Origin of the sequence: Microcoleus sp. B4-D4, assembly GCF_036705185.1 — a bacterium.
GTDB lineage: Bacteria > Cyanobacteriota > Cyanobacteriia > Cyanobacteriales > Microcoleaceae > Microcoleus.
In genome coordinates, this window is the sequence record NZ_JAUBTX010000045.1 from 1 (window position 1) to 50,540 (window position 50,540).

The window sequence follows — 50,540 nt, forward strand, 5'->3', positions numbered from 1 at the left end:
TTAGTTGTTAGTTGTTAGTTGTTAGTTGTTAGTTGTTAGTTGTTAGTTGTTAGTTGTTAGTTGTTAGTTGTTAGTTGGTAGGGGCGGTGGATGGTGCGTGCCCGCCCTCATTTGTCAGTTGTTAGTTGTTAATTGTGCGGCATTGAAACTGTATGTCAAAAAACAGTAAAACTCTTGTGGGGCAGGCATCCTGCCCGCCCTGAATATGCAATGTTTATTTGCGTGACAGCTTAACAGTCAACAACGCCCCATCCCTCCGCTTCGATCCGCCCAATTCCCTTTAATAATTTTGAATTCGCTCAACCAAATCATAAAACGGTTGCCAATTATCCTCAAGAGCGATGGGTTCCCAAACAGCCTCAATCGTCGGCCTCAACAGCGATTGTTCGGGATTGTGCTGGCGCAACCTCTGGGCCATCTCATCCATATCGTCCGCCGACAAACTTTGCAAAACGTGACAATAAAACTGCCGCCAATGTGCTAACAAATCTGCTGGTTCCGCCTCGCTGAAGATTAGACTAGCATCATCTCGCCAAGTGCGATCGAACTGTCGGCGCAATTCCCAAAAGAAATCGTGATAATCAACTTGAGACTCCGCCAGCATCTTAATTGTCAGCTTCAAAAGCTCATCACCATCCGCCTCTGGCAAATCCTCAAATCCCAATCTATTCAGCATCAACTTGCGGTAAGCTGCATTATAATAATCGCCAAACTTTGCCAAGCCAGCATCCATATCAGCTTGAGGAATTGCCGCTGCTAGCGGTTGCTGAAGCTTCTCTAAATTCCCCTGGCAAATAAACGGTTGATTTCCGTAACAATAAAGACCGTAATGGTCGAAATAAGCTGCTGTAAATTCCGGCTTGTAAGTTGGTATAAAAGCAAACGGCCCGTAATCAAAACTTTCTCCAGTAATCGACATATTATCAGTATTCAGCACCGCGTGACAAAAACCAGCCGCCATCCACTGAGCAACTAATTCGGCTACACGTTCGACTAATTCTGCATAAAATAGCGCATATTTTTCTTCGGAAGAAGCACCCGAATTGCTAGCTGCTAAATGCAGTTCGGGATAGTAATATTCAATTACAAAATCTAAAAGTTTTTTAGTTAAATCCGGGCGGCGGATATAATGTAGTCTTTCAAACGTGCCAAAACGGATGTGAGAGTGGCTAAAACGCACCATTACGGACGATCGCGTGGGAGAGGGTTCGTCGCCCCGCCACAAAGCATCCCCAGTTTCAACTAAACTAAAACAGCGAGATGTCCGAACTCCCAATCTGTGTAAAGCTTCGGCGGCTAAAACTTCGCGAACTCCCCCTTTGAGAGTGAGTCTACCATCAGCGTGCCGCGAGTAGGGAGTGCGGCCGGAACCTTTAGTCCCGAAGTCATAAAGTCTGCCGTCAGTACCGCGAACTTGACCGTACAAAAAGCCTCTACCGTCGCCTAAATTCGGGTTGTATTCGTTGAATTGATAGCCGTGGTAGCGGAGTGCGAGAAAGGGACGCACGCAGTGAAATTTGCCGAAGGCTTCGATGAAATGTTGGTCGGTTACTTGTGCGGGCTCTAAACCCAATACTGGCAATAATTTGTCGTTGCGAAAACGGAGGATGTGTTGGGGAAAATCGGCTGCGGGGACTTCATCAAAATAGTCGCCGCCGAGGGATTCGAGGGCTGGTTCGTAGTTGAGGGAAAGCAAGGGATTTGACATTTTTGTATTTGATTGTTGACTGTTGACTGTTAGCTGTTAGCTGTTAACTGTTAACTGTTAGCTGTTAGCTGTTAGTTGTTAGCTGTTAGCTGTTAGTTGTTAGCTGTTAGTTGTTAGCTGTTAGTTGTTATTTGTTAGTTGTTATTGGGAATTGAGAATTGGAAAATGGAAAATGGAAATTTGTAGCAAGTAACAAGTAACAAGTAACAAGTAACAAGTAACCAATAACCAATAACCAATAACCAATAACCAATAACCAATAGCCAATAACCAATAACTAATGACTAATGACTAATGACTTTTAACCGCATATTCCCTCCAAAGTTGCTATTAATTTGAGATTATACTCATCTTCAAAACACGGTTTTTTGTAATCTAAACTCCACATTTCCAAAGCGCAATCGTCCTCGGAGTCGAGCGGTTGAAGCCGCAAGTGAAACTCTCGAAGTTCTGGGCGGTGTTCGCTTTTAAAATTAGCAATTGCGCCTATTTGCCGCCTGTCCAAAGCTACAGCAAGCCGCAGAAAAGGATGGAGTTTACTAACTATTTCTCGGTAGTTTTTGGGGAGGCTTACAAAATTCTCATGTTTCTTTTTCGGGGGGCTTTTCCGGTGATAGCGAGCCAAATTAGCAATTACTTCAATCTCTGTTTCAGAGTATCCCAATAACTCACCATTGCGAATTAAATAGTAAGAATGTTTGTGGTGCGCCGAATGACTGACGTACAAACCGCAGTTGTGCAGAATCGCGGCGGCCCACAGCAACTCCCGTTCTTCGGTTCCCCAATTGTGTAAAATTCCTTGGGTTTGGTCGAACAATTTGAGGGAAAACTCTGCGGTTCTTTCGCTTTGTTCTGTATTGACTTGATATTTTTCAGCCATCAGCAGAATGCTGCGCTGGCGGATTGAACCTTGATAGCGCAAGCGGTTTTCTATTAAACCGTGACTCAGCATCCAGTCAACAATGACGCCTTCTCTCAGAGACCGATCGCACACAGTGATCGATTCCATTCCTAATAGTGTCATCGCTTCCTGTAAAATCAAAGCGCCGGCGAGAATAATTTCTGCCCGCTTGTCCGACATTCCCGGAATTGCCAGTCTTTCTGAGTAAGAAAGTTTGCGGAAACGGTTGACTAAATCGCGCAAATCCTTTAGACTTAATTGATAGCCGGTCAACGGACTCGGAACTGTTCCCAGCTTTTCGCGAGCGTTAATGGCTGCTAGAGTTTCGATGGTTCCAGCGGTACCAATTAAACGCAGAGTTTCGCCCGCCTTGAATTGAACTCGCAATTCGTCGATCGGTCTTTCGAGCGAAATCCGAATATAAGCTTGCAAATAGGCAAACTCCTCTCTGCTAATCGGGTCAGTTTTAACAAATTCTTTTGTTAAGCGCACAGCACCGATTTTGGTACTGGTAAGACAGCGAGGTTCCGAGCTATCTCCTAAAATTAACTCGGTAGAACCGCCCCCAATATCAATAATTACCTGGGACTGATTGTTGAATTCCATACCCGAAAGCACGCCGAGATAAATTCTCCGCGCTTCTTCCTGACCGGAAATTAAGCTAACATTCAGGTCTAATTCGTCAGCAACTCGTTTGAGAAAATCCCGCCCGTTAGGAGCTTCTCGAATCGCACTGGTAGCCACAGCGATAATTTGTTCGGCGTTGAAAGTTTTAGCAATGTCTAGAAAACGGCTCAGAGTGGCGATCGCCCTTTCCATAACCTCAGCCTTTAAGCAGCCTGTTTTTGCCTCGGAATCGCCCAACCGAACCGTATCTTTTTCTCTAGCAATAATCTCAAAGGCGGGCAATTTCGGATCGATCCGCGCCACCACCATGTGAAACGAGTTAGTACCCATATCAATAGCAGCAATAATGCGATTTGACTCCGCAGAAGCAATTGAATTAACCATTGGAGTGTATGGGGGTTGACAGATATTTATGATTATTTCATAAATCCAGTTAGGCGCGAGCTTAAATCAGCAAAAATCGGGAATTAGGGCATCGGGCATCGGGCATCGGGCATCGGGCATCGGGACATACATCACTTTTTTTAGAACCGCTATAGTAAGTGGTTGTGCCTAAAATTTGATAAAATCTCAAATTAAAAATCTAAAATCTAGAATTAAAATGCTTCAAGAGTCCGATCGCCCAACCGAATCCACATTGCTAACCATCGTAAAGCTTTTGAGGTGGGACAAACCAGCAGGAAGGCTTATTTTAATGATACCAGCCCTCTGGGCCGTGTTTTTAGCAGCAGACGGGAGACCGCCCTCGGCATTAGTTGGCGTAATAGTGTTAGGAACCTTAGCCACGAGTGCGGCGGGATGCGTGATTAACGACTTGTGGGATCGCGATATCGATCCCGAAGTCGAAAGAACGCGATCGCGCCCCCTAGCATCCCGCACTCTCACCGTACAAACAGGAATCGGAGTTGCCTTAATTTCCTTAGCAAGCGCTGCGATTCTCGCATTTTATCTCAATCCTTTAAGCTTCTGGCTGTGTGTCGCCGCCGTACCAGTAATTATCTGCTATCCGCTAGCAAAACGATTCTTTCCAGTACCGCAATTAGTATTATCAATAGCCTGGGGATTTGCCGTATTAATTAGTTGGAGTGCGGCTGTCAATCAATTAGAAATAGCAACTTGGCTGCTGTGGGGAGCAGTCGTGTTTTGGACGATGGGATTTGACACAGTTTACGCGATGAGCGACAGAGAAGATGATTTGCGTTTGGGTGTGAATTCCAGCGCCATATTTTTTGGGGATAATGCCGCTAATGCTGTGGGTTTTTTCTTTGTTGGGACTGTCGGTTTGTTAGCAGCAATGGGAATTAATTTACATTTGCATATTGGTTTTTGGATAGCGATTGGTGCGGCAGCGATTTTGTGGGTTTTGCAGTACAGTCAACTGCGAAAGACCGACATTCCGAATCCCGTTTACGGTCAAATTTTCCGCCAAAATGTTTGGGTGGGGTTTGTGATTTTGGCGGGGATGATTGTTGGGGATATTTTTTAGCTGACTTGACAGTTGGAAATCGAATGGGGCCCCAGAAACCGGGTTTTTTACGAAAAGACCCCTTGTTACTGAGAGATTAGGTAAAAAACCCGGTTTCTTTGTCGCAGTGGGTAAGTCCTGACTTAAACAGGAACGCGCCAAATTTTTACAGTAGCATCTGCACTCCCGCTGACCAAAGTTTTGCCATCATAACTGAAAACAACAGACTGGACTGGGCCGAGATGTTCCAGAGTTTCCAACAACTCTCCTGTGTGAAAATTCCAAATCCGAATCGTGTTGTCAGCACCGCCACTGGCGAGAGTTTCACCATCGGGGCTAAAGGCAAGACTATAAACACTATCTGAGTGTTCTGTAAAAGTACGCAGCAGTCTGCCATTTTCAGTATTCCAAAGTTGAATTGGCTGTTGGGAACCGCTAGCGGCGACTGTTTTACCGTCCGGGCTAATCGCCACACACCAAATTATCCCAACAGAAGAATCGAACCAAGAGGCTACGGCACCGAAAAAATCTACTGGTCGAATGAGAGTGTGCAGCAACTCTTTTCTATGCCAATTCCAGATTTTAACTGCACCATCTAAACCGCCGCTAACTAAAATGCGCCCGTCTTTGCTAAAGGCTAGGCAATTAACTTCCCAAACGTGTCCCCAGAGAGTTTTTTCTATTCTACTTCTTTTCAGATTCCAGATATCAATTGTACCACCCATCAGCGTAGTACCAATGTGACCGTTTGCTAGGGTTTGTTCGTCGGTACTGAAAGCTAAACAGCTTGTCCGCAGGGCTAACAAGGTATTTCCCAGACTTTGTTTAAATTGCTTGTTTGCTACATCCCACAACTTGATACTGCCATCAAAAAATTCGTGGTTGCTGGCACTGGCAAGGGTTTTTCCGTCGGGGCTGAAAGCAACATCAATTACCCCACTACTATGTCCGGTGAAGGTGTGGAGTAATTCTCCTGTAGAAAGGTTCCAAAGTTTGATGGTTTTGTCCAAACTGCCGCTGGCAATAATGTTTTGATTGGGACTAATGGCGACGGAATTAACAACATCTGAATGATCTTTGAGAGTGTGCAGGCATTTCCAATTGAGCAACTGTTTCCACATTAGCGGTTCAACAGCGGGGTTTTGACAAATTACTGGCAGCCAGCTAATACCACAATATTCCTGATTCCAATTATCTTCTAGCTTTCTACGTGCCGATAGTACCGAGGCATAAAAAGAACTATCCCCAGCAAAATCAATTAAAAAATACTGCAAAAAATCCTGTGCTACTCTATCTGGTACTGGTTCTCGCATCACAATACTTTGAGGAATTTGTAATTGAGCGAGTTGGTTTGCCAGTCCCAAGCCATCACAAGAATTAAAAATAGCCAGTTGCAAACCGTGGGATATAGCCAGTTTCAGTGTATTCTTAAGCTCATCGATTTGTATACTTTCATCACTATTAATTTCAAAGATTCCTATTTTGCCATCAACGCTGTAGCTATGACCGGCAAAAAATAAAATATGCCATCCTTGTCGGTCACTAAGACACTCTATCAACTGCTTTTTGGTTGGCTGTTCTAGGAAATGACACTCGGCTTCGTCTGGGTTTAAACGTTCAAAAATTTGCCTGTCGAACTGGATATCTATACCGTCGCTATTACCTAAAACAGCGATAATTCTGACTTTGTTAGCAGTCAAGCCTTGTTTTGCCGAACAATAATACTCAGGTTCACTTAAGGCAATTTCAGCTTTTCTGTAATCGCTTGCAAATAAATCCCAAACTTGCCAAGGAATCTGTCTTAAATCGTTATTGTGAGTTTGAATAATTACTCGTATTTCTTCATTTTTGAGCAAGTTTTGTTGTAAACCGTCTCGGATTTTTTGCCACTCAGTATTTCCCGAGTTTAGCCATTCGTTGATGCTGAATACTAACTTTTCAGCAGAGTCTTTACAAGAAGATTTACTCTGGCGTCTAGCTGTCGCACGAGATCGATTTCCTGACGCATCGTTAGAAAGTGGGCTTACCTTTTTACTAAATGCAGCTTGCCATTCGCCAACTAATTGAGGAATGTGAGATGCAGGGGGTAGACGACCTCTAACTACAATTTCGGGGCGCAACCCCTCTTGCCCAATCTCTAAAATTGCAGTAAACCCAAGCTCGAAGTTTCCTTCTGATAAATTCAAAATTACAAGCTTTTCCATTGATTTATACTTATTAGCTTTCATCCACTGAACTCAAAAATCTTCTGTTATACTAACATCTCCAAAAATAATTTTTATACTAAAAAGCTCTGTCGGCTCGACAACAAATTCTAATTCTACGGAGTCCTCTGCATCTCCTGTTTGTTCTTCCATAATAATAGCTTCAGATTCGTCGAGGGCTATCACTTGTAAGTTTGGCGGTAAATGAACTGTATTATTAGTGGGATAAACCCAGACACAAATCCCTACTTCTGTCTCTGATTCAAGTGTTGTCTGGACAACAAGTGCGATCGCCTGATTTCCATCTAAATCAATTTCTTTGGCTCGCCTGACACTATTTTCAGGTACTGGAGTATCAGCGCTTATAGAACGAGCTTGCTTCCTGGGTAATATTGATTCTACAGGTTGCCACTCCTCAATTAATACCAGGCTGCTGGAGTCAATTTTTTGTGTTTTAACGATCGCATTTGGAGAACGTTGCTGAATCTGAGCCACGAGTTTGTCAATTAGTGGCTTATCTATTTCTTCGAGGGTAGCTCTCAACTCTAGCAACCATTTTAAGTCCGATGATTGAGGCTCTTCCAAAGGGAGAGTTTCTTCTACTATTTCTTCCCAATTATCCACTCCTACAGCTTGACAAATACTGACAAAGTTATCTTGCCTAATGGGCATTCGTCGCCAAAATTTCCTCAGAGCTGCTTGACCAACTTGAGCATTTTCATGCCAAGAGACAGCAATTTTTGTCCATCCCTTCTTGTTTCTGGCTAAGTCAATAATTGCTAGTCCTTTTTTTGATGCTTTGAGTGCGATCGCCATTATTACCTCTACTTAATTGCTTGTCTCATTCATTTTTAGTTAATCCGATCGCTTTTGGGGGTAGTACCAGAGGGGGTATCAAAAATAACGCAATAGAACCAAGAGCCAACAAGCATCCTAGATGTATGAAGACAAAAAAGTTAGGCCTAACTCGGTTGTCCTTTGTTCAAAAAATTGACTTGGAGACAAGAGTATGAATTGCAAAGTATTGATTTCACCCCTTTTGATTGGCTCGATCGCGCTCGGCCACACAACATTGGTACTAGCAGCAGTTTCAGGCGCTTCAATCGCTCGGACAGAGCTTCAGTCAGCCACGAATAATCTAACGCGAATTTGTATCGACAGACATGGCAATGAATACCCCTGTCCTTGATTCCTAGCAAAAATCTGGGGAAAGGGCGCACTTTCCCCTAAATCCCGCTTACTTCAGACGCTGACGCGCTTTACCAATATAAAAATCTTCATCTCGCTCAGCGAAATTACCATATTCGAGACAGTTTTTCCACGCTTCCAAAGCTTCTGCACCATTGCCCAGATGTTCTTGCACCTCTGCCATGATGCCGTAGCTTAAACCGCGATCGCTATCTAGTTTAACAGACTCTTGTAGCTTTTCCAAAGCTTCTTCAAAGCGTCCTTGTTCCTTCCAAGCCCAAGCCAGGTAAGTGAACAAAGCCGCTTCGACTATTTTGTCATGCTCAACTTTCTCCTTTTTAACCAGCTTTAAACCATAACCTATAGTTTGAACAGCCTTCGGCAAATCTTTATATTCAATGATGTACAAACGGGCTAAATTGCAGTACGCAGCAGCAAAGCCGCGCACTGCTGCTTCCTGATACAGTTCTATCGCTAGAGCTACTTTTCCTGCTTCTTCATTCATCCATCCCTTATTGTAATAAGTTGCTGGATTATCTGGGTTTAGTTTCAGAGATGTATCAAACTCTTTTCTAGCTGCAACTAATTCCCCAACTTCTTTTAATTCTAGTCCTCGATTATTAGCTATTATATCCCAAGATTGAGGTGGTACTACATCTTGAACTTGACTAAATTCAGCAATATTTTTTTCGGGGAATCTGCGTTTTTCCCATTCCCCCTGTTGGTCTTCTTTACCAAATAGCCAATCCAGATTATCTGCTTTAATTAAACTTGGAAATTTTAGTAAAAAACTCCACTTGTCCGAACCCGTGATTGTTTTGGAACTCGTTACATTTCGCCGATCTTCCAAGATATCCAAAGCTTTTAGGCAGTGAAGGGCATTGCGAATTTGCTCGTTTTCTAAAGCTTTGCCGCATTTTTGTGTCAGATAAACTAGATCCCGCAGCCTTGTCTGTTTCACCCACAGGTTAGTTCCTTGCCAACGACTATCAATATTTTTTTTGAGGCTTTCATAGGGATTACTTCTTTCCAAATCCGCGTCGGTGAAGGAGTACAAAGCCTCTATTAATATCTTTCCATGCTCTTTACCTTTTTTCCAGTTAAGGTTCCGACGAACATTATTCTCCATGAATGATTCCAAAAAAGTGTTTAAAAAACCTTGGGAATCCCAAGGGGAATCCCAAGGTTTATGTTTTCCCAAGCTGCTCAACGCCATTCTAGCAAGTTTTCAGCTACCTTGTGTAAATTTGCTTGGGGAAATTTAATCTTATATCGTAAATGCAGTCAGTCAAAAAGCCTTGCCAAGACGAGCTTTTTATCAGATTTTGTATTCAGTTAAATTTGCATCCACTTGTTTGATGAGGGTGATGATGAAACACATAGATAAATTGAGGTTGGCACTGGAACAATATTCCGATCGCACTCCTAAAGACGAATTGTTGTGCAAGCTAATTTTAGGAATTTGCTCGGAATCGCTGGATAGCCCGCAGCGCCTGAGATTGCTGAATCGCTTACTACGGGAACTGCAACTATTACCAAGATTGTCAAAGGTTTCTCATCCCTATTATTTGGAAGCTTTGAATAAAACTTGGCAATGGTTAGACAATAACCTGCACGAGTTTCATCCCCAACGCTCTCCGATTCAAGCCAGTCTCATCGCTTGGATTAACGGTTATCTACGGTATCGAATTCAAGATTTATATTCTAGCACAACTATCAAAGAGCTTTCGTTAGATTTAGATGCTTTAGAACGCAGCGGATTTTACGATGACTGCGTGAGTGGTTTGGAGGCCCAAATCGAACGGATTGAGAGACAAGAAAAAGCAGCTTTAGCAAGGGCTATCGCACAATACATCGATCGCGATCCAGAAAAAAAACTTCGCAAATGCCATCCTCGCAACCGTCCCGACTGCAACTGTCAATTGATTGTGCAAAAATTGTTGTTGCAGGAGTCGCCGGAAAAAATGTCCGCGCTCGCCCGACAGTTGAATATCAAGACACAGACGATGCACTCTTTTTGGAAAAGGACGGGATTTTTAAAGGTGCAAGCCATCGCCCGACAAATTGCTCAAAAAGACTCTGAGGTGACAGCAGATTGCTGAAAGTGTCTGTTGTGGCGATCGCCCGCAACCTCATTCCGAGGGCGATCGCTTCCATCATCTTTTATCCCCAAAAACTCAAACCAATCGAGCGCATAAAATCTTAAAGTCCCGATAAATATAGCTTTCAGCATCATTATCCCTCCCCTGCATCCCTTAAAAATCGGAATTTTGGCAATTATTTGTAAAGTTTCATTACAAACTGCATAAAAAATCCGGGTCAATCCAGATAGATATATAGCAGACAAAAATCCAGCGAGTTCAACAACTTTGTAAATTTTTGCTAATTAAGTTGAATTTGCCTGCTTTTGTGCTGTGGGGTGGCAATTGCTTTGCTGCGCCGATCGATTTTCCAAAAAAATTATCAATCGAGGTGTAAAATGTCTACTACTTCTATCGGCAATCTGAACGACAACTATTTCTCGATCGACTTCGCAGGTAAAACTGACCCCACAGACACCTATCGTTTTAATCGGCTGAATACAGGCAGCTTTCGAGTTACCGCTGAAGGGTTTAGTTCCATTGTCGGGATGCAACTCCTCGACAGCCAGGGAAAAGTCGTCAAAGAGATCGAAACCAACGGCACAAATTCGGGAACTTTTAGCATCGATAACTTGGGTGCAACCAATTATGCACTCAAAATTTCTGCACCCTCCCGCGATACAAATTATCAAGTTAGTTTAACCCCAGACGGCAAAGTTGACCCGCTGACAGGTTTGGGAGTTGACTCCGGCTTTTTCGCTACAGATTCCACGGGACAAGTTGGCTTTGACTGGTTGCACGACGGCGGCAATTATCAAGGTGAAGTTGCCATTTTCAGCGTGCTGGGAATGGAGAAATTCGCCCCTGGTTCTCAGGAATTTATCAAAGAAGCAGCAAGACGATCCCTGACTAATTCTACCTTTGGTCACGTAGTAATTTCTGACTCCACAGAAGGTGCAAACCCGCTATTTAACGGCATTTTAGGAGAGGCAAATTATAACCAGGGACAGTACAGCGGGCCGAAAACATTTGGGATGAAACCGGGAGAGGCTTTTGCGGTGATGCTGGTGCCAAATGGTACTGTGCAAGATGTGTTTAAAAATCCCAATGCTGGCGGTGACAAACGCCCACTGCTGTCGTTATCTAGCACTAATCCAGATGATGCTTGGCTGTACGGTCAAATAGCTGATGTTACTGGTACCGGCAAGGCATTTGCGATGGAAGATCAGCGGGTTGATACGGGTTCGGATAAAGATTACAACGATTTGGTTTTCAAGTTGACCGGTGCGACGGGTAAGGCTGTGCCGATCGACAAAGTGATCGATAAGAGTAAGGATTGGACTAAACTCGATGGCGGCAAGAAATTGATCGAGTATGTGACTCCAACAGCGCCAGTAGCCACAACGCCGCCTGCTGTTGTACCGCCTGCAACACCGCCTGCTGTACCACCAGTTGAGACAACAACGCCGCCTGCTGTTGTACCGCCTGCAACACCGCCAGTTGCTGTTGTACCGCCCGCTGTACAGCCAGTTGAGACAACGCCGCCAGTTGCTGTTGTACCGACCGCTGTACCGCCAGTTGAGACAACAACGCCAGTTGCTGTTGTACCGCCTGCAACACCGCCAGTTGAGACAACACCGCCAGTTGCTGTTGTACCGACCGCTGTACCGCCAGTTGAGACAACGCCGCCAGTTGCTGTTGTATCGCCCGCTGTACCGCCAGTTGAGACAACACCGCCAGTTGCTGTTGTATCGCCCGCTGTACCGCCAGTTGAGACAACACCGCCAGTTGCTGTTGTATCGCCAGTTGAGACAACACCGCCAGTTGCTGTTGTACCGCCCGCTGTATCGCCAGTTGAGACAACACCGCCAGTTGCTGTTGTACCGCCCGCTGTACCGCCAGTTGAGACAACGCCGCCAGTTGCTGTTGTACCGCCCGCTGTACCGCCAGTTGAGACAACACTGCCTGCTGTATCGCCAGTTGAGACAACGCCGCCAGTTGCTGTTGTACCGCCCGCTGTACCGCCAGTTGAGACAACGCCACCAGTTGCTGTTGTACCGCCTGTGATGATTACAGGGCCTGTGCCAATAAAACCTCCGATCGCCCCAACGACTCCCTCAGAACCGCCTGCGATCGACGAACAACCGCCTGTAACTGAACAAACGCCGGAGACTCAACCGCCTTTTGAAACTATTTTGCCGCCAGCGCCCGATCGAGCTTTTGTGGGCATCATCGATACTGGGTTTGCTGCGAACAATCCCGATTTGGATTACTCTAAAGTGACGATGGGGCACGATCATATTGACAAAGACAGCAATCCTTTGTTTACTGCCGGTACAGGTAACGAACACGGCACATTTAGCTGGGGTTTAGTGAGTGCGATTCAAGGGAACGACAAAGGCATTGACGGCTACAACGATAAGGCGAATGTTTATCTAAGTCGGGCAATTGGTTCGGGGGAATGGGATTTAGCTTTAACTGATTTTGTGGGTGAAGCGAAGGCACAAAAGCAAAAGAATGCGATCGCACTTCTTCCCCTCGATTTAACTCAAAAGAATGCTGACGGAAGTATTACCACTCGTTACGAATTTACTAACCGAGAACGTGCTGCTTTAGAAAATGCGCGGCAGAGTGGAGTGCTGTTAGTTGTGGCGGCTGGAAATGACGGCGGCGTGATGTCTGTTTTGGGTCAATCTTCCCAGGAGTTTGAGAATATTCTGACGGTTGGTTCGTCTGATGGATTTGGGCGATCGGATTATTCCAGCTACGGCTATGGTTTGGATATTTTAGTGCCCGGAGGTGCGATCGAAAATCCGACTTTATCGACTGTTGGCGATGATTTAGGCACGATGGCGGGAACTTCGGCATCGGCAGCTAAGGCGGCGGGGATGGCGTCTAAGGTTTGGGAGAGTAATCCCGATTTGAGTGTGACTCAAGTGATTGATGTTTTGACTGGAAGTGCGATCGATTTGAAGGAGCCCGGATGGGATGAAGAGACGGGTTTTGGGGTGGTGAATTTTAATAAAGCTGTGCAAGTGGCGAAGGAAACAGCGCCGCAACTTTATATTCCTGCACTTTTCTCAAATCCTACTACTTGGGGTTTGGAGGGACAAGTTACGCCATTAGAAAGGGCGACGGCCGATCAGTTCAATGGCAAATATTATGATTGGGAATCATACACTCTTAAATTTGGAGATACTCTCAGCCAAATTGCACTCGAAAGAACGGGCAATGCTTCTTCAGATGCTTACAACTGGATTGCTCAGAAAAATAACATTCCCAATGCTAGTGACGTTAAGGCAGGGGCCACCATCCAGATTCCCAAAGAGGTAGCAGCACCTCAGCAACCGATCAATTCAAACCCCACACCACCGCCTACTTCAATTTCTCTCAACGGTCACACCATTGGTGGCAATTTTTATCCTGTTTTCCAGAATTATCAAGGGACTTTAGGTAATCCCACTTCTGATGTCACCAACTATAATGGTATGAGCTATCAGATATTTGAGAAAGGATCGATCGTCAGCAGTGAAAATGGAACTTTCCCGCTTTACGGTGGCATTCGTCAGACATTCTTAAAAAACGGTGGATTGGAAGGTTGGCTAGGTGCTCCCAAGAGTGGGGAAAAGGGTCTGGGGAATGGAAATATTATTCAATACTTTGAAAAGGGTTACATCTACTGGAATGGTAGTAAGGCGACGGCTTACAAAGAAGGTAGTGGTATTCCAGTGAATGAGATTCCTAATGTTGGCAATCAACCAGTTTTGAAGGACTATAGTCAACCTGCCCTGTTTTCTAATCCCACTGCATCTAATCCTTTAGTCGGATTCAGTCACCCCTTACAAGGTGCTGGAACTCTTACACAAGGGCCTGGTGGTTCAACTTCACACACTGGTACAGCGCAATATGCCATTGACTATGGCGTGAAGTTGGGTACACCCGTATATGCAATGCGTTCAGGTACAGTGAAAAGAGTAATAGATGCCTACTCAGACACAGGTGGTGGTTCGGCAAAAGCGAATCAAGCAAACTTAGTTACGATTGAACATGATGGAGGATATCGTTCTGCTTACTTACATCTACAACAGGGATTTAGTTCAAAAGTAGCAGGAGGAATAAAGGAAGGTACTACTGTCAAAGCAGGACAGCTAATTGGGTACAGTGGAAATTCTGGTTGGAGTACAGGGCCTCACTTGCACGTAGAAGTTCATAGACCAAATAGTAATGGTACTTTTGGTCAGACTGTCGCATTCCGAATTAGTTAATTTTTGCTAAATCATGTCCTCCGATTGCTCGTAGTTAATTAAATGAGCGATCGCCCTCTGCTAAGTCTCACCAACAATAAAAGCGATCGCCCTTTTGGAACTATCCGAAAGTGCGATCGCCTTTCCGTTTTTGCATTCAAGTAACAAAAAATTGTCGATTCAGCCAATTATTGCTAGAATAGTCACAAAAAATTATTCTTATTAACCAATGAACGACATCTCTATCTGCTTGCCAGAAGACTTACTCACATACATCAATCAAAAAGTGCAAAACCCCAGTGCTTTGATAGAATCACTCTTGCAACAATGGCGAAAACAGCAAGAAAACCAAGCTTTAGCAGAAGCTTGCCAGCTAGTTGACGAACTAAATTTAGGGTGGGATGAAGAATGGCAAACTCAAGCGATTACCGACTGGGAAGTATCTGGGTAGCTAGATTTGATCCGTCAGTCGGAACAGAAATACGCAAAACGCGACCGGCATTAGTGATTTCTGGTACGTTATTTAACGAGCGGCGCAGCAAAATAACAGTTTTGCCGTTTACCTCAGCTCGTCCTCACTATCCTCGGATTTCTGCTGCTGTGATATTTGTACCCGCATCCCCACAAAATGGTTTAAACGCAGACAGTTTGCTAGTCTGTGTCGATCCCATGACTTTCGATAAAACTAGATTAGTACAACAACTTGGCCAACTTGAATCAGAACTACTTTCCCAAGCTCAAGAGATTTTGCAGCGCTATCTGGAATTATAGCGATCGCCCTCAACTAACTCTCACCAACAATAAAAGCGATCGCCCTTTTGGAACTATTCGCAAAGGTATCTCGATTCTACTTTTCGTTACCCTCAACCAATGGCAAAAACCAGGGTTATTATATGAATTAGAAACCCTCATCCTTCAAGCTACAAATCCTCCCTACAACGTTAAAATCCCCAGAGAACAATGACTCAGACACTCAAAATCCAACACCTGCCACCAAAAGCTATTCATTCGCTGATGACTTATGTACCTGACTATGTGAAAGTCGCTTTGATGGAAAAAGCTACGCAGCTAGAATGTTCTATGGAAGCTGCGATCGAAATGGCAATTGCTAGTTTTCTAGACTCAGAAGCTTTCAGCTTTGAAGATTGCCTATTATCGCAACGTCTTAAGGAATCAGAATTGGTAGAATTTCCCCAAAAGAAATAGGGTGCGATCGCTCATTATTTATCAAAAGATCGATCGCCCTTCTGACATCCGCGTTCATCTGCGTCCATCTGCGGTTAAAAAAGAGCGATCGCCCTTCTTGAATCTGCGTTAATCTGCGTCCATCTGCGGTTAAAAAAGAGCGAGTTCTCTTTCTCAGTCACATTCAGAAGGGCGATCGCTTCTGCTGAATTTATGATACGATTACCTATAAGTTACAGCTACACTTGCCCACTTCTTTTGATATAAAGGAGTAAAGACCGTGAAAATAGAAGAATTACTGCAAAGAAAAGGGATTATTCACCGCGATCCAGAAATTATGAGCGGTGTCCCCGTATTTGTCGGCAGCCGCGTCCCTTTAAAGACTTTTTTTGACTACCTGGAAGGTGAAAGCGGTTTCGCAGAATTTATTAATGATTTTCCTTACCTAGAAAGTCAGGCAATTAAAGTCCTAGAAAATATAACTAAAATGATGCTCTCGCTAGAAAGTGATTCAAATGCTTATATTGCTTGATGAAAATCTCTTGAGTCAAAAACTGAAGCAGCCTTTCTTAGACGAGGGTCATTCAATCAGCAATGTGTATGACATGGGGTGGAGAGGGCTAAAAGACAGGGAAATTCTGGATCGAACGGAGAATCATCCTTTTGATGTTTTTATCACGGCTGATAAAAATCTTCCCTATCAACAAAATCTAGCAAGTTATGTTATTAGAATTGTGGTCTTAGATTCTAGCAGTACAAGACCCGACCATCTTGTACCTTTGATGAGACAAGTTAGCACTATGATATCGTCCCTGCCAGCAGGTTCGGCAATTCGCATTAATGATGCTGGGGATGTTGTTTCCATTAGTCTTTGAGTGATCCCTTTCTCAGGATAATCCAGAAAGGCGATCGCTTCTACTTGCCGGAGGAAAAGTGATTCTATGACAACCGCGATCGCACTCAACCTCAAAACCTTTTTAGAAGACTTAAAAAGTGCCGATTTAGTAGGGGTTTCACTTCGCCCTCAAAATCTTGGCTTGCGTTTAGACTTCACCTTTGGCCCCGAAGTGGGAGATGTAGCGATCGAGTTCGATCGCATTCTTCACCTAGTGATTTCTCGCCCCATCAATTCCGATGATGAAAATTACTGTTTTTGGGTAGGAGAAGTCGAACTCAGAAAGGTTGAAGAAAATGCTGAAACTTTCTTATCTTCGCTGTCTTATCCTTTCAATTCTCCTGCTAATTTAGATTTATCTGCTTTGAGCTATTTTCGGTTAGAAGGGGATATTTTTATTGAAATAATTTGCGAATATTATAAGATTTTTCAGGAAGTGAAAAATTAATGTCTATTTTTTAAGCTTTCTCAATCAATCATGGCGAGATCCCTTTTTCACCCAAATCCAAAAAGCCGATCGCCCATAATTCATCAAACGAGCGATCGCCCTTCCTGCATCCGCGTTAATCTGCGTCCATCTGCGGTAAAAAAAGAGCTAGATCCCTTTCTAACAATTCAGAAGGGATCTCGCCCGTTTTATAATCATGAAGGGCGATCGATCTCTCAGTATTCCCGCACCCAAAACCCAACTTCCATGAACTATGTCATCAGGTAACATCCTAACTGTCACAGATGTTCTTAATTTCCTTGTCAGTGGAATCGATAAAATCACCCTCGAAACAGAACTTACTGCTTCGGGTTGGATATCCACTCCAGCTAGAGGAGGCTCAAAAAGCGGTGCGGGTACAATTTGGACAAGCCCAAACACTCAATACAGTGTCAGAATTATGACTCAACCTGATGGTTCATCCTATGCTCGCGTTTACAATGGCCCTGGAGGTGGCGCACCCGCAGAACAACCCCTAAACGCATCAGGAAAACCCGGAAGTCGTGGAGACACACACTTTATTCTGCTCCCTTAACCCCATTTATTCATCAGACTATGAACTTTGAAGAAATTTGGCAACAATACGATTTTACCGAATCAGAACTGCTATCGATGGGGTGGCAATTTCCCTATGATTATGTCCTCAATCTCAACTACTATTGGCAACTCAATTCAACTAATTCTACTTCTGAAGTTGCTACCAATGACCAATTTTTAAACATTATTCTCAAAACCTGCATTCGACTGGATGTACAACTCAACCCCAATTCTGATGAGTTAAATGAAAAACCTGCGAACCTCGGTACAATCGTCGGCTGGGAGCAAGTTACTCCCTCTCCTTGGTTAGAAAATCTATCCCTTTCTCCTAATGAGTGGCTGCATCTGTTATTTGAAATTGGTGGAAATAATAAAATTGAAGCTGTTTGTCGATCGCTAGTTGTCGAACAATTGGTCAAACAACCCTTAGAACTCAGTTCATAAGTACCAAAAATACCGATCGCCTCTTAACCTATTGATTATTTCTTCTTTGAAAAGCTTGAAAATTACAAAGCAAACACGATTCTGAGAGCTAGATCAATTTTTATTATCACCTCTGGTTCAAGTTCACCTCGGATATCTACCCCACGAGAACTATAATCAATAGGGCGCGTTTGCAAAAAATCAGCAATAGATTTTTTTTGTCAATCCATTTCTTTCAGACGGTTCAATCTCCACATTACTTTTAATCTTGGCTTTTTTTTCACTCCAAGCAGTAATTGGAACAACCTGGATTACAGGAACTCGCTCATTATAAGTATTGTTGGTCACAACAACACAAGGTCTAATTTTCCCCGTTTCAGAACCCTTCGTTGGAGCGAGATTAACTTCAATAATTAAACCGCGTTTTAATTTTATAGCTTCAGCCATTCTTCTAAACCTAATTCCGCCAATTCCTGTAACTCTGTATCTTCTGCATAAACTTCTGCATAGAGCATCGCAGATTCTTTCAACTGCTCCGTTTCTAACGCTATTTCCAACCGTTGAATCGCCATTATAACTAATTCACTAGCATCTTTAAATCCATATTTTTGACAGAGGTCTAAAAATTTTATCTGAGATTCATCTAGTTTAAATGTTTGCTCTTTGATAGGAAAAATACTAGGAAAATTAGGGAAGTTAGTTATGTTAAAAAATGTTTTGAAGAAACCACTATTTATATGATAACATACATTCGCAGATAGCGCCAAAAAACTAGCAAGTATTAATAACACCCTATTTACTCTAAAACCATGAAAAAAATCATCGTCGGCATCATGGGCCCAGGCGAAAGTGCCACATCAACCGACTTAGAAAACGCCTATCAACTCGGACAACTCATCGCCGAAGCTGGATGGATATTGCTAACTGGCGGCCGAAATCTCGGCGTGATGGATGCCGCCAACAAAGGTGCAAAATCAGCTAACGGCTTAACAATCGGCATCCTTCCGGGGAAAGATACTCGTGGCATTTCCGAAGCTGTAGATATTGCCATTGTCACCGATATGGGAAACGCCAGAAATAACATTAATATTCTTTCTTCAGATGTGATAATTGCCTGCGGTACGGGCGCGGGCACAGCTTCGGAAATTGCCCTCGCCATCAAAGCTCACAAGCAAGTTATTTTGTTAAATCATAGCTGGGAAAGTCAACTTTTCTTTAAAGATTTAGGCAAAAATAACATTTTTGTGGTACACAATGCTGTAGAGGCTATGAATCAAGCTCGCGAAATCCTAGCAAATCCCAGATGAAATTCAAGATGAAAGTAAGCAAATTCAACTTTTGTGCGATCGCAATTTTCCTAACTCTGGGGATTTTCGGCAGTACCAAAGCAGACGGAGGAATTGCACAGTTAAGCTTCAGCAACCAATCCACTCAAACTTTAGCACAAACCCTCCCTCCACCTCCTGCCGCACAGCCTGTTACCGAACCAGAAGCGCCCCCGATTCTTAGCGAATCCGCGCCGGATCAAATAGCTTTAGCAACCCATTTGCAGGCGATCGAAGCTAAAATGTACGGTGCTTACTGGTGTCCTCACTGTCACACCCAACAAGAACTTTTCGGCAAACAAGCATTTACCGCGATTACTTACATTGAGTGCGATCCCAGGGGAAAAAATGCTCAACCGGATTTGTGCAAAGCTGCGAAGATTCAAGCTTATCCCACTTGGGAAATTCGGGGAAAATATTACACCGGCAGGCAATCTTTGGAAAAACTTGCTCTTTTATCCGGTTATAAAGGCAGCAGCAATTTTGTGCCACAACTTCCCTCTCCTTAAGAATATCTAACTGACAAGGCAAACATTCTTAGCGACACCACCGAAACTCACCTAAATCAAATGATTTCTGATTTTAGTCGTTTTACCTCGATCGCAAATCGATCTGTGAAGCTCAAAAAAAAAACTCATCCGTAACTGGCAATTAAGATAAATTAGTCAGGAAAAAAGCTTCCCGATTGAGCTGTTACAGTAATTTTTACTCGATCGGGCTGCATTGTCTGCGATCGCATCTATCATAACTATCATGCGGTGGCTAATCATATTCAACAGCATCACAAAACATTGCGCTCGACTCATTGCAAATTTTAATTATGTAGCATAAAATTTAGCAGGGGTGAAATCAACCGTGAGATATCAACTCGCAACTCGCTCAAAAATTAAAAATCAATTGATAGAGTTGCGATCGCGATAAAATACTCAAAAATCGAGTTTTTGAGTGCCCAGCTCATCTTTAATAGCGTAGGATCGTAGGAATTTGAACAGGAAACAGAATTTACTTAGCCTAGCTTTAAGTGCGATCGCCCTTCTAGGTCTTCCCAGTTGCAGTACGACGACCAGCAGTGCCACGACGACAACAGCGCCCACGACTGCCACAACGCAAACCCAAACCTCGATCAAAGTTGGGGCCTCAAGCAGCACGTTGGGTCTTATGAAGGTGCTGCAAACCAACTACGAAGCTACCGCAAAAAACGTCAAAATTACCCAACTAGAACCAGGGCAGTCCGAAAATATAATTGATGGGGTTAAACAGACATTAGTCGATGTAGGTGCAATATCGAGAACATTAAAGCCAGAAGAAAATGATGGCACTTTAGAGTCTAGTGATGTTGCCCACGATGCCCTTTTAGTTGCCACTCATCCCAGCGTCACAGGGGTAAAAAACCTCACTACTGAAGACATCAAAGGCATTTATAGCGGCACTATCACCAATTGGAAGGAACTCGGAGGAACCGATGCTAAAATTGTGCTGCTCGATCGCCCAGAAGATGAATCTGCCAAGCGGCTATTGCGGAAATATTACCTAGGAGCAGATTTAAAAAATTCATTAGAAGCAGTAGTATTTCGGAAAGAAGGGGAATTGATCGACGCAATTCAAAGCACTCCTTACAGCCTCGGTACCTTTTCCCTTGCTCACGCCATTTCCAATAAACTACCTGTCAACCACCTCAGCCTCAACGGGGTTGAACCAACACCAGAAAATGTCAAAGCGGGCAAGTATCCGATGGTTCGGACAATTTCAATTCTCTGGCACAAAAAACCGACCGAGGCTACCCAAGCGCTACTTCAATACATCTCTAGTCCGCCAGGAATCAACGCGATGGAGCAGTCTGGCTTTATTTCCGTGACCCAATCCGCCAAGAATTAAGAGCTGTGGCCATCCAATCCAGATACGCGCGGTTACCCGTTTCCGTCAAGTTGTTATCACCTCTGTTGTTGGCATTTCTGAGTCTATGGACTGTCGGAACCTTGGGTTTTGGTTATTTTGCTAGAAACAACTTAGAACAGATGGCGCGAAAGGAGATCGTGGATCTGGCTAGTATGCTGCGGGAATCTCTAAAGCAAAGGCAAGAATCACTCCGTGTGAAAGCCCGTTCGGTGAGCGAGGATAATGATGTCATCAGAGCAGTAGCGGCAGGCGATCGCCCTTTATTACTGCGGACAGTATTACCAATCCAAGCTGGTTTTAAACTGGATTTGATCAGAATAGTTGACGCTGATGGTCAAGTCTTAGTGTCTTCACAGTTGGGAGCAATAAGGCAGGCGACATTGCAGGATGCCTCTGTCAACCGTGCTGCCCGAACCGGACTAGAGTTATCGGGAATTCTCCTGGCCCAAAACAGGGCTCCGTCTTCCATGATTGGGTTAATATCAATCAAATCATCTCAAAAGATCCTAGCTGGTTTGGTTGCGGGATTAGCCATTGACGACACAGCGCTCCAGTCGATTCGCGGCGACACATCCATACATTTGGTGGCTTTTGACGGCGAGAAGGTGACGGCTGCTACTTTGCCACTTCCGCGCGATCGACCTTGGCAATTTCGACAGCCAGACGGGTTGCCCACCAAAATCAGGATTGCAGGTGAAGAATACCTGATCGCAACAATCGAATTACAAAGTTTTGATAGGGCAACTCTCCAAATTGCTGTACTCAAGTCTGCTAAGGAAATGGAGCAAGCAGAACAGCATTTATGGTTGGTGGTGGGTGGCTTTGGTCTATTGGGAAGTGTCCTGATCGCAGTCGTGACGATCGGAGGTTTCCGTCTCACCCAAGCTCTGAGCCGTCGCATTCAAAGACTGACTAAGGCAACCCAGGAATTGGCCGGAGGCAATTTAGCGATTGGTATTCCGGTTGACAGTCAGGATGAAGTGGGGCTTTTAGCTCAGGGATTTAAGAGTATGGCAGAGCAACTTATGGCTCGCGATCGGCAACTGAACCAACAGGTGCAACAACTAGAGAGTACCCTTGAAGAACTGCACCGCACCCAGAGTCAGATGGTGCATCACGAAAAAATGTCGGCACTGGGGCAAATGGTGGCAGGGATAGCGCACGAAATCAACAACCCGGTCAGCTTTATCTACGGCAACCTGTCTCATCTCAACAATCACATCCATGACTTACTGCGATTACTAGATGCCTATCAAATGGATCATCCCAACCCGTCCCCATCAATTCAAGATGACCTAGAGGATGTGGATCTAAACTTCCTAAAAGAGGATCTCACTAAGATTCTTAAGTCGATGAAAGTGGGCAGCGCTCGCATTCGGGACATTGTGGTTTCGTTGCGTAGCTTTTCTCGTCTGGATCACTCGGAATTCAAGGCTGTCGATCTCCATGAAGGCATTGATGACACTTTGATGATTTTAGAACATCGCCTTCAAGCCAAGCCAGAACGCCCAACCATTGAAGTAGTCAGACAATATGGCGAGTTACCGCTGGTAGAATGCTATGCAGGTCAACTTAATCAGGTGTTTATGAACTTGCTATCAAATGCGATCGATGCTTTGGAAGAGAGCAATGAAGGACGTAGTTTTCAGGATATTGTTGACCAACCGAATCGGATTTGGATTATGACTACCAAAACCGAACAACAGTGGGTGCAGATTGCGATCGCCGATAACGGTACGGGCATTCCAGAGAAAGCGCGATCGCGCCTATTCGATCCCTTCTTCACTACTAAACCCGTAGGAAAAGGGACAGGATTAGGCTTATCCATTAGCTATCAGGTGGTGAAGGAAAAGCATGGAGGAAAACTGTGGTGTGATTCCACCCTGGGCGAAGGCACGAAGTTTGTGATTGAGATTCCCATAGATCGGACTCAGCCAATAAATAGTTGAGAATCGGTTTGCAGTTTTTCGACTCACTGTCAACCGTCAACTGTCAACTATCTTCTCACTAAAATACTCTTCAACTATTTTCAAAATCCGCGCTGCTGCCCAACCGTCACCAAAGGGATTAATTGCCATTGCCATTGCGTCGTAAGCTGTAGAATCACTGAGCAATTCTGCGGCGGCTGCGGTAATTGTATCAGGATTTGTACCGACAAGTTTAGCGGTTCCGGCAGCAATTGCTTCTGGTCTTTCTGTGGTTTCTCGCAATACTAAAACAGGCTTGCCCAAACTCGGTGCTTCTTCTTGCAAACCGCCAGAATCGGTGAGGATTAAATGACTTCTCTGCATGGCTCCTACTAATTCGGCGTAGTCCAAAGGTTCGGTTAAAAAGATTCTTGAATGGTCGCCTAAAAGAGATTTTAAAGGTTCCCGAACGGTCGGATTTTTGTGCAGTGGTAAGAGTAAGGCTGTATCGGGAAATTTATCGAGAATTTGGATGAATGCCCTGGCAATTCCTGCTAAGGGTTTTCCCCAATTTTCGCGGCGGTGGACTGTTGCTAAAATGGTGCGATGTTTGCTCCAATCTAAGTTGGGAATGTTGCATTCTGGTTGGCGTTTGGCGACGGATAGCAAAGCGTCGATTACTGTGTTGCCTGTACGATGAATTTCTCCTAAAACGCCCGATCGCCCTAAATTCTCAGCAGCCAGCGCTGTTGGGGCAAAATGCAGCCTTGTGAGCTGAGATATCAACCGTCGGTTAGCCTCTTCGGGATAGGGATTGAACACGTCGTCTGTCCGCAATCCGGCTTCTACGTGACCGACTGGTATTTTCTGGTAAAATGCAGCTAAAGCTGCTGCAAATGCTGTTGTTGTATCGCCCTGCACTAATACGATTTCTGGCTGCAAATCTTTGAAGCAGGCTTCTAAACCTTGCAAACTGCGGGATGTAATGTCGGTTAGGGTTTGCTGGTGCTGCATAATTGCTAAATCGCGATCGGCTTTCAGGTCGAACATTTGCATTACTTGCTCGACCATTTCTCGGTGCTGACCGGTTAAAATTACTTGGGTGTCAAAGATTGGTGAATTTTTGAACAGTTGAATTACAGCGGCTAGTTTGATCGCTTCCGGGCGAGTTCCTAGGACGATACAAACGCGGTGTGTGGCTTCGGGCATGGTAAAATTGGGTAGTTGAGATTTTTGCTGCTCTTAAAGGCTGAATATTTTATAGCAGGTTTGAATAGTTGGTGAATAAGATTTATTTTTTTATGAACCGCAGAGGGCGCAGAGGGCGCGGAGGAGAGAATAGAGTTAGAAGGTGTTTTTTTGGGAGTTATATTGTTTTTGCTTGCACTATTTGTACATTTTTAATTTTTAATTGGTCATGCCCTATCGCTACATTCTATTTTACAAACCTTACGATGTTTTAACTCAGTTTACTGACAATTCCAGCGAGAATAAACGCAGTACCCTGAAAGATTATATTCCGATTCCTGATGTTTATGCGGTGGGAAGGCTCGATCGCGATAGCGAAGGTTTGTTGCTGTTAACGGATGACGGACAAATGCAGCACCGCCTCAGCGATCCAAAATTCGCTCATCCTCGCACTTACTTGGTTCAGGTGGAACGGGTTCCAGATGCAGGCGCGATCGCCCTTTTGCAAACTGGTGTCACAATTCAAGATTATCGGACTCGATCGGCAAAAGTGCAATTATTATCAGCAGAACCCCAATTGCCGCCCCGCCAGCCCCCGATTCGATTTCGCAAAAACATTCCCACAGCTTGGCTGGAAATGACTCTCACAGAAGGCCGCAACCGCCAAGTGCGCCGGATGACCGCAGCAGTAGGGTTTCCGACGCTGCGGCTGGTGAGAAGTGCGATCGGGCATTTGCAACTAAATGACCTGAAACCCGGTGAATGGCGCGAATTAACTCAAGCTGATTTGAGATTTGAGATTTGAGATTGCAGAATTACAGTCAACAGTCAACCGTTAACAATCAACAGTCAACAGTCAACAATCAACTACTTTCTGGGCGGCAAAATAAAACTCTCGTTTCCATCCTTATCTTTTTTTACCTGAGCTCCCAACTTAACAAGAGCTTGTTTCGCCCTTTGCCGCACCAACTTATCAGTTGTTTGAGCATAAACCGTACTCCAAGCGTTAAACCGCACCGGCACGCTATCGGGATCTCGGCGCAAATAGTCAGCAGTGGCTCGAAAAATGGGCGCTAATTTCGGGCCGTCGGCTGTGTTTTCTACCCAATCAGCGGCCATTTCGTGAGAGTGAATTGAGTCGGGAATATCGCCCAACAACAGCAACTCATCAATACCTTTGGTTCGCCACACAATCCACGCTTGGGGATGATTTTGCCGCGAAAGTGCGTTAGTACCGCGCTCTATCAACTTAATAGCAGTTTCCGGCTTTCCCTGATAAAAAGAAACGGCTGTGGACAAAAACAGGTAGATGTCAGCCCACTTGGGGTCGCGTCGCGTAATTATGTCAAAATAATCTTCGCTGAGATTGTAGCCCGTCACGTCTCGGGCTTCATCGTCGCCAAAATACTGCAAAAATTTCAGAAATGTCCAGTCGGCCATTAAATTGTCAAACCCAAAACTAGGAAGTGTTTTGAGCATTTTCAGCCGCAGGGCTTCTTGCTGTGCTTCTTGCTTGAAATCGGCGGCAGACATTGCAGAGACAGGCTTCTGCCCCTGAACGCTGCTAACTGGGGGCATTCCGCCCAATTGCCCGATCGACTGCATGGTAATCACTCCCGCCAGCGCTGCAGAGCCGATCGCTACATTAATGAGCAGGCTCAACCACTTACGCGAAAATTGTTCGATTTTAGCTTCCACGGCACCTTCAAATCCAAGTTTAAAATTAAGTTTATTAAAATACAGTCATGATTGGTTGGCGATCGGCGATGAATCTCGTTAAACTATCCAAAGGGATGGTAGAGCCTCCACACAATAGTTTAAATGGTAGTTTGAGATTTTTTAGCAATATAAAATCTCAAATCAAAAATCTAAAATCGAATTGAGCCATAATTCAATGAATCAAGCCCGCAAACGCTTTTCTATGTTACAGGCAGCCCTGTTCACTGGGGCGATGGCCACAACCGCTTCGATATCTTTACTCGTTCCTGGGCTGAGTCAATCAGTCCGCGCCGAGCTTCAAGATAGCCCCAAAGCTGTCTTAGACGAAGCTTGGCAAATTGTGAACCGAGAATACGTCGATGGCAGCTTTAACAAGACTGATTGGCAAGTGGCCCGCCAAGAGTTGCTGAGCAAAAATTATACCTCTCGCGAAGCAGCCTATACCGCCCTCCGCAAAGCCCTAGAGAAATTAAACGACCCCTACACGCGCTTCATGGATCCAAAGCAGTACGAAGCGCTGACGAATCAAACCTCTGGGGAACTGACAGGGGTGGGGATGAGGCTGGAACAAGACGAGAAAACGAAAGCGATTACGGTAGTCGAACCGATGGAAAATTCCCCGGCCCTAAAAGCAGGGATTCAAGCGGGCGATACGATTTTGGCGATTGATGGCAAAACTACCAAGGACTTGACTGTCTCGGATGCGGCTCAGATAATTCGGGGCGATGAAGGCACGAAAGTCTCGCTGCGGATGGCTCGTCAGGGCAAAAGTGAGTTTGATATCACTCTGACTAGGGCGAGAATTGAGGTAGCTGCGGTTCGCTACAGCCTCAAGGATGAAGGGGGCGAGAAAGTTGGTTACATCCGCTTGCAAGAGTTTAGTTCCCACGCGGGCGAACAAATGGAGGCGGCGATTAAAAAGCTCTCGGCTCAAAAAGCTGATGCTTTTGTGTTGGATTTGCGGGGGAATCCCGGCGGTTTGCTGCGGGTGAGCATTGATATTGCCCGGATGTGGATGGATACAGGGGCGATCGTCCGTACAGTCGATCGGGTGGGCGATTCTCAGGAAATGCGGACAAACCGCACTGCGATCACTGACAAGCCTTTGGTGGTGCTCGTGGATGACAACTCCGCCAGCGCCAGCGAGATTTTGGCCGGTGCTCTCAAGGACAACAAGCGCGCAACTGTGATGGGCACCCAAACTTTTGGCAAAGCTTTGGTGCAGTCGGTGCATTCTTTGTCTGACGGTTCGGGATTGGCGGTGACGATCGCTCACTACTATACTCCCAACGGTACTGATATCAGCCACAAGGGCGTTACTCCCGATGTCAAAGTCGAAGTCAGCGACGCAGAAAAGCTGAAATTAGCTAACAAACCGATGTTGGTTGCGACTAAGGACGATCCTGTTTACGCGCAGGCGATCGCACTTTTGAAAACTACCGCTTCGTCAACTCGTCCCGTTGCTGCTAACGAGGCTCCTGCTGTCAAGAAATAGTTAAAATTGGCAGTTATTTACAATTAACTTTTAGATAAAACCCGCCAGTGCGGGTTTTATTTTGGTAATTTGATTGAGCTTGGTATCAAGTGCGATCGATTCACAGCGATCTCAAATCCTCTCTTCATCGGAATAGTAAATTCACTGTTGACTGTTGACTGTTGACTGTTGACTGTTGACTGTTAACAGTTAACATCACCAGGATTGCAACCGGAATTAAAATGAGGTGCGGGCGATCGACTGCGATAAGGTCGATCGCAAAAAATCAATCAATCAGCGATCGTGATTTTAAAGATTTTGAAATTCCCGACTTCCCTGATAGCCAGATAAATCAGCTAACTCCTGCAACGATTTTTGCCCTTCGTAAAACTTACCGTTAATTTCCCAAGCCGGAGTCCCTTTAATCTTCGCAGCTTGGCAAAGATCAGGCCTCGCATTTTTCCCTTGAGGATTGCACTCGATATAATTGATAATTCGAGCCGCCTCTTTGCCAAAACTTTCCTTCTGCGCTTGACAGTGAGAGCAGGTATAAGATCCGTACATTTTAGCTCCCACTTTTTTTAAATGCTGCGCTAAAGCAATTTCCGAAGTACCGGAAGATGTTGTAGTATTCATGCTCGTCTCCTTGGCAGTACCGAGATTATTCACATCGGCATAAAGACCAGCAGAGGAAATCAGCACTAACATAGATACCAGAATTCCTATAAAAAATAGTTGTCCGATATCATCCCATTCGCGACCAATTAATGCTAAGACAAACAAGCTAACTGCAAACAAAGCAGACACAATACAGTAAATACAAGCTGCTTTGATATCAACAGCCAGTACATACATCAGATAGCCGCTAAAAATCGTCATAGCTGTGCCGCCAGCAAACAAAAATAGTCCCGTCCAAGACTCTAATTTAGAGCGGAGACTCTTCTTTTCTGTGGGATTAACAAGTAGGGGAGCTACGGCAAAAACTATCATGCTCAAATAGCCCAAAAAACCGAACAAAGAAAGAGGCAAGCCAAAGACATAGGCATAGGGACTCGAAAGCACGATGTCGCAGCCTGCGATCGGACAAACTGCCGTTCCGTTGGATAACTTGACTGCTGTTAGATAGGCAGTAATCACAGCCCCTATCGAGGCAATTCCTGCCATGATCGGACGGGAATAGCGGTGAATCCAAGGCATAGAACGTTGACGAAGCATAATATTTTTGACCTCATAATGTATGTTTCAATTGTGTGTCAGGTAGGCAATAGTCACCTTGGAAAACTCTATTTCAACACTCTAGTAGCATTGAAAATTGCAGCTAAAGCCACCCCAACATCGGCAAAAACTGCCTCCCACATAGTAGCTAACCCAAAAGCACCCAAAGCAATAAATATCGCTTTAACTGACATGGCAAAAATGATATTTTGCCAGACAATATTGTGAGTTTTTCTGGCAATTTGGATCGCTTCCGCCACCTTTGACGGTGCATCTGCCATAATCACAATATCGGCAGTTTCGATCGCCGCATCGGAACCCAAACCCCCCATCGCTATGCCCACATCGGCTCTAGCAAGCACTGGTGCATCATTAATTCCATCCCCGACAAAGACTATTTTATCGCCTTTTTTAGATTGGGCGATCAGTTTTTCGATCGCCTCAACTTTTCCTTCGGGCAATAACTCAGCTAAATAGGAATCTAAACCGAGCTTTTTCGCAACACTATCGGCTACAGCTTGATTGTCTCCCGTGAGCATCACGATGCGCTCCACACCCAGTTTCTTGAGGTCGCGAATCGCCTGTACTGCGTCGTCTTTAAGCTCGTCAGCAATCAAAATATAGCCAGCGTAGCGGTTGTCTACTGCCAAATGCACGATCGTACCCTCAGCATTGCAAACATCGTGAGGGATGTTTTCTCGGTGCAGCAAACGGTCATTTCCCGCCAGCACAATTTGATTATTTACTTTGGCTCGGATGCCGTGTCCCGCTATTTCTTCGTAATCTGTAACCTCCGAGGAATCTATTTTGCCGCCGTAAGCTTCCAGAATAGATTTAGCAACTGGGTGATTAGATTGAGATTCTACTTTTGCAGCTATTTCCATTAACTGAGATTTGGAAAAACCATTTTGAGGTACAATTTGTGCTACTTTAAAAACTCCTTTTGTCAGAGTTCCTGTTTTGTCCAAAACAACTGTTTTGACTGCTGTCAGCGTATCTAAAAAAGTCGAGCCTTTAACCAAAATACCGCGCTTGGCTGCACCGCCAATTCCCCCGAAGTATCCCAGAGGAATGCTAATTACCAATCCGCAAGGGCAGGAAATAACTAACAAGACTAAGGCGCGGTAAACCCACAAAAATCTGTCTGCATTAGTTGCTCCAGAAATGAACAAAGGCGGAATTAAAGCCACTGCTAGGGATGCAAATACTACAAACGGCGTGTAGTAGCTAGCAAATTTGGTGATAAATTTCTCAGTTTCAGCTTTTTTGCTTCTGGCATTTTCTACTAATTCCAGAATTCGGGAGATTGAAGATTCGCCGAAGAGTTTGGTAACTTTGACGGTGAGAACTCCTGTCTGGTTAATTGTTCCTGCTAAAACTGTTTCTCCAACTTTCACGGTTCGAGGTACTGATTCTCCGGTTAGTGCTGAGGTGTCAATTTGAGAGTTTCCGTCGATAATTTCGCCGTCTAAGGGAATCTTTTCTCCCGGTTTGACTAGGATGATATCGCCGACGGCTACGGTTTCGGGCGAAACTTTTTTGATGTCGCCATTTTGCTTGAGGTTGGCGCTGTCTGGGCGAATTTCTAAAAGCGATCGAATTGATTGACGCGATCGCCCGATCGCAAATTCTTGAAAAAGTTCTCCGATTTTGAAGAACAACATCACCCCGACGGCTTCTGGAAGTTTGTGAATGGCTAGAGCCCCCAGTGTTGCTACAGTCATCAAGAAATTTTCATCAAACACTCGGCCTCGCAGAATGTTGCGGCCGGCGCTGGTTAAAACATTCCATCCGCTTAAAAGATAGGCGGGGATGAAAACCAGATATTCAGCTATAGAATAGGGCGTGTTGTGCAGTTTTTCTTCAAAAATTAGACCGCCGACAAATAGTACAACAACGGATATAACAGGAATCAATTCTTGCTTCAGATTGAAATCTCCGTGCCCGTGGTCGTGCCCGTGGTCGTGCCCGTGGTCGTGGCCGTGGTCGTGTCCGTGGTTATGATTCTCATGGCTGCGATCGTCGTGGTCGTCGTGACTACAGCAACCGGAATCGCTCGATTTGGCTTTTTGCATGGTGTTTCCGGGGTTTTGACTTACGCCTGATAGTATGAATAGATGTTCATATTATATAGGAAAAAGACAATATACTAGATTTTGAATTCAAAATCTAGCTATTTTTTAGAAAAAAATTGTTAAATTGTTAGGGAAGGTTACTAGGGATTAAGAGTAATAATTATTCTCAGTTGACGATTGAGAGAGAGAACGATTATCAGCGGCGGTTAGTTATGAATTAAGCCGCCGGATAAATTCTAAAGGCAATCCGTCTGTATCGGCAATAAAAGCTACTTCATAAACATTTTGCCCGATCGCCTGTTGAGTCGGTTCTAATAAAACTTTCAAAGGTTGAAACTGGTTTGGTTGGTCTTTAGCAGCTTCCTCAAACTGTTTTTTGAGAGACTGCAACCAACTAGGCAAGTCAGTTGTCGCCTCAGTTAAATCGAAAGATAAATGATAATATCCAACATAATGCTCGTCATCGAAAGCATCCGGTGCGGGTTTTGGTTCCGGGATTTGAATTAGTTCGATGCGTCCGTTGAGACCTTCCATCCAACAGGCTAGGGTGTAACCTGTGGTAAAGCGATCGCTGACAGTAAATCCTAACTGTTCGTAAAAGGCGATCGCCCGGTGAATGTTAGCAGTGCGAATCGAGGCGTGGTGCATTCGATTTTAGATTTTAGATTTTAGATTGGGGAATTGGGAATTGGGAATTGGGAATTGGCCAAACAGGTAATTGGGCATTGGGAATTGGGCATTGGGCATTGGGAATAGGAACTAACAAATAACAAATAACAAATAACCAATAACAAATAACCAATAACAAGTAACCAATAACCAATAACCAATAACTAATGACTACTGACTATTCAAACAACCGAAAATATGGATATCGAACCGGAACTCCCGGCTCTTTTTCCAAATCAAAATTAATCACTTCCCAACAAGGGTCTTCTTGGGGATCTGGGCTAAAATCCACCGGCAAACCGTACAGCTTCGGGCGCGACGACGATTCCGACTGGCCCCGCCAAGGCGTGCTGCGTTCCAAATAAGTGCTGATTAAGTCCCGATAGCGTTGGGCAACGATCACGCGAGTTGCTCGGTAGCCTTGAGTATAAAGTCGATCGAGCGCTTCGTGAATTTCAAACCGAATCCCGTCGGGGTGGGTGTGCTGGCGATACCATTCATCCTCCCAGCGGCGCCAGTGCCGCCCTGACTGAAGGTGAACCAGTTCCCCGGTTTTTGGATCTGCCTCAAATGCCCCGTGACGCGGACACAAATAGGTATCCGTCAGCGTTAGAGCCGGAATTGTTTGGCGACAGTGGGGACACTGAATTTCCGGGCCAAACATCGGGTATTGCAAGGCAACTTCAATCATTTATTTGCGTCCCAGCATATTTATCGGCAAAAGTGGCAAATAGTCTTATTATATCCCGTATCAACAACCAGCTAATCTGCTAGAAGTATCACGATCGACCAAAAAGATGAGCAATCTCAACGAACCTCTGCCTTTACTTCCTGCTTATTGGCCCAGGCCCGATATGTCCCAAGTGGCGTTTGTCGCCCCAGGTGCTGTTGTTATCGGCAGGGTAGAGGTGGCTGCGGGCGCTAGTATTTGGTACGGGGCGGTGGTTCGGGGGGATGTAGAGCGAATTGCGATCGGTAAAAGTACCAATATCCAAGATGGAGCAATTCTGCACGGCGATCCGGGAAAACCGACTATTTTGGAAGATTTTGTGACTGTCGGACACCGAGCGGTGATTCATTCAGCTTACATTGAACGGGGGTGTTTGATCGGGATTGGGGCGATCGTCCTGGACGGAGTGAGGGTGGGCACAGGCTCGATCGTCGGTGCAGGGGCGGTTGTGACGAAGGACGTTCCCCCTCGCACGCTGGTTGCGGGAGTGCCTGCGAAGCGGCTGCGGGAGGTCTCTGAGGAGGAATCTGCGGAGTTGGTGGAACACGCTAAGCGTTACGAAAAGTTGGCTCTGGTGCACGCGGGGAAAGGTTCTGATTTGGGATTTGGTTAGTTGATAGAATCAGATTTTCAGCAAAAACTATTAGTTTCCAATGGCTTACACCGCGCAAAAACTCATAACTTTTGAAACATTTGTCGATCGATATTGTGATAACTTCCGCTATGAGCTCGCTGACGGAGAATTAGTTGACACGTCACCTACAGGCCCTCACGAAACCGTCGGCGGTAAACTAGCAACTCAAATCGGCATCGCCATCGCAGCAGAAAAACTACCTTGGTTCATTCCCCGCACTTGTTTAATCCGTCCGTTTTCCGACGCAGCTACGGCCCGCCGTCCCGATATTGTGGTGTTAGATGAAACCGCCATTGTTAGCGAGCCACTTTGGGAAAGAGAACCAGTGATTACGCTGGGGCGATCTATTAAATTGGTGGTAGAAGTAGTCAGCACTAATTGGGAAACAGATTACGCCAGAAAAGTTGAAGAATATGCTCTTTTAGGAATTCCAGAATATTGGATCGTTGATTATCGCGGATTGGGGGGCGTAGCTTTTATCGGCAAACCAAAACAACCTACTATCACCGTTTGTCAACTAATTGATGAAGATTATACCAAGCAACAATTTCGCCTCGGACAACCGATTATTTCTCCTTTGTTAAAAAGCTTGGAACTGCGGTTAGATGATATTCTGCCGCGTTAAAGTGGGGTGTCAAACTAGATATAGGAATTACGCACGGGTAGTCAGGGTTTCGACACTTCGACGGAGTTTATTCTGATTCATCTATCATCGGTTTTTGGGCAGCGTGTCGCACAAAAATAATCTGAACGCTATCATCAACAATCGTAAACAGAATCCGATAGGCATTTCGTTTCTTGCCGTAAACAAGTTGTCGTATTTCTTCGTCAAAAAAACTATTCTCAAACGCGAAGGAACAACGAGAAGGCATATTTTCTAGCGATAAGATAGCTTTGTACAAGCCTTCTAACCAATTTCTAGCCTTATGAGAAGAATGATTACTCAACCAAAAATAAGATTCCTCTATCGCTTTTTGCGCTGCGGGTTGGATAATGACTTGATATTTCTGATTCATGGCTAACTGTCTAGCTTATCAAACAGTTGATTGAAAAAATCCTCCGCTTTTTGCCCTTCCCCTCGATCCATTTGTGCCAAACCCAGTTTAATTCCCTTTAAAGTCTCTAATAACTCAACCGCATCTAAAAGTTTCTGATAGGATTCAGCATCCTGAATAACTAACTCTGCTTTCCCATTGACAGTTAGAACTAAAGGATGTTTTGTTTGTTTGAGGCGCTGCACAAACTCAGTCGTATTACGTTTAAAATCGGTGAGAGAATGTATGTCTCTTGAAAGGTTAATCATAATGATGACATGAAATTAGCATTTAATTAAATGTTAAACGATACCTGCGGAGTTTGTCAATCTAAGCTTAGGTGATATTCTGCCCCGATAAAGTGGCTTGCTGCAATCTAAAATCTAAAATCTAAATCAGAAACTGGGTTTTTTGCGTAAGTCCTATATATACTATTAAAGCTCTGCCGGAATTCCGCCGATCGCCTTTGCTGATAAAAATAAATCATGAATGATCGCACCTCTAACCCAAACATCCCCCCGCAGGCCTGGAAACGCTCGATCGGCCAGGGTTGGGACAATCCCTATACAGTCCGCTACGCAAGCAATCTCGACGACGGCCCCTGGCACGGAATGCCTCTGGGCGGGTTCGGTGCAGGCTGCATCGGGCGATCGCCCCGCGGCGACTTCAACCTCTGGCACATCGACGGCGGCGAGCACATTTTTCGCAATTTACCTGCTTGTCAGTTCAGCGTTTTTGAAGAAACAAAAGGCAAAAAACAAGCTTTTGCACTGTCCGCAGAACCGCCGAAAGATGGAAGTTTATCTAGTTGGAAATGGTATCCTTGTGAAGGAAGAAGGAAGAAGGAAGAAGGAAGAAGGGAAGAAGAAGAAGGAAGAAGGAAGAAGGAAGAAGGAAGAAGGGAAGAAGAAGAAGGAAGAAGGGAAGAAGGGATAGAACAAGAGTCGAATTCTGGGACTTATCATGCTTTGTATCCGCGCAGTTGGTTTGTTTACGAAAATGTGTTTGAAGCTCAATTAAGCTGCGAGCAATTTTCGCCAATTTTGCCGAATAATTATCAAGAAAGCAGTTATCCAGTTGCAATGTTTGAATGGGTGGCGCATAATCCTACAGATGCGCCGATTACTCTTAGCATCATGCTGACTTGGGAAAATATTGTTGGTTGGTTTACTAATGCTAACAAGTCGCCGGAAGTGATGGTGCGAGATGATGGTAGTCCATTTTATGACTATCAATCCCGGTGGGGAGAAAGTGCCGGGAATATGAATTTGTTGGTGGAAGATTTTCACCGTATAGGTTGCGTGATGACGCGGTTGTCTGCTGGCGACGAACCGCAAGAGGGAGATGGACAATGGGCGATCGCAACTGTGACTAATCCGGCGGTAGAAGTATTCTATCAAACTCGCTGGAACCCGGCGGGGGACGGCGATGATGTTTGGCGCAATTTTTCGGCTGAAGGTTTCTTGCTGGATGACAGAGACGAGACAGCCGCAGCAGCCGGGGAACAGTTGGCTTGTGCGATCGCAGTTCGGTTTACAATTAGACCGGGAAAAACTCGCAAAATCCCCTTTATTTTAGCTTGGGATTTGCCCGTTACTGAATTTGCATCTGGAGTTTCTTACTACCGCCGCTATACCGATTTCTTCGGGCGGAATGGCAAAAATGTTTGGCCGATTATTCGCACGGCGATGAAGCATTCGGATACTTGGCGCGAAAGTATTGAAGCTTGGCAAAAACCTATTTTAGAACGCACAGATTTGTCCGACAGTTTCAAAATGGCGCTGTTTAATGAGTTGTACATTTTGACTGACGGCGGTACTCTTTGGAGTGCGGCGGACGAACGGGATCCGAAGGGTCAATTTGGGGTTTTAGAGTGCATTGATTACCGTTGGTATGAAAGTTTAGACGTGCGTCTTTACGGTTCTTTTGCTTTGTTGATGCTGTGGCCGGAATTAGAAAAGTCGGTAATGATTGCTTTTGCTAGGGCAATTTCTGCTGGTGACGATACGCCGAGAATTGTGGGCTGGAATCAAGCTTCGGCGATTAGAAAAGCCGTCGGTGCGACACCGCACGATTTGGGCGCGCCTAACGAACATCCTTGGGAGAAAACCAATTATACTAGCTATCAAGATTGCAATTTGTGGAAGGATTTACCTTGCGATTTTGTGTTGCAGGTTTATCGTGACTTTTTGTTGACTGGCGGCACAGATTGCGAGTTTTTGCAAGATTGTTGGCCGGCAATTGTTGAGGCTTTGGCTTATCTGAAAACCTTTGATGAAGATGGGGACGGCATTCCTGAGAATTCGGGAGCGCCGGATCAGACGTTTGATGATTGGCAAATGCGGGGAATAAGTGCGTATTGCGGGGGTTTGTGGTTGGCGGCGCTGGAGAGTGCGATCGCGATCGGCGAAATCTTAGAAGATGCAGCACCTGAGATAATTCCAAATCCCCAAGAGAAGATTGCATTATATCACAGTTGGCTGTTACAAGCAAGACCTAGCTATCAAGAAAAACTGTGGAACGGTCAATATTACCGTTTGGACAGCGAGAGTAAATCGGAAGTGGTGATGGCAGACCAATTGTGCGGTCAATTTTACGCGAAGCTGTTAGGATTGCCGGATATTGTGCCGCCAGAATGTGCAGTCAGCGCTTTAGAAACTGTGTACGATTCTTGTTTTTTGAAGTTCAACGATGGCAAGTTTGGTGCGGCGAATGGGGTAATGCTGAACGGTTCGCCGGAAAATCCCAATGCGACTCATCCTTTGGAAGTTTGGACGGGGATTAATTTTGGGTTGGCTGCTTTTTTGGTACAGATGGGAATGGAGGATAAAGCCTTTAAATTGACGGATGCGGTGGTGAAGCAAATTTATGAGAATGGGTTGCAGTTTCGGACACCGGAAGCGATTACGGCGGGGGGGACTTTTCGGGCGAGTCACTATTTGCGGGCGATGGCAATTTGGGCGATTTACTATGTTTTGAATCGTAAAACCGCAGATGTTGGCAGGTGAACACTAATTAATGCCGCCTCTGATTTATTGATCTCTCTTTTCTGGAGGCTTTACGTCATCAGCATCTATAGTGGTTCGATCGTTCAACAGCAACCGTAAACTATACTATCGCCTGCACTGTTGACTGTTAACAATTAACAGTTAACAGTTAACATCATGAGGAGTGCAACCGGAATTGATATGATGCAAGAACTGTAAAGAAACCCGGTTGGGAGTGTGTATTTCATCAACCTGGAATACGCTGTATTATAGCTATAAACCGGGTTTTTGGGAAAATACACGCCTGAAAACCCTCAATCTCAAAAAAACCGGGTTTCTTTGGGTTTGATGCGTAAGTCTCAATTATTATAAACTACCAGACTTAAGATCGATCGCCTAACAGTTCTTCTGCTACCAATCCTTTCTGAATGGCGAGCACTGCTGCTTGAGTGCGATCGCGCACTTCTAACTTTTGCAAAATCGCGTGAACGTGCACCCGCACAGTCCCCGGCACAATGTACAATATTTGTGCAATTTCCTGATTGCTTTTCCCACTAGCAACTAAAGCCAATATTTCCTGTTCTCGCTTCGTCAGCGGATTGTCTAAAACTTCCGATTTTCCCCCGACTTTCACAGGTTCAGGATGAGTAAAAACTGCCCTAATTTCCGCAGTTGCGCCCTTATCCCACCAAGAAGCGCCCGACGCTACCGATCGAATTGCCAAAACCAAAGTTTCCGCCGCAATTCCCTTGAGACAATATCCGTGAGCTCCCGCAGCCATCAATCTTTCAATTAACGATTTTTGGGAATGGGATGTTAAAATTAAAATGGGAATTTCTGGATGTCGCTGTTTAATTTGGCGGCACGCTTCAATACCACCAATTCCCGGCAAACCTACATCCAAAACCACCACATCCGGCAAGTATTCTTGAGTCAATTCAACCGCAGTTTCGCCATCTTCCGCCTCGGCAATTATTTGCAAGCAACTTTCCTGCTGCAATCGAGTTTGCAGTCCCAACCGAAACAGTTCGTCGTCTTCAACTAGCAGAATTCGTAAGGGAGAATTAGGTTTCATTGGCGGAGATTGCTGGTAGTCGGAATCCAAACAAAGCACCGTGGGGTAATTTGTTTTCTGCCCAAATTATACCGCCGTGCGCGTCAATAATTTGGCGAGATAAGTATAATCCCAATCCCGATCCTTTAGCTTGTCGATCGCTATTTCCTTGATAAAAACGCTCGAATAGGTGCGAGAGTTCCCCTGCGGTAATTCCCAACCCGCTATCGCTCACTTTCACTACCTGATAATTTGAATGAGATGCCATCACAATTTCTACTTTGCCGCCTCGGGGAGAATGGTTGAGCGCGTTTGTTAGCAAATTAACAAAAACGCGCTGGAGTTGGACTGCATCGCCGTTTACCCACAAAGAGCGACGGAAATCTGACTCTCCGTAACTCGTACTAATATAAACTCGACGCGCCGCCGATAAATCTGCGAGTGTGGCAATTACCTCTGTTGCTAAAGCTACTAAATTTACAGGAGCAAGTTGCAGTTTCAAACCTTCAGTATCGTTGCGGTAAATATCTAACAGGGTTTCTACTAATTGTAGCGACATTTTGTGCGATCGCGCCATTGTTTCGAGAACCTTTTGCTGACTGGGAGTAACATCGCCAAATTTTGCCGATTTAAAAGCTTTAATTGTTTCTATCGCCCCCAGCATCGGCGTTTTCAAGTCGTGAGTCAAAGTAGAGACAAAATCCTCTCGGATGCTGGCTAGCTGCTGCTGAGACTGCAACTGAGCTTTGGCGACTGCGATCGCTTCTTGGTACTGCTGGTTGCGATCGCTCAAATATCCCGTCACTCCCAAAGCCATAACTGCGATCGCTCTATTTGCAACAGTTGCTAGGGCGATCGTTTCTCCAGGAGGGATAAACACATTCAACAGAGTCAAAGCTGCCGCTACCAGCGTAATTTGTAATTTCCCCAACCGACTCAAGCGCGAATTTGCCAGTATAATCGGCCCCGTGTATAAGTATCCAAACAGATACTCCGAGGGAGTGCTAAATTCCAGCGCGATCACAATAGCAAACAAAATGGCGATCGACCATCTTCCGCGCAAATACTTCTCTTGAAGTAGTACATTTTGGGGGATTTTCAATAAGCTTTTAAACATTCCTAATTAATCCATTTTAAAATGACCATTCCCGGAAAGATTGACCCTCATAAATCTGGATTTTTTACCCAAAAACTCAATTTTAGCCCCTAATTGTGCTAAAAACCCTATTTTTTGAGTCGGAGTGTGTAATATCAATTCCGGTTGCACTCATACATGATGTTAACAGCCAACGGTCAACAGTCAACAGTCAACAGTCAACAGTCAACAGTCAACAGTTAACAGTGAATTTACTATTCTGCTGAAGAGAGGATTTGATATAAGTCCTGAAATATTCAGTACATTGTCCCGCAAAAAATAGCGTTTACACAGCATCTATACCTGCAAGTATAGATTTTAAACATCATCTAAACAGTCGCCTATTACTAAAAATATATAGCAAACAATCACAAATTCTAAACAGTAACTTATATCTTAAGACTAATTATCAAACACCCCAAAATTCTGTAGACTAATCAATAAGAGTAAACCTAACCTTGCGGCCTACGGGAGTCGTTCATGAGCTTTGTAGAACCAAAACTCATTCAAGTACCCATCCAATTTAACAGCAGTTATTGCGGCATAGCACTAAGTGCAATACAATTGCCCGATAACTGCTATTGCTTGGGATTAACAAGAGAAAACCGATTAATTCTAGCCAGCGAAATTCCAACGATTTTCTGCGGAGATCGTATCTTAGCAGTAGCAATTAATCGGGCGATAGGCTGCGAACTAGAAGTAACCTTAAAGAAAACTCACCCCGTTTTGTGGACTTCCTTCCGAAGCCATTTTCCGAGGAGTGAAGCGCATTTATTCAACAACGAGGATTTTTTAACTAAGTTATGCTGCAAGGATTAACTCAAATCGGATTAACCCTAATCATTTTAATCGCGATCGCGCCCATCTTGGGCAATTACATGGCGCGGGTGTACATGGGAGAACGAACCATCCTCGATCCCGCCATTAAACCAGTAGAACAACTCATCTATAAAGCAGGCAACATCCGTGGTGTAGATTCCATGACAGGCTGGCAATATGCGCGATCGCTATTATACAGCAATGTAGCAATGGGCATATTTGTTTTTCTAATCTTCATGCTTCAGGGAGTGCTACCTTTAAATCCCACCAGCCTCAGCGCACCAACCTGGGATACCGCCCTACACACAACAATTTCATTCCTCACAAATACCGACCAACAGCATTACTCCGGCGAGACAACATATAGTTATCTATCGCAGTTAACTTTGGGTTTTTTAATGTTTACCTCAGCCGCCACAGGTTTAGCAGTAGGAATCGCCTTTATTCGGGGACTGACCGGCCGCCCGTTAGGTAACTTTTACATCGATTTAATTCAATCAATTACCAGAATTCTCCTGCCATTATCTTTAATAATCGCCTTGCTATTGCTAATTTCAGGAGTACCCGAAACCCTCGCGGGTCCAGAAGTTGCCACCACCTTAGAAGGAGGCAGACAAGTAATTGCCCGCGGCCCAGTAGCTCACTTTGAAAGCATCAAACAACTAGGAGAAAACGGCGGCGGATTTTTTGCCATTAACTCGGCTCACCCCTTTGAAAATCCCAACCCTTTTACTAACCTGCTGGAAACACTAGCAATGGTTTCCATCCCAGCAGCGCTGATTCACACCTACGGCAAATTTGCCAACAACAAAAAGCAGGGATGGCTGATTTTTTGGATGGTATTTATAATTTATGTTGTCTTGATTGGCACTGCCGCAATTGGCGAATATCAAGGCAATCCTCAAGTCAATAATTTACTGGGTTCCGTGCAACCAAATTTAGAAGGTAAAGAAGTTAGATTTGGCTGGTCGCAAACCGCCCTTTGGGCCGTGACTACAACTGGCACAATGTGCGGCGCCGTGAACGGAATGCACGATTCTTTAATGCCTCCCGCAGGTTTTGCTACTCTGTCTAACTTGTTTCTGCAAATTGTTTGGGGCGGACAAGGAACCGGAACAGCTTACTTATTTATTTACCTGATTTTGAGCGTATTTCTCACAGGATTGATGGTGGGTAGAACGCCGGAATTTTTGGGACGTAAAATTGAAAAGCAGGAAATTGTTTTAGCCAGCGTGGTTTTGTTAGTTCACCCGATCGCAGTTTTAATCCCTGGCGCAATTACCCTCGCCTTTACCGACAGCTTGAGCGGCATCAGCAACCCCGGATTTCACGGCATTTCACAGGTGATGTACGAATACGCTTCAGCCGCAGCTAACAACGGTTCAGGCTTTGAAGGATTAGGAGATTCTCAACCCGCAGCAACAGGACTGTGGTGGAATTTAAGCACCTGTTTTAGTTTGCTTTTAGGGCGCTACGTTCCGATTTTTGCCCTGCTGCTTTTAGCTGACAGCATGACAAACAAACAACTGGTTCCCGAAACAACCGGAACACTAAGAACCGATTCCATTTTATTCACCAGCGTCACAGCAGGAGTAATCATAATTCTGGGCGCGCTGACATTTTTCCCTGTCCTAGCTTTGGGGCCAATTGCAGAAGGATTTGAAATTAGCAGCGCTAAGTTGGAACCAGCACCGATAACTGCGCCACCTTTAGCAACGCCTTCGCCTTTCACAACGCCTTTAGCAACGCCTTCGCCTTTAGTAACACCAACACCAGAAGCGACAACACCCAAAGCAACACCAACTCCTCCACCTCAATAGCAAAAAATTGTCAATCTCACCCTCCTCTTTCTCCGTGTTCTCTGTGTCCTCTGCGGTTCATTAAAAATCCAAATTATGGCTTCTTCCAATACCCCCAATTCTCAGAAAAATTCCCGTTCCAGAGGCCCTCGCGAGTCTCGCAAACATACGCCCAAAGCAAATACAAAAGGGCTTTATCAAAGAGCTTTCAAAGAAGCTTTTGTCAAGCTAAACCCGCGGGTGATGCTGAAAAATCCAGTAATGTTTGTGGTGTGGGTAGGCACAATTGTGACTGCACTTTTGACGATCGACCCCACGCTGTTCGGCCCGGTTCCCGGCGAAAATCAGAGAGTTTTCAACGGTTTAGTCACATTTATTTTGTTCTTCACTTTGGTATTTGCTAATTTTGCGGAAGCGGTAGCAGAAGGGCGCGGCAAAGCGCAAGCAGACGCGCTGCGATCGACCAAAGCCGACACCACAGCCCGCAAACTCTTACCAGACGGTTCAATTCAAGAAGTAAGTTCGACAGCCCTGAGACGCGGCGATCAAATTAAAGTGATCGCAGGCGATGTCATTCCCGCTGACGGCGAAGTGATCGCAGGTGTCGCGTCGGTGGACGAATCTGCGATCACCGGCGAATCCGCCCCAGTGCTCAAGGAACCGGGTTCGGACATCGCCAGTTCCGTTACCGGCGGGACGCGCATCCTTTCCGACGAACTGACGCTGCGGGTGATGGCCGACCCCGGTAAGGGGTTTTTGGACAGGATGATCGCGCTGGTGGAGGGCGCAGAACGCTCGAAAACGCCGAACGAGATCGCGCTGACGGTGCTGCTGGCGGTGCTGACTCTGGTGTTTTTGATTGTGGTGTCAACGATTCCGCCGATCGGCAATTATGTGAAAACTCCTGTGGGCGTGGTGACGCTGATTTCGCTGCTGGTGGCGCTGATTCCAACAACCATTGGCGGTTTGTTGAGCGCGATCGGCATTGCGGGGATGGATCGCGTTGCTCAATTTAACGTCATAGCGACCTCTGGGCGCGCCGTAGAGGCTTGCGGTGACGTGAATACACTGATTTTGGACAAAACGGGGACGATCACGCTGGGCAACCGTTTAGCCGAGGAATTCATTCCGGTCAACGGTCACTCGCTGGATCAGGTTGCGAGTGTGGCGCTGGCTGCTAGCGTGTTTGACGAGACTCCAGAGGGAAAGTCGATCGTCCGTTTGGCGGAAAAGTTGGGCGCTACAGCAAAATTCGATCGCACCAGCGCCACCGGCCTAGATTTTTCCGCCAAAACCCGGATGTCGGGTACCGATTTACCCGATGGTACGGAGGTTCGCAAGGGTGCGGTGGATGCGGTGAAGGGTTTTGTGCGATCGCGCGGCGGCAATTTCGGCTCGGATCTCGATGCAGCTTACGAGCGAGTTTCGCGCTTGGGAGGCACGCCGTTAGCTGTTTGTCAAGGTAGCGACACCTACGGAATTATCTATTTGAAAGATATTATTAAACCCGGAATTCGCGATCGGTTTGACCAACTCCGAAAAATGGGAATTCGCACCATCATGCTCACCGGAGATAACCGAATTACAGCATCAGTAATTGCCGACGAAGCCGGAGTTGACGACTTCATTGCCGAAGCAACTCCAGAGGACAAAATCGAAGTAATTCGCAAGCAACAAGCAGAAGGCAAATTAGTAGCAATGACGGGAGACGGAACCAACGACGCACCCGCCCTAGCCCAAGCAAACGTGGGACTCGCGATGAATTCTGGAACCCAAGCCGCGAAAGAAGCTGCAAACATGGTGGACTTAGATTCTGACCCCACCAAACTAATTGACTTAGTGACAATTGGCAAACAATTGCTGATTACTCGCGGCGCGCTGACTACATTTTCCCTAGCCAACGACATCGCCAAATATTTTGCAATTATTCCCGCCATGTTTGCCCCCGTTGGCGCATTAAACATCATGGGTTTAGCCAGCGGTCAATCAGCAATTTTATCCGCATTAGTTTACAATGCTTTAATTATTCCCGCATTGATTCCCCTAGCATTAACCGGGGTAAAATTTCGACCGCTGACAGCAAATCAACTATTGCAGCGGAACATTTTAATCTACGGATTGGGCGGAGCAGTCGCGCCGTTTATCGCCATCAAAATAATCGATGTTTTGATTGTCGCCGTCGGATTAGCATAGAAGAAGTCAGTAGTCAGTAGTTGTAGGTTGTTAGTTGGCAGTTGGTAGTTGGCAGTTGGTAGGAGCGGTGCCCCCATCCCCGCCCTCTTAGTAGTCATTAGTCATTAGTCATTAGTTATCGCCTCCTTTAAAACTCGTTTCCTAGTAAAACTTATGAACGCAGATATAGAGGCTCTAGATCTACTTTAGAACACCAAAAATTGGAGAAATTATGAAACGGAACGATTTGCTCAATGATGTTTTACCCAGAAATTTTAAAGAAACAATTGAGTTAGCACAAATGCTCTGGCAGCGGCATCCAATCCCGGTACAGCTATTTCTGGCAATGTGCTTTAACTTAATAATTGCACCCGCTGTTTATGCCGCTGCGGATGAAGGTTTGACCAAAAAAGCTGCATGGGGTTTAAGTCTTTTGGGTTTACTAATAGTCGCGCTCGCAGTTTATTTGTTGGTCGTGATTTTTCAGCCGGAAAAATTTTAGGCAAATATCAAAAATCAATAATTACCAAGTAGCTAATCTTTGAGGCAGATAAATTATGAGAGAGATAATCAGAGCGATTCGCGTGACCTTAGTTTTGTGGGGAATCACCGCAATTATTTATCCCTTAATCGTGCTAGTAATCGGTCAAGTCGCCTTCAACTCGCAGGCGAATGGCAGCTTAATTACTAAGCAGGGAGTTGTAGTCGGTTCATCGTTAATCGGTCAATCATTCACCTCGGAAAAGTATTTTTGGAGCCGCCCCAGTACCACAAATTACAGCAGCTTTGTGGCTACTGATCTCGACCCGACAAAGGCAGATAATTTAGCTCAAAGAACTGGCGTTTCGGGAGCTAGCAATCTTGCTCCCAGTAACTCGGATTTGCTGAATCGAGGCAATGAAAAAGATGGTTTCCAAGGGGTGCAAGTAGAATTAGCCCGCCTCAACCAAGCTGGCATCAAACCGACTGCTGATTTAGTCTACACCTCCGGTTCTAGCCTCGATCCGCACATTAGTGTAGAATCAGCTAGGGCGCAAATTGAGCGGATAGCAAAAGTGCGATTGATCAATCTCAATCAAGTAGAAATGTTGGTATCCAAAAATACAGATGGCCGATTTCTCGGAATTTTCGGCGAACCTGGAGTTAACGTCCTCAAACTAAATTTAGCTCTCGACAGTTTACAATAATTTAGAGTCAGTAGTCAGTAGTCATTAGTCATTAGTCATTAGGGAATTGTTAGCTGTTGACAGTTGACTGTTGACAGTTAACTGTTGACTGTTAACTGTTGACTGTTGACTGTTAACTGCCAACTGCCAACTGCCAACTACCAACTGCCAACTACCAACTGCCAACTGCCAACTACCAACTGCCAACTGCCAACTGCCAACTAACAACTACCAACTGCCAACTACCAACTAACAACTGCCAACTGCCAACTGCCAACTAACAACTGCCAACTGCCAACTGCCAACTGCCAACTTATCTATTAAGCTATGATTCACTCTAGCGAACTCACCAACAATTCAGACGCGGTTTATGCCCAAACTAACCGCAATTGCGATCGCACCCGCCGGGGAAAGCACAAAATATTTATCGGCATGGCCCCCGGTGTGGGCAAAACTTTCCGAATGCTGGAAGAAGGGCATCGACTCAAATTAGAAGGCATTGACGTGGTTGTTGGACTGTTAGAAACCCACGGGCGAAAAGAAACCGCCGAAAAAGGAAAAGGATTAGAAATAGTGCCGCGAAAACAAATGCTGCGCGGCGAAAAAATGCTAGCCGAAATGGATGTGGAAGCGGTCATATTGCGCTGCCCCCAATTAGCATTAATTGACGAACTCGCCCATACAAATATTCCTGGTTCTCAGCGAGAAAAACGATATCAAGATGTCGAAGAAGTTCTGAATGCTGGAATTGATGTTTTCTCCACCCTCAACATTCAGCACATCGAAAGCCTCAACGATTTAGTAGCGCGAATTACCGGAGTTGTAGTCAGAGAAAGAATTCCCGATCGCATTCTAGAAGAAGCTGACGAAGTAGTGGTTATCGATGTCACGCCGGAAACTTTAGAGACACGGTTGCGAGAAGGCAAAATTTATGCACCCGAAAAAATTGAACAATCTTTAAAAAACTTTTTCCAGCGCCGTCATTTAATTGCTTTGCGAGAACTCGCCCTGCGAGAAGTTGCAGACAACGTTGAAGAGGACGCAGCAACTTTAAAAGGTCAATATTGCAACATTCACGAACGAGTTTTAGTATGCGTCTCGACTTATCCCAATTCCTTGCAACTGCTGCGGCGGGGCGGGAGGATTGCTAACTACATGAATGCTCCCTTTTATGCTTTGTTTGTTAACGATCCAGACAAATTTTTAACAAAAGCAGAAAGCTTGCACGTTGAAACTTGTGAGAAACTCTGTCAGGAATTTAACGGACAATTTTTGCGAGTCAACGGTAATAAAATAGCCAAAGCAATTTCCGATGTAGCTAAAGAGTATCGCATTACTCAAATTGTGATCGGTGAAAGCCAGCAATCGCGGTGGAAATTGCTGCTGCGGGGTTCTTTGACTCAACAGTTAGTGCGATCGCTCAAACACGTAGATTTGCACATCATCGCTACCGAAAAAAGTCATTAGTCAGTTGTTAGTTGGCAGTTGTTAGTTGTTAGTTGTTAGTTGTTAGTTGTTAGTTGTTAGTTGTTAGTTGTTAGTTGTTAGTTGTTAGTTATTAGTTGTTAGTTGTTAGTTGTTAGTTGTTAGTTATTAGTTGTTAGTTGTTAGTTGTTAGTTGTTAGTCATCAGTCATCAGTCATTTGTAACAAATAACACATAACAGATAACAAATAACAAATAGATATAACTTTTGGAGGATAACAGACTCTAGCGGTTGGTAGATGCGCCAGAAGCTTTTACCTGTTAAAATCGCACTTGTTAAACCTGATTAAAAGTGCGATCGCTATGGTAGATAATTACATTCTCAACTTGCTAGCGATTGGCATCCTCCTGCTGACAGTCACCTTGGGTTCGGGATGGATTTCGCGATTGCCACTGTCTTATGCCTTAATTTATTTAATTGTCGGTATCGGATTGGGGCCCTACGGCACCAAGCTGATTGACTTGCGCCCCGAAGCTCAATTTTTACAAAGACTCACAGAATTTGTAGTTATTGTTTCTTTGTTCAGTTGCGGCTTAAAAATGAATCGCCCGCTACAATTTTGGGCTTGGAATTCCACAGCGCGGTTGATCGGTTTTTTAATGCCAATTTCGATTTTTGCGGTAGCCGCCGTCGCTCATTGGTTTGTGAAATTAGATTGGGGCACGGCGATTTTACTGGGAGCAATTCTCGCGCCCACAGATCCAGTTTTAGCCTCAGAAGTTCAGTTAGCTGATATAGACGATCGCGATGAATTGCGTTTTGGTTTAACATCCGAAGGCGGCTTAAATGATGCTTTAGCTTTTCCCTTTGTTTATTTCGGCATTTATGCGATCAAAGATAACAACTGGTCGAACTGGTTTTCGCAGTGGGTAGCAGTTGACTTGATTTGGGCGATCGCAGCAGGTATCGTTATGGGCATTTTAGTAGCTAAAGCCGTCACCTGGATCGATCGCCAACTCCAACGCTACCGACCCGCCGATCAATTAATGGAAGATTTCATTGCTCTCAGCACAATTCTGCTCACATATTCCCTCACCGAAGTAGTCAACGGCTACGGATTTCTAGCAGTTTTTGTAGCAGGAATTGTCGTGCAGCGGAGTTACCGAAACCCAGAAAAACCGCTTTCCCAAATGCACTTTACCGAGCGCATTGAAAAGTTAATGGAAGTAGGAACTATTTTACTCTTAGGTTCGCTCCTGCGCCTAGAACCTATGCTCGCTTATGGAGGCTACTCGCTCTTAGTAGCTGGATTGTTAATCTTTTTTATCCGGCCTGTGGGAGCTTGGATCAGTACGATCGGCAGTCCTTTGCATCCCGCCAGCCGCTTGCTGTGCGGTTGGTTTGGCATTCGTGGTGTCGGTTCTATCTATTATCTTACCTATGCTTTTGGTAAAGGTTTAAAAGGCGAAACTGGCGAGAAAATTGCTTGGATTACCTTTTCAACCATCATACTTTCTGTGATTTTGCACGGCATTAGTTCCACCCCATTGATGAACTGGTACGAGCGACGCATTAAACCAAAAGTACCCGATTTAATTTAATTCAGTAAGGTGCGTGACTTTAATCGTCCTGGACGCAACTGTCACACAACAATCGACTTGTAGGGTGCGTCAGACGAAGTTCTCTAACGGCGATCGGGAATTTCGGGAGCTGACGCACCTTACTGTATAATCTAAAATCGACTTGTAGGGTGCGTCAGGCGAAGTTCTCTAACGACACCGAAAGAAAAGAAGATTATAATTTTTTGGATAACTCTAATATAAACGTTCGCGGAATCAAACATGGATCGATTTGAATTTCAGCTAGCAATGCTGCAACAAGGAGCAGAGCAACTAGAGACAAAAATAGCTAACTTCAATACAATTTTGCTGCAGTTAAAAACTGCGGCAATTACCATTTGGGTAGCGTTGATTGGTTGGGTGTTTGCCAACAAAATAGATGCCTTGGTTCCGCTGGGATATGTTGTAATTTTTGGTTTCTGGTTTTTAGAAGCAACCTACTGGAGGGTGCAATTTTATCACATACAAAGAGTCCATGCAATCACCCAATTCTTGAATGATGAAAGGGCCTTAGATGAAAGTTTTAAGACCCGTTCTATACCGGAAGGTTTAGTTCACCCGCTCGGTTTTTTGAAAATATTTAAAGTGCCTTCTTTAGGTCGAGCTATCTGCGCTCCATCAATCTATATTTTTTATACCTTTTTGTTTGCTGTTAATTCGGTCGTTTGGTTGATAACTCTTAAAGCAGCCCTCTAACTGAGTAAGATCCCAATGTGCGAGCGACCGGACAATATCTTCCATCCCAACTAAGGAATGAAAAATAAATAAGGTGACTAATAGAGAAATAGTTTACCTTGGATCGATGCTTCTGGGGTTTAATTGTGCAAGTTATTTATTTTTCATTCCTTAGCCTACGAAAGAGCGCTGAAGCGCAACTACATACCTATGACTGGTAAGTAGTTGCGCTTCAGCGCCATAAGGAATGAAAAATAAATAAGGTGACTAATAGAGCAATAGTTTACCTTGGATCGAGGCTTCTGGGGTTTAATTGTGCAAGTTATTTATTTTTCATTCCTAACTAAAAGTGTAAATTGGAGGTTCAATTTGCTTGGTACTCCAAAAAACGGTTGCTTTCTGTATCGTTTGGGTTAAGAGTTCGCCTGTTCTCTCCTTAATACTCTGTTGGTTATTTTCAAATAACCAGAACTGTTCGCGATCGACTTCTGCTACGACAGCAACCTCTTATATTCAGGACTTAGACAACTGGCATACTCAAATCAAGCTGTAGGGTGAGTCAGGTGAATTTCTAGAACGATTATTGAGGGTTTAAAAATCTGACGCACCTTACTAATTGTGACTATTTCCAATTTTAAAAGGATACGATAATGCAGTCCTTGCACGCCGCTAAACTGGTTTCACCCCAACTAATAAAGCGAGTTCCCGCCACTTCCAATAACAATCTACCTCACCAAAACCAATTTCCCTAAACCAGCGCAATTGCGTTTCCATATCGAGCAATTTATTAGACGGATCGTCGGGGGAATCGCTAATACCAAGCGCCTCTCGAAACTTCTCGTGTAAAGCCTTTGTTGGGGACGCTACGTGCTCCAAATTGCAAAAAATGCCTCCGGGTTCCAAAAGCTCAAAAATCTCGGTGTAGAGGGCTAATTTGCGATCGTTATTTACGTGATGAATCGCAAAACTAGAAACGATCGCATCAAACTTGCCCAAATCCGGCAGCGATTCGTCAAAATTGTGCTCGATTACCGTGACATTCTTGTCATCAGCAAAACGAATTCTGGCTTTTTCCAGCATTGTCGGCGAAAAGTCGATCGCCACACACTCAACATTCGGGCGATCGCACTTCAGCAAACCCAACAACCGTCCATCACCCGTGCCCACATCCAGAATCCGGCGCACAGTTTGCGGCACTTCCTCCAACAAAACCGCTTCACCTTCAGTGCGGTGAGGAATGCCATCAGCCTTAGCCAGATACCACAAAGCGTGTTCCGCCGAAGCCCAAAGATTGACTTGACTCATAATTTTTTAACCCTCATAAATCTCGCCATTTTTGCGAGTAAAAATCCAACTATTACCGTCAGCTTTAGCAATTAAATCATCATCGGGATAATTTGCTGAATCTCCCGGAGTGCGATCGCCAATTTCCAGATAAACAACAACAGAATTCGTGCGGTTAACCAAATGATGCCCATCAGCATCACCAGCCCGAAAACCCGCCGCCATACCCGGTTGCAGCACTTCCTCACCCGCATTAGAAATCAAAGTCACTTCCCCTTCCAGAACATAGACTAACTCATCTTGACGACTGTGCCAATGTCGGAGAGCAGAACAACTTCCCGGCGCCAGCCTCACCAAATTCACCCCAAAATTCTGCAATCCTGCAGCATCGCCCAAGCGTTTTTTCACCCTTCCCGCCACAGCAGATTGAAATTGCAGGGGATATTTAGAGCCTGTAATATCCGGCACATTTTCAGGATCAACAATCATAAGGACTACCAAATTTACGTCTCGTAGTTGTTAGAGTCGATAGGGGCATTTCTACCCCTACCTCTCCTTCAGAACCGGACATGAAACTTTCGCCTCATCCGGCT

Annotated in this window: 47 protein-coding genes; 27 read left to right on the top strand and 20 right to left on the bottom strand. The window is 44.9% G+C overall.

What is annotated here, in order from left to right; genetic code table 11:
• Positions 1 to 280: 280 nt before the first annotated feature.
• Positions 281 to 1,708: a protein adenylyltransferase SelO gene (locus QUB13_RS24420; protein ID WP_333385971.1), complete on the bottom strand. Its 1,428-nt coding sequence runs from the start codon at positions 1,706 to 1,708 to the stop codon at positions 281 to 283.
• A gap of 301 nt (positions 1,709 to 2,009) precedes the next feature.
• Positions 2,010 to 3,620 (bottom strand): Ppx/GppA phosphatase family protein, encoded by a 1,611-nt coding sequence (locus QUB13_RS24425; RefSeq protein WP_333385973.1) that lies wholly within the window; start codon positions 3,618 to 3,620, stop codon positions 2,010 to 2,012.
• A gap of 217 nt (positions 3,621 to 3,837) precedes the next feature.
• Between QUB13_RS24425 and QUB13_RS24430 the strand changes: the two genes are divergently transcribed.
• On the top strand, positions 3,838 to 4,722 hold the full coding sequence (locus QUB13_RS24430) for a 4-hydroxybenzoate solanesyltransferase (protein WP_333385976.1): 885 nt from the start codon (positions 3,838 to 3,840) through the stop codon (positions 4,720 to 4,722).
• A gap of 122 nt (positions 4,723 to 4,844) precedes the next feature.
• Here QUB13_RS24430 and QUB13_RS24435 read toward each other — a convergent pair whose 3' ends face one another.
• From QUB13_RS24435 to QUB13_RS24445, 3 genes are all read right to left on the bottom strand, one after another.
• Positions 4,845 to 6,905: a CHAT domain-containing protein gene (locus QUB13_RS24435; protein ID WP_333385979.1), complete on the bottom strand. Its 2,061-nt coding sequence runs from the start codon at positions 6,903 to 6,905 to the stop codon at positions 4,845 to 4,847.
• 33 nt (positions 6,906 to 6,938) lie between these two features.
• Complete coding sequence (locus tag QUB13_RS24440; RefSeq protein ID WP_333385982.1) at positions 6,939 to 7,721, bottom strand: DUF1822 family protein; 783 nt, start codon at positions 7,719 to 7,721, stop codon at positions 6,939 to 6,941.
• 421 nt (positions 7,722 to 8,142) lie between these two features.
• On the bottom strand, positions 8,143 to 9,309 hold the full coding sequence (locus QUB13_RS24445) for a tetratricopeptide repeat protein (RefSeq protein ID WP_333385985.1): 1,167 nt from the start codon (positions 9,307 to 9,309) through the stop codon (positions 8,143 to 8,145).
• Between the two features lie 151 nt (positions 9,310 to 9,460).
• On the opposite strand from QUB13_RS24445, the gene QUB13_RS24450 reads away from it, so the two are divergent.
• The 10 genes from QUB13_RS24450 to QUB13_RS24495 all read left to right on the top strand — a co-directional run bounded on the left by QUB13_RS24450 (position 9,461) and on the right by QUB13_RS24495 (position 17,966).
• Positions 9,461 to 10,195, top strand: coding sequence for a hypothetical protein (locus tag QUB13_RS24450; protein ID WP_333385988.1), 735 nt, complete (start codon positions 9,461 to 9,463; stop codon positions 10,193 to 10,195).
• 377 nt (positions 10,196 to 10,572) lie between these two features.
• A complete protein-coding gene (locus QUB13_RS24455; protein ID WP_333385991.1) occupies positions 10,573 to 14,439 on the top strand; it encodes a S8 family serine peptidase in 3,867 nt (1,288 codons plus the stop codon).
• A 208-nt stretch (positions 14,440 to 14,647) separates the two neighbouring features.
• Positions 14,648 to 14,869, top strand: coding sequence for a hypothetical protein (locus QUB13_RS24460; protein ID WP_333385994.1), 222 nt, complete (start codon positions 14,648 to 14,650; stop codon positions 14,867 to 14,869).
• Entirely contained in the window at positions 14,827 to 15,189 is a 363-nt protein-coding gene (locus QUB13_RS24465; protein ID WP_333385997.1) for a type II toxin-antitoxin system PemK/MazF family toxin, read from the top strand. Before QUB13_RS24460 ends, QUB13_RS24465 begins: the two co-directional genes overlap by 43 nt.
• A gap of 189 nt (positions 15,190 to 15,378) precedes the next feature.
• Positions 15,379 to 15,624 carry a hypothetical protein gene (locus QUB13_RS24470; RefSeq protein WP_333386000.1) on the top strand — a complete coding sequence of 82 codons (246 nt, stop codon included), beginning with the start codon at positions 15,379 to 15,381 and terminating at the stop codon, positions 15,622 to 15,624.
• Positions 15,625 to 15,883: 259 nt separating this feature from the next.
• The gene (locus QUB13_RS24475) at positions 15,884 to 16,135 is read left to right on the top strand and encodes a DUF433 domain-containing protein (protein ID WP_333386003.1); all 252 of its coding nucleotides are present in this window, start codon (positions 15,884 to 15,886) and stop codon (positions 16,133 to 16,135) included.
• Positions 16,119 to 16,478, top strand: coding sequence for a DUF5615 family PIN-like protein (locus QUB13_RS24480; RefSeq protein WP_333386006.1), 360 nt, complete (start codon positions 16,119 to 16,121; stop codon positions 16,476 to 16,478). The genes QUB13_RS24475 and QUB13_RS24480 overlap by 17 nt, the downstream gene beginning before the upstream one ends.
• A gap of 66 nt (positions 16,479 to 16,544) precedes the next feature.
• Positions 16,545 to 16,946 (top strand): hypothetical protein, encoded by a 402-nt coding sequence (locus QUB13_RS24485; RefSeq protein ID WP_333386009.1) that lies wholly within the window; start codon positions 16,545 to 16,547, stop codon positions 16,944 to 16,946.
• A 253-nt stretch (positions 16,947 to 17,199) separates the two neighbouring features.
• Positions 17,200 to 17,520 (top strand): hypothetical protein, encoded by a 321-nt coding sequence (locus QUB13_RS24490; protein ID WP_106151198.1) that lies wholly within the window; start codon positions 17,200 to 17,202, stop codon positions 17,518 to 17,520.
• A 20-nt stretch (positions 17,521 to 17,540) separates the two neighbouring features.
• The gene (locus QUB13_RS24495) at positions 17,541 to 17,966 is read left to right on the top strand and encodes a hypothetical protein (protein ID WP_333386014.1); all 426 of its coding nucleotides are present in this window, start codon (positions 17,541 to 17,543) and stop codon (positions 17,964 to 17,966) included.
• A gap of 180 nt (positions 17,967 to 18,146) precedes the next feature.
• Here QUB13_RS24495 and QUB13_RS24500 read toward each other — a convergent pair whose 3' ends face one another.
• Entirely contained in the window at positions 18,147 to 18,392 is a 246-nt protein-coding gene (locus tag QUB13_RS24500) for a type II toxin-antitoxin system PemK/MazF family toxin (protein WP_333386018.1), read from the bottom strand.
• The gene (locus tag QUB13_RS24505; protein ID WP_333386021.1) at positions 18,377 to 18,736 is read right to left on the bottom strand and encodes a hypothetical protein; all 360 of its coding nucleotides are present in this window, start codon (positions 18,734 to 18,736) and stop codon (positions 18,377 to 18,379) included. Before QUB13_RS24505 ends, QUB13_RS24500 begins: the two co-directional genes overlap by 16 nt.
• Positions 18,737 to 18,754: 18 nt before the next feature.
• Between QUB13_RS24505 and QUB13_RS24510 the strand changes: the two genes are divergently transcribed.
• The 4 genes from QUB13_RS24510 to QUB13_RS24525 all read left to right on the top strand — a co-directional run bounded on the left by QUB13_RS24510 (position 18,755) and on the right by QUB13_RS24525 (position 23,115).
• The gene (locus QUB13_RS24510) at positions 18,755 to 19,252 is read left to right on the top strand and encodes a TIGR00725 family protein (RefSeq protein WP_333386025.1); all 498 of its coding nucleotides are present in this window, start codon (positions 18,755 to 18,757) and stop codon (positions 19,250 to 19,252) included.
• 8 nt (positions 19,253 to 19,260) lie between these two features.
• The gene (locus tag QUB13_RS24515; protein WP_333386029.1) at positions 19,261 to 19,779 is read left to right on the top strand and encodes a hypothetical protein; all 519 of its coding nucleotides are present in this window, start codon (positions 19,261 to 19,263) and stop codon (positions 19,777 to 19,779) included.
• Between the two features lie 475 nt (positions 19,780 to 20,254).
• A complete protein-coding gene (locus QUB13_RS24520) occupies positions 20,255 to 21,145 on the top strand; it encodes a substrate-binding domain-containing protein (RefSeq protein WP_333386031.1) in 891 nt (296 codons plus the stop codon).
• Positions 21,146 to 21,285: 140 nt separating this feature from the next.
• Positions 21,286 to 23,115: a sensor histidine kinase gene (locus QUB13_RS24525; protein WP_333386034.1), complete on the top strand. Its 1,830-nt coding sequence runs from the start codon at positions 21,286 to 21,288 to the stop codon at positions 23,113 to 23,115.
• A 36-nt stretch (positions 23,116 to 23,151) separates the two neighbouring features.
• On the opposite strand, the gene wecB is transcribed toward QUB13_RS24525, so the two are convergent.
• Positions 23,152 to 24,282 carry a non-hydrolyzing UDP-N-acetylglucosamine 2-epimerase gene (wecB, locus tag QUB13_RS24530; protein ID WP_333386037.1) on the bottom strand — a complete coding sequence of 377 codons (1,131 nt, stop codon included), beginning with the start codon at positions 24,280 to 24,282 and terminating at the stop codon, positions 23,152 to 23,154.
• 208 nt (positions 24,283 to 24,490) lie between these two features.
• Between wecB and QUB13_RS24535 the strand changes: the two genes are divergently transcribed.
• Positions 24,491 to 25,066: a pseudouridine synthase gene (locus QUB13_RS24535; RefSeq protein WP_333088165.1), complete on the top strand. Its 576-nt coding sequence runs from the start codon at positions 24,491 to 24,493 to the stop codon at positions 25,064 to 25,066.
• Between the two features lie 62 nt (positions 25,067 to 25,128).
• Here the strand turns inward: QUB13_RS24535 and QUB13_RS24540 are convergent, their stop codons facing one another.
• Positions 25,129 to 25,959, bottom strand: coding sequence for a hypothetical protein (locus QUB13_RS24540; protein WP_333386041.1), 831 nt, complete (start codon positions 25,957 to 25,959; stop codon positions 25,129 to 25,131).
• Positions 25,960 to 26,155: 196 nt separating this feature from the next.
• On the opposite strand from QUB13_RS24540, the gene ctpB reads away from it, so the two are divergent.
• Entirely contained in the window at positions 26,156 to 27,475 is a 1,320-nt protein-coding gene (ctpB, locus tag QUB13_RS24545) for a carboxyl-terminal processing protease CtpB (RefSeq protein ID WP_333386044.1), read from the top strand.
• Between the two features lie 288 nt (positions 27,476 to 27,763).
• On the opposite strand, the gene QUB13_RS24550 is transcribed toward ctpB, so the two are convergent.
• The 4 genes from QUB13_RS24550 to QUB13_RS24565 all read right to left on the bottom strand — a co-directional run bounded on the left by QUB13_RS24550 (position 27,764) and on the right by QUB13_RS24565 (position 32,104).
• Positions 27,764 to 28,669: a vitamin K epoxide reductase family protein gene (locus tag QUB13_RS24550; protein ID WP_333386048.1), complete on the bottom strand. Its 906-nt coding sequence runs from the start codon at positions 28,667 to 28,669 to the stop codon at positions 27,764 to 27,766.
• A gap of 68 nt (positions 28,670 to 28,737) precedes the next feature.
• Complete coding sequence (locus QUB13_RS24555) at positions 28,738 to 30,744, bottom strand: heavy metal translocating P-type ATPase (protein WP_333386052.1); 2,007 nt, start codon at positions 30,742 to 30,744, stop codon at positions 28,738 to 28,740.
• A 210-nt stretch (positions 30,745 to 30,954) separates the two neighbouring features.
• Positions 30,955 to 31,392, bottom strand: a complete 438-nt coding sequence (locus QUB13_RS24560) for a VOC family protein (protein WP_333386056.1) — start codon at positions 31,390 to 31,392, stop codon at positions 30,955 to 30,957.
• A gap of 199 nt (positions 31,393 to 31,591) precedes the next feature.
• The gene (locus QUB13_RS24565; protein WP_333386059.1) at positions 31,592 to 32,104 is read right to left on the bottom strand and encodes a TIGR02652 family protein; all 513 of its coding nucleotides are present in this window, start codon (positions 32,102 to 32,104) and stop codon (positions 31,592 to 31,594) included.
• 106 nt (positions 32,105 to 32,210) lie between these two features.
• On the opposite strand from QUB13_RS24565, the gene QUB13_RS24570 reads away from it, so the two are divergent.
• Together QUB13_RS24570 and QUB13_RS24575 are read left to right on the top strand one after the other, a co-directional pair.
• A complete protein-coding gene (locus QUB13_RS24570; protein ID WP_333386062.1) occupies positions 32,211 to 32,756 on the top strand; it encodes a gamma carbonic anhydrase family protein in 546 nt (181 codons plus the stop codon).
• A 40-nt stretch (positions 32,757 to 32,796) separates the two neighbouring features.
• Positions 32,797 to 33,402, top strand: coding sequence for a Uma2 family endonuclease (locus QUB13_RS24575; RefSeq protein ID WP_333386065.1), 606 nt, complete (start codon positions 32,797 to 32,799; stop codon positions 33,400 to 33,402).
• 67 nt (positions 33,403 to 33,469) lie between these two features.
• Here QUB13_RS24575 and QUB13_RS24580 read toward each other — a convergent pair whose 3' ends face one another.
• Positions 33,470 to 33,793 (bottom strand): type II toxin-antitoxin system RelE/ParE family toxin, encoded by a 324-nt coding sequence (locus QUB13_RS24580; protein ID WP_333386068.1) that lies wholly within the window; start codon positions 33,791 to 33,793, stop codon positions 33,470 to 33,472.
• A gap of 2 nt (positions 33,794 to 33,795) precedes the next feature.
• Positions 33,796 to 34,080 (bottom strand): type II toxin-antitoxin system Phd/YefM family antitoxin, encoded by a 285-nt coding sequence (locus QUB13_RS24585; RefSeq protein ID WP_172187146.1) that lies wholly within the window; start codon positions 34,078 to 34,080, stop codon positions 33,796 to 33,798.
• Between the two features lie 216 nt (positions 34,081 to 34,296).
• Here QUB13_RS24585 and QUB13_RS24590 point away from each other — a divergent pair, with 216 nt between their 5' ends.
• The gene (locus tag QUB13_RS24590; protein ID WP_333386071.1) at positions 34,297 to 36,819 is read left to right on the top strand and encodes a GH116 family glycosyl hydrolase; all 2,523 of its coding nucleotides are present in this window, start codon (positions 34,297 to 34,299) and stop codon (positions 36,817 to 36,819) included.
• A 361-nt stretch (positions 36,820 to 37,180) separates the two neighbouring features.
• Here the strand turns inward: QUB13_RS24590 and QUB13_RS24595 are convergent, their stop codons facing one another.
• Both QUB13_RS24595 and QUB13_RS24600 read right to left on the bottom strand, forming a co-directional pair.
• A complete protein-coding gene (locus QUB13_RS24595; protein ID WP_194066094.1) occupies positions 37,181 to 37,873 on the bottom strand; it encodes a response regulator transcription factor in 693 nt (230 codons plus the stop codon).
• Complete coding sequence (locus QUB13_RS24600; protein WP_333386076.1) at positions 37,863 to 38,969, bottom strand: sensor histidine kinase; 1,107 nt, start codon at positions 38,967 to 38,969, stop codon at positions 37,863 to 37,865. The genes QUB13_RS24595 and QUB13_RS24600 overlap by 11 nt, the downstream gene beginning before the upstream one ends.
• An 821-nt stretch (positions 38,970 to 39,790) precedes the next feature.
• Here QUB13_RS24600 and kdpA point away from each other — a divergent pair.
• The 4 genes from kdpA to kdpC all read left to right on the top strand — a co-directional run bounded on the left by kdpA (position 39,791) and on the right by kdpC (position 44,964).
• A complete protein-coding gene (kdpA, locus tag QUB13_RS24605) occupies positions 39,791 to 41,626 on the top strand; it encodes a potassium-transporting ATPase subunit KdpA (RefSeq protein ID WP_333386078.1) in 1,836 nt (611 codons plus the stop codon).
• Between the two features lie 75 nt (positions 41,627 to 41,701).
• Positions 41,702 to 43,798: a potassium-transporting ATPase subunit KdpB gene (kdpB, locus tag QUB13_RS24610; protein WP_333386081.1), complete on the top strand. Its 2,097-nt coding sequence runs from the start codon at positions 41,702 to 41,704 to the stop codon at positions 43,796 to 43,798.
• Between the two features lie 211 nt (positions 43,799 to 44,009).
• Positions 44,010 to 44,279: a K(+)-transporting ATPase subunit F gene (kdpF, locus tag QUB13_RS24615; protein WP_333386084.1), complete on the top strand. Its 270-nt coding sequence runs from the start codon at positions 44,010 to 44,012 to the stop codon at positions 44,277 to 44,279.
• Between the two features lie 55 nt (positions 44,280 to 44,334).
• Entirely contained in the window at positions 44,335 to 44,964 is a 630-nt protein-coding gene (kdpC, locus tag QUB13_RS24620; RefSeq protein ID WP_333386087.1) for a K(+)-transporting ATPase subunit C, read from the top strand.
• 24 nt (positions 44,965 to 44,988) lie between these two features.
• On the opposite strand, the gene QUB13_RS24625 is transcribed toward kdpC, so the two are convergent.
• On the bottom strand, positions 44,989 to 45,171 hold the full coding sequence (locus QUB13_RS24625) for a hypothetical protein (RefSeq protein ID WP_333386091.1): 183 nt from the start codon (positions 45,169 to 45,171) through the stop codon (positions 44,989 to 44,991).
• Positions 45,172 to 45,270: 99 nt separating this feature from the next.
• Between QUB13_RS24625 and QUB13_RS24630 the strand changes: the two genes are divergently transcribed.
• The 3 genes from QUB13_RS24630 to QUB13_RS24640 all read left to right on the top strand — a co-directional run bounded on the left by QUB13_RS24630 (position 45,271) and on the right by QUB13_RS24640 (position 48,684).
• Positions 45,271 to 46,410 carry a universal stress protein gene (locus QUB13_RS24630; RefSeq protein WP_333386094.1) on the top strand — a complete coding sequence of 380 codons (1,140 nt, stop codon included), beginning with the start codon at positions 45,271 to 45,273 and terminating at the stop codon, positions 46,408 to 46,410.
• A gap of 291 nt (positions 46,411 to 46,701) precedes the next feature.
• A complete protein-coding gene (locus QUB13_RS24635; RefSeq protein WP_333386097.1) occupies positions 46,702 to 47,970 on the top strand; it encodes a cation:proton antiporter in 1,269 nt (422 codons plus the stop codon).
• 240 nt (positions 47,971 to 48,210) lie between these two features.
• Positions 48,211 to 48,684 carry a hypothetical protein gene (locus QUB13_RS24640; protein ID WP_194012048.1) on the top strand — a complete coding sequence of 158 codons (474 nt, stop codon included), beginning with the start codon at positions 48,211 to 48,213 and terminating at the stop codon, positions 48,682 to 48,684.
• A gap of 648 nt (positions 48,685 to 49,332) precedes the next feature.
• On the opposite strand, the gene QUB13_RS24645 is transcribed toward QUB13_RS24640, so the two are convergent.
• The gene (locus QUB13_RS24645; RefSeq protein ID WP_333386100.1) at positions 49,333 to 49,968 is read right to left on the bottom strand and encodes a class I SAM-dependent methyltransferase; all 636 of its coding nucleotides are present in this window, start codon (positions 49,966 to 49,968) and stop codon (positions 49,333 to 49,335) included.
• Between the two features lie 6 nt (positions 49,969 to 49,974).
• Complete coding sequence (locus tag QUB13_RS24650) at positions 49,975 to 50,436, bottom strand: cupin domain-containing protein (protein WP_333386103.1); 462 nt, start codon at positions 50,434 to 50,436, stop codon at positions 49,975 to 49,977.
• Between the last annotated feature and the right edge of the window lie 104 nt (positions 50,437 to 50,540).

Bases quoted from the DNA above. Each gene is read 5' to 3' on its own strand.
- QUB13_RS24590 (WP_333386071.1), top strand. From the start codon at position 34,297: ATGAATGATCGCACCTCTAACCCAAACATCCCCCCGCAGGCCTGGAAA.
- QUB13_RS24440 (WP_333385982.1), bottom strand. From the start codon at position 7,721: ATGGCGATCGCACTCAAAGCATCAAAAAAAGGACTAGCAATTATTGAC.
- wecB (WP_333386037.1), bottom strand. From the start codon at position 24,282: ATGCCCGAAGCCACACACCGCGTTTGTATCGTCCTAGGAACTCGCCCG.
- QUB13_RS24455 (WP_333385991.1), top strand. From the start codon at position 10,573: ATGTCTACTACTTCTATCGGCAATCTGAACGACAACTATTTCTCGATC.
- QUB13_RS24460 (WP_333385994.1), top strand. From the start codon at position 14,648: ATGAACGACATCTCTATCTGCTTGCCAGAAGACTTACTCACATACATC.
- QUB13_RS24550 (WP_333386048.1), bottom strand. From the start codon at position 28,669: ATGCTTCGTCAACGTTCTATGCCTTGGATTCACCGCTATTCCCGTCCG.
- QUB13_RS24640 (WP_194012048.1), top strand. From the start codon at position 48,211: ATGGATCGATTTGAATTTCAGCTAGCAATGCTGCAACAAGGAGCAGAG.
- QUB13_RS24500 (WP_333386018.1), bottom strand. From the start codon at position 18,392: ATGGCTGAAGCTATAAAATTAAAACGCGGTTTAATTATTGAAGTTAAT.
- QUB13_RS24555 (WP_333386052.1), bottom strand. From the start codon at position 30,744: ATGCAAAAAGCCAAATCGAGCGATTCCGGTTGCTGTAGTCACGACGAC.
- ctpB (WP_333386044.1), top strand. From the start codon at position 26,156: ATGAATCAAGCCCGCAAACGCTTTTCTATGTTACAGGCAGCCCTGTTC.
- QUB13_RS24595 (WP_194066094.1), bottom strand. From the start codon at position 37,873: ATGAAACCTAATTCTCCCTTACGAATTCTGCTAGTTGAAGACGACGAA.
- QUB13_RS24570 (WP_333386062.1), top strand. From the start codon at position 32,211: ATGAGCAATCTCAACGAACCTCTGCCTTTACTTCCTGCTTATTGGCCC.
- QUB13_RS24650 (WP_333386103.1), bottom strand. From the start codon at position 50,436: ATGATTGTTGATCCTGAAAATGTGCCGGATATTACAGGCTCTAAATAT.
- QUB13_RS24560 (WP_333386056.1), bottom strand. From the start codon at position 31,392: ATGCACCACGCCTCGATTCGCACTGCTAACATTCACCGGGCGATCGCC.
- QUB13_RS24470 (WP_333386000.1), top strand. From the start codon at position 15,379: ATGACTCAGACACTCAAAATCCAACACCTGCCACCAAAAGCTATTCAT.
- QUB13_RS24445 (WP_333385985.1), bottom strand. From the start codon at position 9,309: ATGGCGTTGAGCAGCTTGGGAAAACATAAACCTTGGGATTCCCCTTGG.
- QUB13_RS24600 (WP_333386076.1), bottom strand. From the start codon at position 38,969: ATGTTTAAAAGCTTATTGAAAATCCCCCAAAATGTACTACTTCAAGAG.
- QUB13_RS24645 (WP_333386100.1), bottom strand. From the start codon at position 49,968: ATGAGTCAAGTCAATCTTTGGGCTTCGGCGGAACACGCTTTGTGGTAT.
- QUB13_RS24420 (WP_333385971.1), bottom strand. From the start codon at position 1,708: ATGTCAAATCCCTTGCTTTCCCTCAACTACGAACCAGCCCTCGAATCC.
- QUB13_RS24630 (WP_333386094.1), top strand. From the start codon at position 45,271: ATGATTCACTCTAGCGAACTCACCAACAATTCAGACGCGGTTTATGCC.
- QUB13_RS24565 (WP_333386059.1), bottom strand. From the start codon at position 32,104: ATGATTGAAGTTGCCTTGCAATACCCGATGTTTGGCCCGGAAATTCAG.
- QUB13_RS24425 (WP_333385973.1), bottom strand. From the start codon at position 3,620: ATGGTTAATTCAATTGCTTCTGCGGAGTCAAATCGCATTATTGCTGCT.
- QUB13_RS24450 (WP_333385988.1), top strand. From the start codon at position 9,461: ATGATGAAACACATAGATAAATTGAGGTTGGCACTGGAACAATATTCC.
- QUB13_RS24490 (WP_106151198.1), top strand. From the start codon at position 17,200: ATGTCATCAGGTAACATCCTAACTGTCACAGATGTTCTTAATTTCCTT.
- QUB13_RS24510 (WP_333386025.1), top strand. From the start codon at position 18,755: ATGAAAAAAATCATCGTCGGCATCATGGGCCCAGGCGAAAGTGCCACA.
- QUB13_RS24535 (WP_333088165.1), top strand. From the start codon at position 24,491: ATGCCCTATCGCTACATTCTATTTTACAAACCTTACGATGTTTTAACT.
- QUB13_RS24430 (WP_333385976.1), top strand. From the start codon at position 3,838: ATGCTTCAAGAGTCCGATCGCCCAACCGAATCCACATTGCTAACCATC.
- QUB13_RS24525 (WP_333386034.1), top strand. From the start codon at position 21,286: ATGGCGCGAAAGGAGATCGTGGATCTGGCTAGTATGCTGCGGGAATCT.
- QUB13_RS24575 (WP_333386065.1), top strand. From the start codon at position 32,797: ATGGCTTACACCGCGCAAAAACTCATAACTTTTGAAACATTTGTCGAT.
- kdpF (WP_333386084.1), top strand. From the start codon at position 44,010: ATGAAACGGAACGATTTGCTCAATGATGTTTTACCCAGAAATTTTAAA.
- kdpB (WP_333386081.1), top strand. From the start codon at position 41,702: ATGGCTTCTTCCAATACCCCCAATTCTCAGAAAAATTCCCGTTCCAGA.
- QUB13_RS24435 (WP_333385979.1), bottom strand. From the start codon at position 6,905: ATGGAAAAGCTTGTAATTTTGAATTTATCAGAAGGAAACTTCGAGCTT.
- QUB13_RS24495 (WP_333386014.1), top strand. From the start codon at position 17,541: ATGAACTTTGAAGAAATTTGGCAACAATACGATTTTACCGAATCAGAA.
- QUB13_RS24580 (WP_333386068.1), bottom strand. From the start codon at position 33,793: ATGAATCAGAAATATCAAGTCATTATCCAACCCGCAGCGCAAAAAGCG.
- kdpC (WP_333386087.1), top strand. From the start codon at position 44,335: ATGAGAGAGATAATCAGAGCGATTCGCGTGACCTTAGTTTTGTGGGGA.
- QUB13_RS24485 (WP_333386009.1), top strand. From the start codon at position 16,545: ATGACAACCGCGATCGCACTCAACCTCAAAACCTTTTTAGAAGACTTA.
- QUB13_RS24465 (WP_333385997.1), top strand. From the start codon at position 14,827: ATGGCAAACTCAAGCGATTACCGACTGGGAAGTATCTGGGTAGCTAGA.
- QUB13_RS24585 (WP_172187146.1), bottom strand. From the start codon at position 34,080: ATGATTAACCTTTCAAGAGACATACATTCTCTCACCGATTTTAAACGT.
- kdpA (WP_333386078.1), top strand. From the start codon at position 39,791: ATGCTGCAAGGATTAACTCAAATCGGATTAACCCTAATCATTTTAATC.
- QUB13_RS24480 (WP_333386006.1), top strand. From the start codon at position 16,119: ATGCTTATATTGCTTGATGAAAATCTCTTGAGTCAAAAACTGAAGCAG.
- QUB13_RS24515 (WP_333386029.1), top strand. From the start codon at position 19,261: ATGAAAGTAAGCAAATTCAACTTTTGTGCGATCGCAATTTTCCTAACT.